At 65.3% G+C, this 57,671-nt stretch carries 50 protein-coding genes and 1 tRNA gene (1 of these 51 only partly in view); 29 read left to right on the top strand and 22 right to left on the bottom strand.

Annotation, left to right across the window (positions count from 1 at the left end; genetic code table 11):
• From CP958_RS09210 to CP958_RS09185, 6 genes are all read left to right on the top strand, one after another.
• Nucleotides 1–1,142 carry the 3' portion of a DUF1329 domain-containing protein gene (locus tag CP958_RS09210; protein ID WP_096701654.1) on the top strand. 181 nt of this gene lie to the left of the window's left edge, so 1,142 of the gene's 1,323 nt are visible here — the last part of the coding sequence; its start codon lies beyond the left edge, outside the window; its stop codon occupies nt 1,140–1,142.
• Nucleotides 1,143–1,259: 117 nt separating this feature from the next.
• On the top strand, nt 1,260–3,014 hold the full coding sequence (locus CP958_RS09205) for a DUF1302 family protein (RefSeq protein WP_096701653.1): 1,755 nt from the start codon (nt 1,260–1,262) through the stop codon (nt 3,012–3,014).
• 27 nt (nt 3,015–3,041) lie between these two features.
• Entirely contained in the window at nt 3,042–5,417 is a 2,376-nt protein-coding gene (locus CP958_RS09200) for an efflux RND transporter permease subunit (RefSeq protein WP_242442814.1), read from the top strand.
• A 10-nt stretch (nt 5,418–5,427) separates the two neighbouring features.
• Nucleotides 5,428–6,405 carry a YCF48-related protein gene (locus CP958_RS09195; RefSeq protein WP_096701652.1) on the top strand — a complete coding sequence of 326 codons (978 nt, stop codon included), beginning with the start codon at nt 5,428–5,430 and terminating at the stop codon, nt 6,403–6,405.
• Between the two features lie 50 nt (nt 6,406–6,455).
• Nucleotides 6,456–7,958: an aldehyde dehydrogenase family protein gene (locus tag CP958_RS09190; protein WP_197706383.1), complete on the top strand. Its 1,503-nt coding sequence runs from the start codon at nt 6,456–6,458 to the stop codon at nt 7,956–7,958.
• 65 nt (nt 7,959–8,023) lie between these two features.
• Nucleotides 8,024–9,682 carry a methyl-accepting chemotaxis protein gene (locus CP958_RS09185; protein WP_096701651.1) on the top strand — a complete coding sequence of 553 codons (1,659 nt, stop codon included), beginning with the start codon at nt 8,024–8,026 and terminating at the stop codon, nt 9,680–9,682.
• Between the two features lie 191 nt (nt 9,683–9,873).
• On the opposite strand, the gene CP958_RS09180 is transcribed toward CP958_RS09185, so the two are convergent.
• Together CP958_RS09180 and bcrB are read right to left on the bottom strand one after the other, a co-directional pair.
• Nucleotides 9,874–10,272, bottom strand: a complete 399-nt coding sequence (locus CP958_RS09180; RefSeq protein WP_096701650.1) for a RidA family protein — start codon at nt 10,270–10,272, stop codon at nt 9,874–9,876.
• Nucleotides 10,273–10,284: 12 nt separating this feature from the next.
• Nucleotides 10,285–11,586, bottom strand: coding sequence for a benzoyl-CoA reductase subunit B (bcrB, locus tag CP958_RS09175; RefSeq protein ID WP_096701649.1), 1,302 nt, complete (start codon nt 11,584–11,586; stop codon nt 10,285–10,287).
• Nucleotides 11,587–11,840: 254 nt separating this feature from the next.
• On the opposite strand from bcrB, the gene CP958_RS09170 reads away from it, so the two are divergent.
• Nucleotides 11,841–12,353 (top strand): MarR family transcriptional regulator, encoded by a 513-nt coding sequence (locus CP958_RS09170; protein ID WP_096701648.1) that lies wholly within the window; start codon nt 11,841–11,843, stop codon nt 12,351–12,353.
• On the opposite strand, the gene CP958_RS09165 is transcribed toward CP958_RS09170, so the two are convergent.
• Nucleotides 12,354–13,988, bottom strand: a complete 1,635-nt coding sequence (locus CP958_RS09165) for an AMP-binding protein (RefSeq protein ID WP_096701647.1) — start codon at nt 13,986–13,988, stop codon at nt 12,354–12,356.
• A 202-nt stretch (nt 13,989–14,190) separates the two neighbouring features.
• Between CP958_RS09165 and CP958_RS09160 the strand changes: the two genes are divergently transcribed.
• Both CP958_RS09160 and CP958_RS09155 read left to right on the top strand, forming a co-directional pair.
• Nucleotides 14,191–15,378 carry an NnrS family protein gene (locus CP958_RS09160; protein ID WP_170958909.1) on the top strand — a complete coding sequence of 396 codons (1,188 nt, stop codon included), beginning with the start codon at nt 14,191–14,193 and terminating at the stop codon, nt 15,376–15,378.
• Nucleotides 15,375–16,340, top strand: a complete 966-nt coding sequence (locus tag CP958_RS09155) for a molybdopterin-binding protein (RefSeq protein ID WP_096701645.1) — start codon at nt 15,375–15,377, stop codon at nt 16,338–16,340. The genes CP958_RS09160 and CP958_RS09155 overlap by 4 nt, the downstream gene beginning before the upstream one ends.
• 176 nt (nt 16,341–16,516) lie before the next feature.
• On the opposite strand, the gene CP958_RS09150 is transcribed toward CP958_RS09155, so the two are convergent.
• Both CP958_RS09150 and CP958_RS09145 read right to left on the bottom strand, forming a co-directional pair.
• On the bottom strand, nt 16,517–18,769 hold the full coding sequence (locus tag CP958_RS09150; protein ID WP_170958908.1) for a bifunctional salicylyl-CoA 5-hydroxylase/oxidoreductase: 2,253 nt from the start codon (nt 18,767–18,769) through the stop codon (nt 16,517–16,519).
• Nucleotides 18,770–18,870: 101 nt separating this feature from the next.
• Complete coding sequence (locus CP958_RS09145; protein WP_096701644.1) at nt 18,871–19,503, bottom strand: TetR/AcrR family transcriptional regulator; 633 nt, start codon at nt 19,501–19,503, stop codon at nt 18,871–18,873.
• 220 nt (nt 19,504–19,723) lie between these two features.
• Between CP958_RS09145 and CP958_RS09140 the strand changes: the two genes are divergently transcribed.
• The 16 genes from CP958_RS09140 (at nt 19,724) to CP958_RS09065 (ending at nt 37,779) form a co-directional block, all read left to right on the top strand.
• Nucleotides 19,724–20,167: a MaoC family dehydratase N-terminal domain-containing protein gene (locus CP958_RS09140; protein WP_096701643.1), complete on the top strand. Its 444-nt coding sequence runs from the start codon at nt 19,724–19,726 to the stop codon at nt 20,165–20,167.
• 10 nt (nt 20,168–20,177) lie between these two features.
• Nucleotides 20,178–20,597, top strand: coding sequence for a MaoC family dehydratase (locus CP958_RS09135; RefSeq protein WP_096701642.1), 420 nt, complete (start codon nt 20,178–20,180; stop codon nt 20,595–20,597).
• A 12-nt stretch (nt 20,598–20,609) separates the two neighbouring features.
• Nucleotides 20,610–21,821, top strand: a complete 1,212-nt coding sequence (locus CP958_RS09130; RefSeq protein ID WP_096701641.1) for a thiolase family protein — start codon at nt 20,610–20,612, stop codon at nt 21,819–21,821.
• A 21-nt stretch (nt 21,822–21,842) separates the two neighbouring features.
• Entirely contained in the window at nt 21,843–23,366 is a 1,524-nt protein-coding gene (locus tag CP958_RS09125; protein WP_096701640.1) for an AMP-binding protein, read from the top strand.
• A 35-nt stretch (nt 23,367–23,401) separates the two neighbouring features.
• Nucleotides 23,402–25,513 (top strand): hydantoinase/oxoprolinase family protein, encoded by a 2,112-nt coding sequence (locus tag CP958_RS09120; protein WP_096701639.1) that lies wholly within the window; start codon nt 23,402–23,404, stop codon nt 25,511–25,513.
• A gap of 5 nt (nt 25,514–25,518) precedes the next feature.
• Complete coding sequence (locus CP958_RS09115) at nt 25,519–27,195, top strand: hydantoinase B/oxoprolinase family protein (protein ID WP_096701638.1); 1,677 nt, start codon at nt 25,519–25,521, stop codon at nt 27,193–27,195.
• A gap of 5 nt (nt 27,196–27,200) precedes the next feature.
• A complete protein-coding gene (locus tag CP958_RS09110) occupies nt 27,201–28,334 on the top strand; it encodes an acyl-CoA dehydrogenase family protein (protein ID WP_096701637.1) in 1,134 nt (377 codons plus the stop codon).
• Entirely contained in the window at nt 28,331–28,726 is a 396-nt protein-coding gene (locus tag CP958_RS09105; RefSeq protein ID WP_096701636.1) for a cobalamin-dependent protein, read from the top strand. The genes CP958_RS09110 and CP958_RS09105 overlap by 4 nt, the downstream gene beginning before the upstream one ends.
• Nucleotides 28,723–30,330 carry a methylmalonyl-CoA mutase family protein gene (locus CP958_RS09100; RefSeq protein WP_096701635.1) on the top strand — a complete coding sequence of 536 codons (1,608 nt, stop codon included), beginning with the start codon at nt 28,723–28,725 and terminating at the stop codon, nt 30,328–30,330. Before CP958_RS09105 ends, CP958_RS09100 begins: the two co-directional genes overlap by 4 nt.
• 27 nt (nt 30,331–30,357) lie before the next feature.
• Entirely contained in the window at nt 30,358–31,212 is an 855-nt protein-coding gene (locus CP958_RS09095) for a xanthine dehydrogenase family protein subunit M (protein WP_096701634.1), read from the top strand.
• Nucleotides 31,196–31,675: a (2Fe-2S)-binding protein gene (locus CP958_RS09090; RefSeq protein ID WP_096701633.1), complete on the top strand. Its 480-nt coding sequence runs from the start codon at nt 31,196–31,198 to the stop codon at nt 31,673–31,675. Before CP958_RS09095 ends, CP958_RS09090 begins: the two co-directional genes overlap by 17 nt.
• Before the next feature lie 11 nt (nt 31,676–31,686).
• Complete coding sequence (locus CP958_RS09085; protein ID WP_096701632.1) at nt 31,687–33,984, top strand: xanthine dehydrogenase family protein molybdopterin-binding subunit; 2,298 nt, start codon at nt 31,687–31,689, stop codon at nt 33,982–33,984.
• Complete coding sequence (locus CP958_RS09080) at nt 33,981–35,180, top strand: CoA transferase (RefSeq protein WP_096701631.1); 1,200 nt, start codon at nt 33,981–33,983, stop codon at nt 35,178–35,180. The genes CP958_RS09085 and CP958_RS09080 overlap by 4 nt, the downstream gene beginning before the upstream one ends.
• Before the next feature lie 26 nt (nt 35,181–35,206).
• A complete protein-coding gene (locus tag CP958_RS09075; RefSeq protein WP_170958907.1) occupies nt 35,207–36,037 on the top strand; it encodes an SDR family oxidoreductase in 831 nt (276 codons plus the stop codon).
• Nucleotides 36,038–36,110: 73 nt separating this feature from the next.
• Nucleotides 36,111–37,271, top strand: a complete 1,161-nt coding sequence (locus tag CP958_RS09070) for an ABC transporter substrate-binding protein (protein WP_242442813.1) — start codon at nt 36,111–36,113, stop codon at nt 37,269–37,271.
• 106 nt (nt 37,272–37,377) lie between these two features.
• Nucleotides 37,378–37,779 (top strand): RidA family protein, encoded by a 402-nt coding sequence (locus CP958_RS09065; protein WP_096701630.1) that lies wholly within the window; start codon nt 37,378–37,380, stop codon nt 37,777–37,779.
• Between the two features lie 83 nt (nt 37,780–37,862).
• Here CP958_RS09065 and CP958_RS09060 read toward each other — a convergent pair whose 3' ends face one another.
• The 12 genes from CP958_RS09060 to CP958_RS09005 all read right to left on the bottom strand — a co-directional run bounded on the left by CP958_RS09060 (nt 37,863) and on the right by CP958_RS09005 (nt 49,255).
• On the bottom strand, nt 37,863–38,114 hold the full coding sequence (locus CP958_RS09060; protein ID WP_141400478.1) for a hypothetical protein: 252 nt from the start codon (nt 38,112–38,114) through the stop codon (nt 37,863–37,865).
• A gap of 41 nt (nt 38,115–38,155) precedes the next feature.
• Nucleotides 38,156–38,464: a hypothetical protein gene (locus CP958_RS09055; RefSeq protein WP_096701628.1), complete on the bottom strand. Its 309-nt coding sequence runs from the start codon at nt 38,462–38,464 to the stop codon at nt 38,156–38,158.
• Between the two features lie 9 nt (nt 38,465–38,473).
• Complete coding sequence (locus CP958_RS09050) at nt 38,474–38,740, bottom strand: hypothetical protein (RefSeq protein WP_096701627.1); 267 nt, start codon at nt 38,738–38,740, stop codon at nt 38,474–38,476.
• 105 nt (nt 38,741–38,845) lie between these two features.
• Nucleotides 38,846–40,351 carry an ATP-binding protein gene (locus tag CP958_RS09045; protein WP_096701626.1) on the bottom strand — a complete coding sequence of 502 codons (1,506 nt, stop codon included), beginning with the start codon at nt 40,349–40,351 and terminating at the stop codon, nt 38,846–38,848.
• The gene (locus CP958_RS09040; RefSeq protein ID WP_096701625.1) at nt 40,335–41,081 is read right to left on the bottom strand and encodes a response regulator transcription factor; all 747 of its coding nucleotides are present in this window, start codon (nt 41,079–41,081) and stop codon (nt 40,335–40,337) included. Before CP958_RS09040 ends, CP958_RS09045 begins: the two co-directional genes overlap by 17 nt.
• Nucleotides 41,071–41,505, bottom strand: coding sequence for a hypothetical protein (locus CP958_RS09035; protein WP_242442812.1), 435 nt, complete (start codon nt 41,503–41,505; stop codon nt 41,071–41,073). Before CP958_RS09035 ends, CP958_RS09040 begins: the two co-directional genes overlap by 11 nt.
• A gap of 1,394 nt (nt 41,506–42,899) precedes the next feature.
• Complete coding sequence (locus CP958_RS09030; RefSeq protein WP_096701624.1) at nt 42,900–43,829, bottom strand: Mu-like prophage major head subunit gpT family protein; 930 nt, start codon at nt 43,827–43,829, stop codon at nt 42,900–42,902.
• A gap of 6 nt (nt 43,830–43,835) precedes the next feature.
• A complete protein-coding gene (locus CP958_RS09025; RefSeq protein WP_096701623.1) occupies nt 43,836–44,876 on the bottom strand; it encodes a phage protease in 1,041 nt (346 codons plus the stop codon).
• A gap of 587 nt (nt 44,877–45,463) precedes the next feature.
• Nucleotides 45,464–45,886 carry a regulatory protein GemA gene (locus CP958_RS09020; RefSeq protein ID WP_096701622.1) on the bottom strand — a complete coding sequence of 141 codons (423 nt, stop codon included), beginning with the start codon at nt 45,884–45,886 and terminating at the stop codon, nt 45,464–45,466.
• A gap of 1 nt (nt 45,887) precedes the next feature.
• Entirely contained in the window at nt 45,888–46,211 is a 324-nt protein-coding gene (locus tag CP958_RS09015) for a hypothetical protein (protein WP_096701621.1), read from the bottom strand.
• A gap of 11 nt (nt 46,212–46,222) precedes the next feature.
• Entirely contained in the window at nt 46,223–46,978 is a 756-nt protein-coding gene (locus CP958_RS09010) for an AAA family ATPase (protein ID WP_096701620.1), read from the bottom strand.
• A 75-nt stretch (nt 46,979–47,053) separates the two neighbouring features.
• On the bottom strand, nt 47,054–49,255 hold the full coding sequence (locus CP958_RS09005) for a hypothetical protein (protein ID WP_096701619.1): 2,202 nt from the start codon (nt 49,253–49,255) through the stop codon (nt 47,054–47,056).
• A 310-nt stretch (nt 49,256–49,565) separates the two neighbouring features.
• Here CP958_RS09005 and CP958_RS09000 point away from each other — a divergent pair, with 310 nt between their 5' ends.
• Nucleotides 49,566–50,120 (top strand): helix-turn-helix domain-containing protein, encoded by a 555-nt coding sequence (locus CP958_RS09000; protein WP_170958906.1) that lies wholly within the window; start codon nt 49,566–49,568, stop codon nt 50,118–50,120.
• A gap of 427 nt (nt 50,121–50,547) precedes the next feature.
• On the opposite strand, the gene CP958_RS08995 is transcribed toward CP958_RS09000, so the two are convergent.
• A tRNA-Arg gene (locus tag CP958_RS08995) sits at nt 50,548–50,624 on the bottom strand.
• 281 nt (nt 50,625–50,905) lie between these two features.
• Between CP958_RS08995 and CP958_RS08990 the strand changes: the two genes are divergently transcribed.
• A complete protein-coding gene (locus CP958_RS08990) occupies nt 50,906–52,012 on the top strand; it encodes a hypothetical protein (RefSeq protein ID WP_096701617.1) in 1,107 nt (368 codons plus the stop codon).
• A gap of 94 nt (nt 52,013–52,106) precedes the next feature.
• Here CP958_RS08990 and CP958_RS08985 read toward each other — a convergent pair whose 3' ends face one another.
• Nucleotides 52,107–52,616: a hypothetical protein gene (locus tag CP958_RS08985; protein WP_242442811.1), complete on the bottom strand. Its 510-nt coding sequence runs from the start codon at nt 52,614–52,616 to the stop codon at nt 52,107–52,109.
• A gap of 145 nt (nt 52,617–52,761) precedes the next feature.
• Here CP958_RS08985 and CP958_RS08980 point away from each other — a divergent pair, with 145 nt between their 5' ends.
• Both CP958_RS08980 and CP958_RS08975 read left to right on the top strand, forming a co-directional pair.
• Nucleotides 52,762–53,100, top strand: a complete 339-nt coding sequence (locus CP958_RS08980) for a cyclic nucleotide-binding domain-containing protein (RefSeq protein WP_096701616.1) — start codon at nt 52,762–52,764, stop codon at nt 53,098–53,100.
• A gap of 7 nt (nt 53,101–53,107) precedes the next feature.
• On the top strand, nt 53,108–53,548 hold the full coding sequence (locus tag CP958_RS08975) for a type II toxin-antitoxin system RatA family toxin (RefSeq protein ID WP_096701615.1): 441 nt from the start codon (nt 53,108–53,110) through the stop codon (nt 53,546–53,548).
• Between the two features lie 83 nt (nt 53,549–53,631).
• Here the strand turns inward: CP958_RS08975 and rpsA are convergent, their stop codons facing one another.
• The 3 genes from rpsA to aroA form a co-directional block, all read right to left on the bottom strand.
• A complete protein-coding gene (gene rpsA, locus CP958_RS08970; protein ID WP_096701614.1) occupies nt 53,632–55,329 on the bottom strand; it encodes a 30S ribosomal protein S1 in 1,698 nt (565 codons plus the stop codon).
• 138 nt (nt 55,330–55,467) lie between these two features.
• Nucleotides 55,468–56,106, bottom strand: coding sequence for a (d)CMP kinase (gene cmk / locus CP958_RS08965; RefSeq protein ID WP_096701613.1), 639 nt, complete (start codon nt 56,104–56,106; stop codon nt 55,468–55,470).
• A 142-nt stretch (nt 56,107–56,248) separates the two neighbouring features.
• Nucleotides 56,249–57,580: a 3-phosphoshikimate 1-carboxyvinyltransferase gene (aroA, locus tag CP958_RS08960; protein WP_096701725.1), complete on the bottom strand. Its 1,332-nt coding sequence runs from the start codon at nt 57,578–57,580 to the stop codon at nt 56,249–56,251.
• Nucleotides 57,581–57,671: the final 91 nt, after the last annotated feature.

The following is a 57,671-nucleotide window of genomic DNA, read 5'->3' as shown; positions in this document are numbered from 1 at the left end:
CGATCACCGCGGCCAATCTCAGCCAGTACGCCGACAAGCTGACGCCCGGTCAGGCGGCCCTGTTCCAGCAAAAGCCCGACTACCGCATGGACGTCTATCCCACCCGGCGCGACTGCGGCTACCCCGATTGGGTTCAGGCCAACACCAAGGCCAACCCCGGAAAGGCCAAGCTGGACGCCAGCGGCAATTTCGTGGAAAGCGCCGTCCTGCCCGGCATTCCGTTCCCCAATCCGGCCAACGGCGCCGAGGTTCTGTGGAACCATCAGTTGCGCTATCGCGGCGTCGGCATCCACTGGCCCAAGACCACCACGGCGGTTTCTCCCCGGCCGGGCAGCACCGAATGGATCGCCACCAACGGGCCGCAATACACCTACTTTCCGTGGGGCGCCAAGGGGCAGAACTCCCCGGACATCAACAACGGCCTGCATTTCAGCATCTTCTTCGCCTACAACAATCCGCCCGCCCTGGCGGGGCAGGGCATCGTCCAGCGTTACTCCCTGAAATCGGCCTCGGCGGAAACGTATTACTACTTCCCCGGCCAGCGGCGCGTCCGCCGGATGCCCACCTATCAGTACGACGCCCCGCAGATCGGCTTCGAGAACAACTACGCCCTCGATGAGCCCTATCTGTTCAACGGCCCCATCGACCGTTTCGACTGGAAGATCGTCGGAAAGAAGGACGTCTACGTCCCCTACCACAGCTTCGACGTCTACAATTACAAGAACGAGTTCAAGGACGTCGCCCAGGACAAGTACATCAACCCCGACCGGCGGCATTACGAGCTGCACCGGGTGATCGTGGTCGAGGGAACCGCCAAGGCCGACGTCCGGCACGTCGCCCCGAAGAAGGTGATGTACTTCGACGAGGACACCTTCCTGGCCCTGGCCGGCGAGGATTACGACGCCCAGGGGCGCCTGTGGAAGGTGCGCGAAGGCTTCTCCATCCCGGTCTGGGAACTGGGCGGGGCTTGCGATGTCGAGGCGTTCGTCCAGTACGATCTGGTGAACGGCCGCTACGTGTTCGATCAGGCCGCCTTGGGCTCTCCCCAGGATATGCAGTGGGTGGCCGAGGCGGGAGCGGATACCCACTTCACCGACGGCTTCTATTCGTCCGAATCCCTGAGGGCCGTCAGCGAACGCTGACCGTTTCCCGACCCGACACCATCCAACCGCCGGCGCCCTTCCGGGCGCCGGCAACCCCGGGGCTTTGCCCGAACGCGGCGCCGAATCCTTCCGGGGACTACATCAAGAGGGGGCATTATGGCTCTGTTTCGTCAGGCGCTGACGCGCAGTACTTGTCTGGCCGCGGCCGTCGCCGTCTTCGGCACGGCGCCCGCATTCGCCGCGGAATACGACATCGGCGAGGTCCACGCGTCCTGGGTCACCCAGATTACCGCCGGCATCGGCATCCGTACCCAGGACCCGTCCTGCGGCCGGACCGGCGATCCCAAGGCGGGCGGCAGCGGCTCGGCCGGTTGCGGCGCCAGTGCCAACGCCGCCCAGTGGGGCAACGGCCAGAACGGCAACCTGAACTACAAGCAGGGGCAGCCCTATACCGGCTACCTCAAGGGAACCAGCGAACTGCTTCTCAGCGGTTACGACGGCTACAAGTTCATGGCCCGCGGCACGGGACTGTTCGACCCGGCGGCCCGCTTCACCCAGTACGACCGTATGGAGGACGCCGCCCGCAAGAAGTTCAGCGGTGACTTCCAGTTGCTCGATCTGTGGGCCAGCAAGGACTACACCGTCGATCAGAAACGCGGCCATGTCCGCCTGGGCAATCAGGTGCTGAACTGGGGCGAAAGCCTGTTCGCCGCCGGCGGTATCAACGCCACCAACGCCATGGATCTGCAAAAGCTTGCCATTCCAGGCACCCAGCTGAAGGAAGCGGTCATCCCGTCGCCGATGATCAGCTTTGCCCAGAACGTCAGGTCGGGCCTGGACGTGGAGGCCTATTACCAGTTCTGGTGGAACCATAACCGGTTCGCGCCGGTCGGAAGCTACTGGTCGGTCAGCAACAATCTGGGGGCCGGCGTCAAGCCCATCTACCTGAACGGCGGCAATGCCAACCTGTGGGCGGCTCCCGGCACCCCCGGCGCCACCGTGGTCAACATGGGGCCAGACATGGAGCCGGACAGCAAGCAGGGCCAGTTCGGCATCAACGTGCACATGAAGCCGTCCGGGACCAATGTGGACCTGGGCCTCTATTTCCTGAACTACCACGACAAGCTGCCGGTGATGGACAACAACGTCAACGGCACCGTGTCGCCCCGGTATCTGGAAAATCGCCAGCTCTACGGCGCCAGCGCCAACTTCCCGCTGGGCGACTGGTCGGTGGGCTCGGAAGTGTCCTACCGTCCCCGCGACGCCGTGGCGCTGACCGGCTGCTTCTCGCCGTCGGCCCCCATGGACGCCCAGAACGCCCCCACCGGCATCAACTGCCACCAGTGGAAGGAGATGGAGAAGTACCAGACCGATATCGTCGGCCTGCTGGCCATGACCCCCAGCGACTATCCCTTCCTCGACCGTATCGGGGCGTCGGGCGGCTCGCTGACCCTGGAGGGAACCTGGATCTTCTATCCCGGCGTCAACGACAAGAAGCAGGTCACCTCCGTCGTCGGCGGCCAGAAGGTGGTCCAGGGATATCAGGCGGGGTATTTCCCCTGGCTGGCCAATTCGTCCAGCTCCAGCTACCCCATCACCGGCAGCAAGGGTACCGCCCATTCCGTGGGCATGGTGGCCGATTACAACGTCACCTATGACGGCAGCGTCATTCCCGGATGGCAGGTCATTCCCGGCGCCACCTACAGCTGGGCCGTCTACGGCAACACCCCCAACTTCCAGGCCAATTACCTGGCGGGGGCGAGGTCGCTCAACACCTACGTCAACTTCGTCCAGAACCCCGCCACCTGGCAGGGAGGCATCAACTTCACCCACTTCTTCGGTGGCGGAGTGCTGAGCCAGCCGCTGGGCGACCGCGACTTCATCGGCGGCTATATTACCCGCAACTTCTAACGGCTTGTGGTCCGGGGAGACTGTTCAGTGGCACAGGGATCGGGTTTGGATCGGCTGGTTCTGAGATTGGAAGGCGTCATCTTCCGCTACCGTGGAGCGCTGCTGGCGGTGCTGCTGTCCTTCACGGGAATCATGGCGGTGTTCGCGGTCCAGCTCCATATGGAAGCCGGGTTCGAGAAGCAGATTCCGGTCGGACACGAGTACACCGATACCTTCGAGAGGTATAAGGCCGATCTGTTCGGAGCCAACCGGATCACGGTGGTGGTGAAGGCGCGCCAGGGAAGCATCTGGACGGTGGAGGGGCTGTCCCGCCTCTACGGCGTCAGTCAGGCGGTGTCGTTCCTTCCCAATGTGGACAAGCTGGGGGTTCAGTCCCTGTGGACCCCCAACTGCTTCGTCAACGAGATCACCGAGGAAGGCTTCAGGGCCGACCCGGTCATCCCGGGGACCGTCACCCCGGCCGCGCTGACGCCCGCCGTCATCCAGACCATCCGCGCCTCGACCGTCGCCGGCGGCTATGTCGGCACCATGGTGTCGCGCAACGAGACCAGCGCCATGGTCACCGTGGACTTGAACGAGACCGATGCCCACGGCGCCAAGCTGGACTACATCGCCTTCAACCGGATTCTCGAGGAGAAAATCCGCCAGCCCTTCGAGGACGGCGCCTTCGAGATTCAGATCATCGGTTTTTCCAAGCAGATCGGCGACATCGCCGACGGAGCGCAGGGCGTCTTGCTGTTCTGCCTGATCGCCCTGGTCCTGACCGCGCTGGCGGTCTACTGGTACTGCCATTCCCTCCGCTTCACCCTTCTGCCCATCGCGTGCTCTCTGGCCTCCCTGGTGTGGCAGTTCGGAACGTTGCGCCTGCTGGGGTTCGGCCTCGACCCCCTGGCCGTGCTGGTGCCGTTCCTGGTCTTCTCCATCGGCGTCTCGCACGGCGTGCAGCAGATCAACTACATCGTGCGCGAGCTTTCCCAGGGACGCTCGTCCCAGGAAGCGGCGCGGGCCAGCTTCAGCGGCCTTCTGGTCCCCGGAACCCTGGCGCTGGTCACCGCCTTCGTGTCCTTCGTCACCTTGCTGCTGATCCCCATCCCCATGGTGCGGGAACTGGCGATCACGGCGTCGCTCGGCGTCGCCTACAAGATCATCACCAATCTGGTGATGCTTCCGGTGGCCGCGTCCTATTTCCACTTCACCAAGGACTATGCCGATCGCGCCCTGAGCAAGCGCGAGGCCCGTTCGGGCTGGCTGCGGTCGCTGTCCAAGGTGGCCGAGCCGCGCAACGCGGTGCTGACCACCATTGCCGTCGGCCTGATCTTCGCCCTGGCGGTGTGGAAGAGCGAGGACCGGATCGTCGGCACCATCCAGCCGGGCGCCCCCGAACTGCGCCCCGATTCCCGCTTCAATAAGGACGCGGTGGCCATCGCCGGCGATTACGACATCGGGCTGGACTGGCTGTCCATCGTCTTCGAGGCCGGGCCGGATTCCTGCGACTCCCCGCAGATCGGCCTGGCCCAGGACGACTTCGTGGCGGCGGTGCGCAGCATCCCCGGCGTGGTCTCGGTCTCGTCCTATGCCGGAATGCTGCGGACCTACAGCCAGGGCTACAACGAGGGCAATCCCAAAATGGCGGTGGTTCCCATCGACCCCACCAATTACGGCGCGCTGAGCGCCGAGATCGGCCGGGTCAAGGGATACATCAACAAGGATTGCAGCATGACGGCGGTCCATCTCTACCTCGCCGACCACAAGGCGACGACCATCAACCGGGTCATCGACGCCGTGAAGGCTTACCGGAGCCGCCATCCGGTCGACGGGGTGACGGTGCGTCTGGCGGCGGGCAACGCCGGAGTTCTGGCCGCCACCAACGACGAGGTGGCCAAGAGCGAGCTGCCCATGATGCTCAACGTCTATCTGGCCATCCTGGGCCTGGTGTTCCTGGCCTACCGCGACATCCGCGCCATGATCGCCTGCTGCCTGCCGCTGACGGTGGCGACCTTCATCGGCTACTGGTTCATGAAGGAGCTGGAGATCGGCCTGACCGTGGCGACCCTGCCGGTGATGGTGCTGGCGGTGGGAATCGGCGTGGACTACGCCTTTTACATCTACAACCGGCTGCAGCTTCACCTCGCCCACGGCAAGCCCATCGTCGAGGCCATGGAGAGCGCCATTCTCGAGGTCGGCATCGCCACCATCTTCACTGCCATCACCCTGGCGGTGGGCGTCGCCACCTGGAGCCTGTCGGCGCTCAAGTTCCAGGCCGACATGGGCAAGCTTCTCGCCTTCATGTTCATCATCAACCTCGTCATGGCCATGACCGCCCTGCCGGCCCTGGCGGTGGTGCTGGAGCGGCTGATGCCCCGCCGCCATCCCGTCCGCCTTTCAGCCACGTTCGATCACTGAGGAGGCGGCCATGACCCTGATATCCCTGATCCGAATCACCGCCGCCCTGGGCCTGGGTCTGGTCGCGGCAAGCGCCCAGGCGGCCGAGCCCAAGCCGCTGGCCCCGGTCGCCGCCAGGCACTGGTCCAATGCCGACAGCGCCCTGCTGCTTGGCGCCGCCCGTGCCGGCCAGCGGATCGTCACCGTCGGCGAGCATGGAATCGTCATGCTGTCCGACGACGGCGGCACGTCCTTCCGCCAGGCGCGCAACGTCCCCATTTCCTCGACCCTGACCGCGGTCAGCTTCGCCGACGAGCGGCGCGGCTGGGCGGTCGGGCACTGGGGCGCCGTCATCGCCACCCAGGACGGAGGCGAGACCTGGGCCCTGCAGCGCGTCGACGTCGCCGTCGACCAGCCCCTGTTCTCGGTGCTGTTCACCAGCCCCGACGAAGGTTGGGCGGTGGGGCTTTGGTCCTTGTTCCTGCACACCTCCGACGGCGGCCGGACCTGGACGCAGGTTCCGCTGCCGCCACCGCCCGGCGCGGCCAAGGCCGACCGCAACCTGACCCGGATATTCGGCAACCCGGCCCAGGGCCTCTACGTCACCGCCGAGGCGGGGACGGTGCTGCGTTCGGCCGACGGAGGCCGCACCTGGGTCTACCAGGATGTCGGATACCGGGGAACCTTGTGGACCGGGGTGACGGCCCGGGACGGAACCGTCGTCGTGGGCGGCCTGCACGGCAGCCTGTTCCAGAGCCGGGACCAGGGGACGAGCTGGTCCCGGATCGAGGTGGAGACCACCGAGTCGATCACCGATCTGGCCGAGATCGATGGCGAGGTGATCGGCGTCGGTCTTTCCGGCCTGATGGTGCGGGGCAAGGCCGGGGACCGGTCCTTCGCCGTCGTCGCCAGGGACCAGAAGCAAGACCTCACCGCCATCGCGCCGACCCCAGCCGGGGGGCTGCTCCTCACCTCCGTGCAGGGCGCGGTGCTGGCCGGCCGCCCCTGAGACAATTCCTGCCCAACAAACAAGATCCAGACAGTTCAAGGATGATGATCATGACGACTTTCGCCCCGCTCGATATGTTGCGCCCCGCCAACAAGGACTTCCTCGCCAGGCCTCTCGGCATGATCATCGACGGCGTGCAGGTGCCGGCCCAATCGGGCAAGACCTTCGACGTCTTCGATCCCGGCTCCGGACGGCAGATCGCCCGGGTGGCGGAGGGCGACGCCGCCGATGTCGACCTCGCCGTCAAGGCGGCGCGGCGCGCCTTTCAGGACAAGGCGTGGTCGGGCATGAAGGCCCACGCCCGCGAGCGGCTGATGCACCGTCTGGCCGACCTGATCGAAGCCAACGCCGACGAACTGGCCGAACTGGAATCCCTGGACCAGGGCAAGCCGGTCGGCATGGCCCGCCATGTGGACGTGGCGGGAACCATCGACTACCTCCGCTATATGGCCGGCTGGCCGAGCAAGCTGGAAGGCAGCACCATCCCGGTGTCGGTTCCCTATATGCCCAACCGCTTCTTCGCCTACACGACGCGCGAAGCGGTGGGCGTGGTCGCCTGCATCGTGCCGTGGAATTTCCCCCTGATGATGGCGGCATGGAAGGTGGCTCCGGCCCTGGCGACCGGCTGCACCGTGGTCCTGAAGCCGGCCGAGCAGACCCCGCTCACCGCCATCCGCTTCGGCGAACTGGTGATGGAGGCCGGCTTCCCGGCGGGCGTGGTCAACGTGGTTCCCGGCTTCGGGGCCGGCGCCGGCGCCGCCCTGGCCCGCCATCCCGACGTGGACAAGGTGACCTTCACCGGGTCCACCGAGGTGGGGCGGCTGATCCTTCAGGCCGCCGCCGGCAACCTGAAGAAGGTGACCCTGGAACTGGGCGGCAAGTCGCCGGCCATCATCTGCGACGACGCCGATCTGGATATCGCCATCGGCGGCGCCGCCATGGCGATTTTCTTCAACCAGGGCCAGGTCTGCACCGCCGGCTCGCGCCTGCTGATCCACAAGCGGAACTTCGACAAGGTAGTCGAAGGCGTCTCGGCCATCGCGTCCGGCTTCAAGCTGGGCCACGGCCTCGACCCCGAGACCCAGTTGGGGCCGCTGGTCTCGCGCGAGCAGATCGACCGGGTCTGCGGTTACGTCAAGTCGGGGCTGGCCGACGGGGCAAGGGCGCTGTCCGGCGGAACCATGCTGGAGCGCGACGGCTATTTCATGCAGCCCACCGTGCTGGTGGACACCCGACCCGGTATGAAGGTGGTGCAGGAGGAAATCTTCGGCCCGGTGGTGGTGGCCATGCCGTTCTCGGACATGGACGAGGTCGCGGCCCTGGCCAACAGCACCGAGTTCGGGCTGGGGGCCAGCATCTGGACCCGCGATCTGAACAAGATGCACGCCCTGGCTCCGGCCATCAAGGCGGGCACCGTCTGGGTCAACTGCCACAACGTGGTGGATGCGGCCATGCCCTTCGGCGGCTTCAAGCAATCCGGCTGGGGGCGTGAGCACGGCAAGGCCGGCGTGGAGCTTTATACCGAGACCAAGTCGGTCTGCATCTCGCTGTAGCCGCCGCGACGGGGGAGCGGCGCTGGCGCGCCTCTCCCCACCACGGACATCAAGGAATATCGGTGATGCTGGTCCATCTGCGGATAGCGGCCAGGCTGGCGCTGCTTGCCTGCCTGCTGACGGTACTGATCGCCCTGACCGGAATGCTGGGCGTTTACGGGATGCGCAGCCTGGAACGGGGATTGCGGGCCGTCTATCAGGAACGGACCGTCACCCTGGGCCAATTGTCGCACATCCTCGATTCCCTGCGCTCCGGGCACGAGCGGCTGATCGCCGCCGCTGATCCCGCCACCCGCCAGTCCAGCCTGCAACAGATGGCCGTCACCGACCAGGAGATCGAGGCCGAACTGCAGGATTACCGCGAGGTGATCCGGCTGGACGAGGAAAAGGAGCTGGCCGTCAGATTCGCCGGGGAATTGGCCGAACTGCGCCGGGTCGGCGAGGAAGCGGTCGCCGCATCGGAAGCCGGGGGACATGCGGGAGCGCGCTATCAGCAGGCCTACCTCGCCGCCACCGACACCGCTCAGCGGCTGATTGATCTCCAGATCCGCGTCGGCCTCGAGGAATACGAGACGGCGGTGGCCGTCTATCGGACCGGACTCGGCGGGACGCTGGCCATCTGCGGCCTCGGCATGGTGCTGGGCGGCGTGTTCGCCTGGCTGATCGGCCGGACCATCACCCGGCCGCTGCGCCAGATGATCGGCATCATGGATGGTCTGGCCGGGGGAAATGTCGAGGTCGAGGTCTTCGGGACCCACCGCCGCGACGAGATCGGCGACATGGCCCGATCGGTGGAGGTCTTCAAGCGCAACGCCGCCGAGAAGCTGCATCTCGAGCAGGAGAGCGAGCGCCTGCGCCTGCGGACCGAGCAGGAGCGCCGTAACGCCCTCCTCACTCTGGCCGACCGTTTCGAGGCGGGCGTGATGAAGCTGGTGGACGGTGTCGCCTCCGACGCCCACGCCATGGAGGCCGGCGCCCAGGGCCTGTCCGAACTGGCCGAGCAGGTCGGCGGGCAGGCCGATGCCGTCGCCGGAACCTCCCACGCCGCCGCCGAGAACGTCGGAGCCGTATCCTCCGCCACCGAGGAACTGTCCGAATCCGTCGAGAGGATGCGCCGGCAGGTGGTCGAGACGGCCGAAGTCGCCACGGCGGCGGTCAGGACCGCAGCCCTGTCCCAGGATATCGTCAGGGCGCTGGCCGGCACGACGACCCGTATCGGCGACGTCATCAGCCTGATCGACGCCATCGCGGGGCAAACCAATCTGCTGGCACTGAACGCCACCATCGAGGCGGCCCGCGCGGGCGAGGCCGGCAAGGGCTTCGCGGTGGTGGCGGGAGAGGTCAAGAATCTGGCCAACCAGACCGCCCACGCCACCCGTGAGATCACCGACCAGATCACCTCGGTTCAGACCGAGACGGAGCGGGCGGTGGCGGCCATCCGCGATGTCGCCGCAACCATCGCCCGCATCGATTCCATCACCTCCGACATGGCCCAGGGCATCCAGCAGCAGGCCGATTCCACCCGCCTGATCGCCGCCAATGTCGAGCGGGCGGCCGGGGGTACCCGGGAGGTGTCGTCAAGCATCGCCGAGGTCTCCCAGGCTGTCGCCGAGGCGCGGCGCAACTCCGATGCCGTCCTGTCCGCCTCGTCCCGGCTGACCGCCAATTCCGCCCAGATGCGCCAGGCGGTCAGCCACTTCCTGGTCACGGTCAGGAGTGAATGACCCCATCTGTTTCGCGGCCCATTACTTCCTCCAATTCCGGCCGCAACTCGGGCAGGCGCCTTCGGCGCCTGCCCCCTTTTCACGACACGGGAATCCTGCGGCGTCCTTGTTCGGCAAGATATTCAGGGTGATCCGCCCGGACCCTCCTCCCCCGGCGGGGCCAGGGGAGGAGGGTCCCATTTGACGTCCGTTCAGGTTTCCGGAACCACCGCCGTGGCTTCGATTTCCACCAGGGCGTCCTGGACCATCAGGGCGACCACCTGGACCGCCGTCATGGCCGGATAGTGCTTGCCCATCACCGAACGGTAGGCTTCGCCCAGTCCTTGGCGGTCGGCGAGATAGGCCGACTTGCTGGTGACGAACCAGGTCATGCGGATGATGTGCTCGGGCTTGCCGCCCGCCTCGGCCAGGACGGTGCGGATGTTTTCCAGCGCCTGCCTGGCCTGGGACACGAAGTCCGGCCCGGCCAGCCGGCGTTCGGGCGTCCACCCCACCTGCCCGGCGACGGCCACCACAATGCCCTTGGCCGCCATGCCGTCGGAATAGCCGCGCGGTTTCGGCCAATGGCCGGGAGCGAGAATCCGCATCATTGAACCCACCTCCTACTGGGCGGCCGCCAGGGGAACGGAACCGCCGCCGCGCCGCTTCTGCTCGATCATCTGGAAATAGCTTTCCAGACGGTTCTTGACGTTGGCGGCCGAGAAATAGCGCGGGTCCACCAGATCGGTCTCGACGAAGGCGCCGGGCTTGCCGGTCCGCTTCTCCACTTCCTTCATGATCATCAGCTGGCCGGCGGCGAAGCTGTTGCAGCTCTTGATGGAGTTGATCAGCAGGCCGTCGGCCTCGTAATCCTGCACATACTTGGACAGCATGTCGATACGCTCGGGCAGGTTGCGGTTGGTGTAGCAGCCCAGGCAGTAATCGGCCAGACTCTCCAGCGGATGGTCGGGATCGTGGCGGAAGCCGTCGTAATCGTAGACGCCGCCGACCTTGGTGTAGGAACTGGCCACCGCCACCGCACCCTCGTCATAGAGCATCTTCCAGAATTCGCGGAAATGGGTCCAGTTGGGCGGACCTTCGGTCACCAGGCGGTAACGCTCCGGCCCCATCTCGCCCTCGGGCGTGATCGGTCCCTTGCCCAGGCGGATGCGCTCCTCGATCTCGGTCCGCAGGATCTGGTAGAACTCGACCGCGTCCTGGGTGCCGCGAAAGGCGGTGAAGATCGGGCCGACGTAGTAGACGGCGCCGAAATAGGCGTCGATGGGCGAAGGCTTGTTCTTGGCGCTTTGCAGCACCCAGACCAGATCCTCCTCGGCCTTGGCCGACAGCTTCAGGCATTCGCGCAGGCGGTCGATATCGAACTTGACCCCCGACACCTGCTCCATGGTGGGGATGACCACTTCCTTGAGCTGCTTGACGATGTAGTCGCGCATGTTCTTGGTGGAATGTCCGTCACCCTCGTAGGGGACGTGCAGCATGGCGGTGGGGCACTTGTACTCCTCGCGCAGCAGCTCGAACCACTTCATGAAGGTGTAGCAGCCGGTATAGCTGAGCAGCAGCATGTCCGGGGCCGGAAACGGCTGGCCGTTGGGCGCCAGATTGCCGCGCCCCATCATGCCGATATCGGCCTTCACATAGGTGCAGACATCCTCGGAATGGCCGTTCTTCTCGGCATCCATGATGTAGGCGCCCGACTGCTTGCGCAGCCCGCCCTGGATGGCGTTGATCTCCGGCAAATTGTTGAGCATGCCGAAGGACATGATCAGCTCGTTGAGATTGCCGGGAACGAAGGTCGAGACCACCTTGCGGCCATGGTCCTGGGTACTGGTCAGCAGATCGTAATTGCGAGCGATCATGGCCTTCTGCTTGACCATGGACATTTCCTTGATGACTTCGGCGCTCATGGCTTCGGCTCCACACCGTGACGGAATTGAAAAGGGGACGGAATTGGACAGGGCATCCCCACCCCTCGAAATAGTTTATACATAAAATATAATCTCGCATCAACCCGGCTTTCCATCTCTCCGCCCGGCGGCGGCTCGAAGAGGCTGGGATGCAACCGAGGTATTCCCGGAACGGCGGCGTGCGCGGAAAATTGACCTTGATCAGGCAGGCGCAGAGCTTTATGTCTCAATCACCTTCAGAGCGAGTAAGCGCCATGAATGATCCCGCCGTCCCCGAGGCCGGCACCGCGGACGACCAGTTTCTGCCCCTGCGGGTCTGGCTGGCCCTGTTCAGTTCGGTCAAGCAGATCGAATCCGTGGTGCGCACCAACCTGCGCGAATCGTTCGGCTCGACCCTGCCGCGCTTCGATCTGCTGTCCCAGCTCTACCGGTCGCCGGGCGGCCTGACCATGGGGGAAATCTCGGCCCGGCTGATGGTCACCAACGGCAACGTCACCGGCCTGATCGGCCGGCTGGTGGACGAGGGGCTGGTGGACCGGCTGCAGGACGAGGACGACCGGCGCATCCAGTGGGTCCGCCTCACCCCCAAGGGCAACAAGGTGTTTTCCAGCATGGCCCCGGCCAATCAGTCCTGGGTCACCGAAGCCATGGCGGACCTGACCGAAGCCGAACTGCGGCAATTGCAGGCGCTGCTCGGCAAGCTGAAATCCTCGGTCGCCAAGGTCCAGAAGCGCCCGCGCGGTGACGAGGACGCCTCCGCCGAGTGATCACAGATCCCTGAGGGCGAAGCGCTGCAGCTTGCCGGTCGCGGTGCGCGGCAGGGTCTGGACGAACCTGACCCGGCGCGGATACTTGTAGGGGGCGATCCGGCTCTTGACGAAGCCCTGCAGTTCCTCGATCAGGGCCGCCCCGCCGTCGGCGGGGTCGCGCAACACCACGAAGGCGGAGACCACCTGGCCGCGCTCGTCGTCGGCCAGACCGACCACGGCGCATTCGGCCACCTTGGGATGTTCCATCAGAACCCCCTCCACCTCGGGACCCGAGATGTTGTAGCCGGCGGAAACGATCATGTCGTCGGAGCGGGCCTGGTACCAGAAATAGCCGTCCTCATCCATGGTGTAGACGTCGCCGGTCAGGTTCCAGCCGTCGGCCACGTATTTGCGCTGGCGTTCGGGGTCGCCGAGATAGCGGCAGCCGGTCGGCCCGCGCACCGCCAGACGGCCGGGCGTGCCCGGCGGCACCGGATGGCCTTCGTCATCGATGATGCGCGCCTCGTAGCCGAAGATCGCCCTGCCGGTGGAGCCGGGCCGGATATCGTCACCGGCCGCCGAGATGAAGATGTGCAGCAATTCGGTGCTGCCGATGCCGTCGATGATCCTGATCCCGGTGGCCCGATGCCAGCCGTTGGAGGTGGCGAGCGGCAGGTGTTCGCCCGCCGACACGCACATCCGGAGCGACGAAAGGTCCCAATCGATGGACAGCCCCGTCATGGCGCGATAGGCGGTGGGCGCGGTATAGAGCCCGGTCACCCGGTAGTCCTGGATGGTCTTCAGCATGGTTTCCGGGGTGAAGCTCTCCACCAGCACCACCGAGGCCCCCACCCGCAGCGGGAACAGGGCCAGCGCCCCCAGGCCGAAGGTGAAGGCCAGGGGCGGGGAACCGCAGAAGCGGTCGTCCTCGTTCACTCCCGCCACATGCCGGGGAAAGCAGTCGCAGACCGCCAGCAGGTCGCGGTGCACGTGCATGGTGGCCTTGGCCGGGCCGGTGGTGCCCGAGGTGAAGGCGATCAGCGCCACGTCCAGGGCCGAGGTCGGCACATCGGCGTAGACGTCCGGCTCTGCCGCCATGGCGGCATCCAGACTCTCCCCCGCCTGTCCCAGGGCGCTGAAATGGGCGAGGTGAACCAGACCGGGGGATTCGGCGCGGGCGATCTCCAGCTCCTCGGCGAAGCGAATGTCGCACAGCGCGTGGGTGACCTTGGCCTTGGCGGCAATATAGGCCAGCTCGCGCCCCCGCAGCAGCGGCATGGTGGCGACGCAGATTCCCCCCGCCTTGACCACGGCGAACCAGGCGGCCAGCAGCATGGGAGTGTTGGGGCCGCGCAGCAGCACCCGGTTGCCGGGAACCAGCCCCATCCGATGGCTAAGGACGTTGGCGATGCGGTTGGCCTTGTCGCGCAGGTCGGCGTAGCTCCACACCTGATCGCCGTAAAGAACCGCCGGCCGCTCTCCACGGCCGGCCGCCACCGCGTCGTCCAGCAGGACCGTCCCGATATTGAGCCCGGCCGGGTAGTCGCAAAGGGGCGGTAGGGCGGCATCCATGACCGGCCACAACTCGCCGGGCGGCAGGCTGTCGCGGGCAAAGGTGTCCAGATGGGCCGAACGGCCAAGGGATTGCGTCATCTCCGCGACCTCCTCTCCATATCGATATTCACCTTGCCCCTTTATGCCTAAACCACGGAATACGGCCGCTGGGCGCCGTCCTTCCGCTCCCGGTCATTTCGAGGTGGGGTCTCGTTCTCCGGTTTTCCATGATCGCCGTTGAATTCGAGATAATTCAAGCATAAAGTTTTTTGAGCGTTGTGGCGAAATGGAGCACCAGCCAATGTCCGCGCGGCCCCATCCGGGCGCATCCCTGTCGTCCTCGCCGCTGTGGAGCAGCGGCTTTCGGCCGTTCTATCTGGCCGGCTGCCTGTACGGCCCGCTGGCTCTCGGCCTGTGGGCGGCGGGACATTTCGGCGGCATCCTCGCCCTGCCCTATGACCGGACACTATGGCACGCCCACGAAATGATGTTCGGCTTCGTCGCCGCCATGTGCGGCGGCTTCATCCTCACCGCCCTGCCCAGTTGGGCGGGAACGACGGCGGTCCGGGGCGGACGGCTGATGCTGCTGGTCGGCGTCTGGGGCCTGGGCCGGGCCGCCATCCTGGCGGCGCCGCACCTTCCGCCCGCCGTGACGGCCGTCCTCGACATGGCATTCGTGCCGCTGCTGCTGGCGGTGGTCGGGCCGCAGGTCTGGGGAACCGCCAACCGGCTCTACCGCCTGCTGATTCCCATCCTGGCCATGCTGGCGCTCGGCAATCTGGTTTTTCACCTCGGCATTCTCCGGGCGGCCCCGGATCTGGCCCATCTCGGGATCCGCGCCACCTATTACGCCCTGATGATCCTGTTCAGCTTCGTCGGCGGCCTGCTGACCCCGGTCTTCACCGAATCCCACCTGCGCGAGCGCGACCCCGCCGCCACCATCGGCTTTCGCCGCCCCGTCGAGATTCTGGCCCCCGCCGGGCTGCTGGCCGTCGCCCTTGCCGAGTTCGCCGGCCTGGGAGGAGCGGCCGTCGGCGGAGCGGCCCTGGCCACCGCCGCGATCCATGCGCTGCGCATGGCGTCGTGGCGAAGCGGCGCCGTGATCGCCTCGCCCATGCTGGCGGCCATGCATGCCGGCTACGCCTGCCTGATCGTCTCGCTGATCTTGCAGGCGGCGACGGCGCTGGGCGTCCCCATCCCCGCCTCCGCCGCCGTGCACGCCTTCACCATCGGCGCCATGGGATTGACCAAGCTCAGCCTGATGAGTCGGGTGGCGCTCAAGCATACGGGCCGCGACCTGCGCCTTCCCGTCATCATGGTCGCCGGGTTCGTCTGCATGGGGCTGGCCGCCGTGTTGCGGACAGTGGCCGACGGCGGCGCCCTTCTGGCGGCTTCGGCCACGCTGTGGGTGGTCTCCATCGCCATCTATCTCGGCCTTTACGGCCGCTTCCTGATCGCCCCCAGCCTGCCCCGGAGGGTAAGCCCGTGATCTTCGGCGAGGTTCCGCTCGACCGGGCCGAAGGCGTGATCCTGGCACACACCATGGTCCTGGAGACGGGCAAGCTGATCAAGGGTCGCCGGCTGAGCGCCGCCGACGTGGCAACCCTGCGGGCCGGCGGCCTGCCCCGGGTGACCGGCTGTACCGTCGAGCCGGGAGACCTGGACGAGAACGAGGCGGCGCGGACCGTCGCCCAGGCCCTGGCCGGAGACGGACTCCAGCTCGGCCCGGCCTCCACCGGGCGCTGCAACCTGTTCGCCCGTCATCACGGGCTTTTGGCCGTCGACGCCGGGCGCATCGGCCGCCTCAACCGGGTGGACGAGGCGGTGACGGCGGCCACCGCCGTTCCCTGGACGGTGGTGACGCCGGGCCAGCGCATCGCCACGGTGAAGATCATTCCCTTCGCGGTGGATTCCGCAACCGTCCACGCCTGCGTCGCCGCCGCCGGCAAGGCCGCCATCCGGGTCCATCCGTTCCGTTCCCGTCCGGTCGGCATGATCCTCACCGCCCTGCCAGGCACCACCGACGCGGCCCTGGATGCCACCGTGGCGGTCACCCGCCAGCGGGTCGAGGGCCTGGGCAGCCGGCTGGAACCCGAACTGCGCTGCCCCCACCAGCCGGACGCCCTGGAGCGGTCGATCCGCCAGGCCCTGGACGGCGGGTGCGAGATCCTGCTGATCTCCGGCGCCCTGGTCACCACCGACCGCCGCGACATGGTTCCGGCAGCCATCATGCGGGCCGGCGGCACCATCACGCATTTCGGCATGCCGGTGGAACCGGGCAACATGCTGCTGCTCGCCCGCATCGGCCCGGTTCCGGTACTGGTCCTGCCCAGTTGCGCCCGCGCCGAGGCGCTGAACGGCCTTGACCTGGTGCTGCGCCGGATCATGGCCGACCTTCCCACCAGCGGCCGCGACATCATGGAACTGGGCGTCGGCGGATTGCTGGATTAGGGCGGCATACCCCAAACATGAAGCAAATCCATTTTGCTCGTCATGCCCGGACTTGGTCCGGGCATCCATGGCTCCACCAGCACAATGCCAAACGGCGGCGCGTGGGTGGCCGGGTCAGGCCCGGCCATGACGAGACAATGCAAACCTCTCTCGATCCCGACCTAAGACCCGATACTTTACCCCGAGCGGGGCACAAAGCCGTCGATGGAGGCGTACTGTTTCGGCCAGGGCATGGGATAGCCCTGCTCGGCGGCGGCATGGCGGGTCCAGTAGGGATCGAACAGATGGGTACGGGCCAGCACGCACAGATCGGCGCGGCCAGCCGCCAGAATGGTGTTGACGTCGGCATGGGACTGGACGTTGCCCACGGTCATGGTGGGAATGCCCGCTTCCAGCCGGATACGGTCGGCGAAGGGGGTCTGGAACAGACGGCCATAGACCGGCTTCTGCTCGGCCACCACCTGACCGGCCGAGACGTCGATGATGTCGCAGCCCAATTCCTTCAGGCGCCGCGCCACCTCCACCCCGTCCTCGGGGGTGAAGCCGCCCTCGGCCCAGTCGGTGGCGGAAATGCGCACTGAAATGGGCTTCGCCGCCGGCCAGACCTCGCGTACCGCCCGGAACACCTCCAGCGGAAAGCGCATGCGGTTCTCCAGGGAGCCGCCGTATTCGTCGGTCCGGTGGTTGGTGAGCGGCGACAGGAAGGTGGACAGCAGGTAGCCGTGGGCGAAATGAACCTCGACCATGTCGAACCCGGCCTGTTCGGCCAGACGGGTGGCGTGGGCGAAATCGGCCAACACCTTGTCCATGTCGGCGCGGTCCATGGCCTTGGGAACCTGATTGGCCGGGCGGTAGGCAATGGGCGACGGCCCCATCACCGGCCAGTTGCCGTGGTCCAGGGGCTGATCCATCCCGTCCCAGATCAGCCGGGTCGAGCCCTTGCGCCCGGCATGGCCCAACTGCACCGCGATCTTGGCCTCGCTGTTGGCGTGGACAAAGTCGCAGACCCGCTTCCAGGCCGTCGCATGCTCGGGCTTGTAGAGGCCGGCGCAGCCGGGCGTGATGCGCCCTTCCGGACTGACATCGGTCATCTCGGCGATCACCAGACCGGCTCCGCCCATGGCGCGGCTGCCCAGATGAACCAGATGGAAGTCGCCGATGGTGCCGTCGTCCGCCGAGTACATGCACATGGGCGACACCACCACCCGATTGGCCAGGACCATGCCGCGCAGCCGCAACGGCGTGAACATGGGCGGTGTCGGCCGGTCGGGGGGCGGGGTGCCGGCCTGGCGCGCCGCCATGTCGGCGAACCAGTGCTCGATGCCGTCCACGTATTCGGGATCACGGAGCCGCAGGTTGTCATAGGTGATGCGCAGCGACCGGGTCAGCATGGAGAAATTGAACTGCACCGGGTCGAGGCGGCCGTGATAGCGCTCGGTCTGCTCGAACCACTCCATGCTGACCTGCGAGGCGCGCTGCAGGCTGTCGACCACCGGCCGGCGATGGAGCTCGAAGGCGTCGAGGGCGGAATCCAGGGTGGGATTGGCGGCAATGGCCGCCGCCAGGGCGATGCCGTCCTCCATGGCCAGCTTGGTGCCCGAGCCGATGGTGAAATGGGCGGTATGCAGCGCGTCGCCCATCAGCACCACGTTGCCGTGATGCCAGCGACTGTTCCTGACCCGGGGGAAGCTGCGCCAGATGGAGTTGTTGGAGATCAGAGGGTGCCCCTCCAACTCGGCGGCATACAGGCGCTCGCAATAGGCGACGCTGGCCGCCTCGTCGGCGCGGTCCAGCCCGGCCTTGCGCCAGGTATCCTCGGTGCATTCGATGATGAAAGTCGAACGCCCGTCCTCGAACTGATAGCAGTGGGAGCGGAACAGGCCGTGCTCGTTCTCGCGGAAGAAGAAGGTGAAGGCCCCGAACGGCCGCGTGGTGCCCAGCCAGATGAACTTGTTGGGACGCAGGTCGATGTCGACGCCGAAATGCTCCTTGTGCTGGTCGCGCACCACGCTGTTGATGCCGTCGCCGGCCACCACCAGATCCCAGGAGCGGTATTCCCCGATATCGGTGACGTTGGCGTCGTGGACCACCTCGACCCCCAGGTCCTTGGCCCGCGCCTCGAGGATCTGCAGGAGCTTCAGCCGTGAAAGACCGGCGAAGCCGTGGCCGCGCGACACCAGGACCTGGCCCATGTAATGGGTCTCGATATCGTCCCAATGGGCGAAGGCCTCGGTGATCTGGCGGTATGATTCCGGGTCGGCCTCGGCGAAATTGGCCATGGTGGCGTCCGAGAACACCACGCCGAATCCCCAGGTGACGTTGGCCGGATTGCGTTCGACCACCCGGATGGTGGCCTCGGGACGCTGCTTCTTCATGAGGATGGCGAAGTACAAGGACGCGGGGCCGCCGCCGATGCAGGCTATCTTCATCACAACCTCCCTGACCACCGTCGCGGCGGCAAGATAGTTTATGATTAAAATAATATGGCGCAATTCAGTTTGTAGTCAATCCAAATTCCTGCGGCCGCCCCTCAGTCCGTGGAAACGGCCTTGCGCGGCCGGCGCGGCTTCTTCGCCGGGGGCTTGGCGGCGGCGGGGTCGACGATGCCGTGCGCCACCATGGTGAAGAAGATTTCCAGGATCTTGTCGATGGGAATGGATTTGCCGGGGTCGTACCAGCGCGACATCCAGTTGCACATGCCCAGGACGCCGTTGGCCACCATGCGGGCATCCAGGTCGGGCTTGAAGATGCCCTGCTCCTGGCCCTCCTCGATCAGGCGGGTCCACAGATGGGTGTATTCGTTCCACACCCCGCGCAGTTCTGCGGCCTTGCTCTCATCCTCGAGGAAGTGATCCTCGCGCAGCGCCACCGTCATTTCCAGATAATTGGGATTGAAGCGGTCCAGGTGGTTGCGGATGGCCGCCTCCAGCTTTTCCTCGGCCGGCAGGTTGGAATTGATGATCGATCCCAGCCCCATGACCAGCGAGGTGCTCTGCGGCAGGATGATCTTGAGCAGGATGTCGGCGCGGCTCTTGAAATAATAATAGATGGCCTCGCGCTTGATGCCGACCGCGTTGGCGATGTCCTCGATGGACGTGCGGTTGACCCCCTGGCGCTCGAACACCTCGGTGGCTCGCCTCAGTATCTGGATCCGTCGGCTCATTCCTACCCATTCCTAACGCATTGCCCGAGGTCAGACCCTATCGCGAAGCACCGCACCGCACAATGGAATTTTTTACAGGGACGTAAAAATCCTATTTACGGGGCTGTAAAATTCTTTTAGCGTTCAAACAACGGCAGCACGCTGATCGGGCCTATTCCGGCGGCGATGAAATCGGAGGAAACATCCGTGGCGGCCGTCATGAACAGAGGGAGGATCCGCCGTGAAAGCCGACGAGCTTGTAGGCAAAGTATATGCCCCGTTCACCGTCGATGTGGAGAAGGGCCGTCTGCGGCTTTTCGCCAAGGCCATCGGCGAGTCCAACCCCATCTACCTAGACGATGATGCGGCGCGGAAGGCTGGCTACGCCTCGCTTCCGGCGCCGCCGACCTTCGCCTTCTCCATCGCCATGGATGCCGAGCAGCCCTTCAAGGTCCTCGAGGATCTGGGGGTGGACAAGACCCGCTCCATGCATGGCGAGCAGATCTTCGACTACATCGAACCCATCTGTGCCGGCGACACCGTCACCGGCGTGCAGCGGGTGGTCGAGACCTTCGAGAAGAAGGGCGGCGCCATGCGCTTCATCGTCACCGAAACGCTGCTGAAAAATCAGCACACACGGCCGGTGGCGAATTTACGGACCGTAATAATCGTCCGCCAGGGTTAGGGAGGGGACCATGACCATCCGCTTCGCCGACATCGCGGTGGGGGACAGTATCCCCGACCTCGCCAAGCCGCCCATCGACCGCACCCAGCTGGCCCTGTTCGCCGGGGCCTCGGGCGATCACAACCCCATCCACCTCGACGACGAGCAGGCCCGTTCGGGCGGGCTGCCGGGCGTCATCGCCCACGGCATGCTGTCCATGGCCTTCCTGGGACAGGTGCTGACCGGCTGGGTGCCGCAATCGGCCATCCGGTCGTTCTCGGCCCGCTTCACCGCCATGGCCTTCCCCGGCGATACCATCACCTGCAAGGGAGTGGTCACCGCCAAGACGGAGGAAAACGGCGAGAAGGTGGTCGATCTCGACCTGTCCGCCGTCAACCAGGACGGCAAGCAGACCCTGGCCGGTTCGGCCCGTATCGCCCTGCCCGCCTAGGAGCGCGCCCCCATGGCCTATCTCGCCGAGATTCCCTACGGCTGTTACTGGTCCACCCCCTTCGCCAAGTGGATGGGCAGTCTGGCACGCCTCCATTCCATCGAATTCGCCGCCCACGTCGCCAAGGCCGAGCTGGCCCGGCGCGACATTCCGGCCGCCATGTTCGATTTCGGGGTGCTGGGCACCTCGGTGCCGCAGAAGCACTGCTTTTACGGCGCGCCCTGGCTGATGGGCATGATCGGCGCGCCCCAGGCCGGCGGCCCCGCCGTGTCACAGGCCTGCGCCACCGGCGTGCGCTGCCTGCTGACGGCGGCGACGGAGATTCAGGCCGGTCTGGCCACCGTGGCCCTGTCGGCCACCTGCGACCGCACCTCCAACGGGCCGCACCTCTATTACCCCGATCCCGGCGGAGCCGGCGGCACCGGCACCGCCGAGGATTGGGTGATGCAGAATTTCTCGTACGATCCGTTCACGGCCAAGTCCATGCTGACCACCGCCGAGAACGTCGCCGCCCGCTACAAGATCGACACCGGACGTCAGCACGAGGTGGTGCTGCTCCGCGAGGCGCAGTACGCCGCCGCCCTGGCCGACGATTGCGCCTTTCTCAAGCGCTTCATGACCCTGCCCTTCCAGGTTCCCACCCCCAATTTCCGCAAGACCGCCTCGGTCATGGCGGCCGACGAGGGCGTCACCCGCTCGACTCCGGAGGGGCTGGCGGCCCTGAAGCCGGTGATGGAGGGCGGCACCGTGACCTTCGGCGCCCAGACCCATCCGGCCGACGGCAACGCCTGCCTGATCGTCGCCACCCCCGGCAAGGCCCGGGAGCTGTCCCGCGACCCCAAGATCCGGGTGCGGCTGAAGGGCTTCGGCCTGGAAAGGGTCGAGCCCGCCTTCATGCCCCGCGCCACCGTCCCGGCGGCCAAGCGCGCCCTGGAGCAGGCCGGCATCGGCATCGACAAGGTCAAGGCGGTCAAGCTGCACAATCCCTTCACGGTCAACGACATCGTCTTTGCCGAGGAAACCGGCACCAAGGTGGCCGACCTCAACAATTACGGCTCGTCGCTGGTCTGGGGGCACCCCCAGGCGCCCATGGGAACCAGGGGCGTGATCGAGCTGATCGAGGAACTGGTGATCCGGGGCGGCGGCTATGGCCTGTTCAGCGGCTGCGCCGCCGGCGACACCGCCATGGCCGTGGTGATCCTGGTCGATGAACGTCCGGCCTGACCGCAAGTGGGAAGCACGACGATGAATCTGTCCGATTGGATCGAGCGCTGGGCGGGCTTCGCCGCCGACAAGCCGGCGCTCCGCTATGAAGGCGCCGAGCTGACCTATGGCGGCCTCGCCCGCCATATCGCCCGCATCAGCGGCGCCCTGTCGGCGACGCTGGGCATCCGGCGCGGCGAGCGGGTGGCGTGGCTGGGCCTCAACAACGCCGAAAGCATCGCCCTGCTGTTCGCCTGCGCCCGGATCGGCGCCATCTTCACGCCGCTCAACTGGCGCCTCACCCCGGTGGAGCATCTGGCGCTGATGGCCGATTCCGAGCCGTCCCTGCTGGTGGTCGAGCCCGAATTCGCCGACGCCATCGCCGCCAAGCGGGTGGTGATCACCGGCCCCCGGCTGGCCTGCACCGGCGGTCCGCGCTCGGGCTGGCTGGACTGGGACGCCATGGTCGAGGCCGCGCCGCTGCTGGGCGGCGGCGAGGGCCGCTACGAGGACCCGCTGCTGCTGTGCTACACCTCGGGCACCACCGGCCAGCCCAAGGGCGCCGTCCACACCCAGGACGGCATGCTGTGGAACGCCATCAACAGCACCCAGATGCACGACCTGACCAGCCAGGACCGGGTGCTGACCACCCTGCCCATCTTCCATGTGGGCGGGCTGAACATCCAGACCATGCCGGCGCTGCATGCCGGGGCCACCGTCACCCTGCACCGCCGCTTCGACGCCGCCACCACGCTCGCCACCCTGGTGGACGAGCGCATCACCCTGGCGGTGCTGGTCCCCACCCAGCTAGACCTGTTGCTGGCCGAGCCGGACTGGGGCAGTGCCGACCTGTCCGCCCTGCGCTGCATCACCACCGGCTCGACCATCATCCCCGCCGGGCTGGTGCGCACCATCCAGGCGCGCGGCATTCCGGTGATCCAGATCTTCGGCTCGACCGAGACCGGCCCGGTGGCGGTGTTCCAGCGTGTCGCCGACAGCGGCAGGGTCGGCGTCGCCGGTCACTGCGCCGTCCATTGCGAGATGCGGCTGGTGGACGGCGAAGGCAACGACGTGCCGTCCGGCCGGTCGGGCGAGGTGCTGATCAAGGGCCGCAACATCATGATCGGCTACTGGCGCGACGAGGCGGCCACCCGCGCGGCGCTGAAGGACGGCTGGTTCGCCACCGGCGATATCGGCCACCTGGACGACAACGGCTTCCTGATCATCGACGACCGCAAGAAGGAAATGATCATCTCGGGCGGCGAGAACATCTTCCCCGCCGCCCTGGAAGCCATCCTGGCCGAATGCCCCGACATCGAGGAGGCCGCCGTGGTCGGCCGTCCCGACGAGCGCTGGGGTGAAATTCCGGTGGCCGTGGTGGTGCCCCGGCCGGGTACCCGCCTGACCGAGGAGGGGGTCATGGCCCTCTTCCGCGACAAGGTGGCCCGCTACAAGCACCCGCGCGCCGTGATCTTCACCGACCATTTGCCCCGCACCAGCATCGGCAAGCTGGTCAAGGCCGACATCCGCAAGCTGGCGCGGCAGACGCCGCCCTCCTCCACCTAAGCCCCTCCTCCATCTGAGCACGGAGACCCGTTCCCATGACCACCAAGATCGGTATCGACGTCGGCGGCACCTTCACCGACTTCTTTGTCGCCGAGGCCGGGTGCGAGCCGAGGATTCACAAGGTCCTGTCCACCCCCCACGACCCGTCCATCGCGGTGCTTACCGGCCTGGAGGAGATCGCCGCCAGCCGCAAGCCGGCCATGGCGCTGGCCGAGTATATCCGCAGCGTCGACACCATCGTCCACGGTACCACGGTGACCACCAACGCCACCCTGACCCATACCGGGGCCAAGTGCGGGCTGATCACCACCGAAGGGGTGCGCGACGCCCTGGAGATGCGCCGAGGCATCCGCGAGGAGCAGTACAACAACCGCTACACCAACGTGCCGCCGCTGGTGGAACGCTATCTGCGCGTCGGAACCGGCGGACGCATGGACCGGGCGGGGCGGGAAGTGGCTCCCCTGGCCATAGCCGACGTCGAAGCCGCCATCGCGCTGTTCCGGCGCGAAGGCGTCGAGGCGGTGGCCATCTGCTTCATGAACGCCTTCGCCAACCCGGCCCACGAGCGCCAGGCGGCGGAACTGGTGCGCAAACACCTGCCCGAGGCGTACCTGACCGTTTCCTCCGACCTGCTGCCGTCCATCCGCTTCTACGACCGCATCAGCACCACGGCGCTCAACTCCTATGTGGGACCCAAGCTCAGCCGCTATCTCGACCAGTTGACCGGGCGCCTCAAGGGCATCGGCTTCGACGGGCTGCTGCTGATCACCCAGTCCAACGGCGGCGTCATGGCGCCCGAGGTGGCACGCGAGAAGTCGGCGCTGACCCTGCTGTCGGGACCGGCGGGCGGCCCCGGCGCCGGCCTGGCCTATGCCAACGTCCACGGTCAGAACCGCTGCATCACCACCGATATGGGCGGCACCAGCTTCGAGGCCTCCATGGCCGTCGATGCCCCGGTCATGGTCAATGACGGCGAGATCGCGCGGCACCGCATCGCCCTGCCCATGCTGGGCATCCACACCATCGGCGCCGGCGGCGGCTCCATCGGCTGGATCGACGAGGGCGGCATGCTGCGCATGGGGCCGCAATCGGCGGGCGCCGATCCCGGCCCGGCCTGCTACGGCAAGGGCGGGACAAAGCCGACCTCCACCGACGCCAATCTGGTGCTGGGCTACCTCAATCCCGGCTTCTTCGCCGGCGGCCGCATGAGCCTGGACCTCGCCGCCGCCGAGCGCGCCATCTCCGAGCACGTCGCCAAGCCGCTGGGCCTGTCGGTGGTCGAGGCGGCGGCGGGCATGTACCGCATCATCTGCAACAACATGGCCCAGGGCGTGCGCGAGGTCACCATCAAGCGCGGCTTCGACCCGCGCGAGTTCCCGATGATCGTGGCGGGCGGCGCCGGCCCCATCCATTCCTGCCTGATCTCGGAGGAGTTGGAGATGCCCTTCCAGATCGTGCCGCGCGAATCCTCGGTGCTGTGCGCCTACGGCATGCTGATGGGCGACATCCGGCACGACTTCGTCCGCACCTTCGTGTCGCGCCTGGACGGTCTGGACTGGCCGAAGCTCAAGGCGGTGATCGCCGAGATGGCCAAGGACGGCGACGACCTGCTGGACAGCGAGCGCATCGCCGCCGACCGCCGCCGGGTCGCCGTCAAGCTGGATTGCCGCTACCTCAAGCAGTACCACGAGGTTTCGTTCGAGGTGCCCTTGGCGCTGATCGAGGCGGGCGACACCGCCGCCGTCACCCGCCTGTTCCATGCCGAGCACAACCGGCTCTACGGCTACTCGCTGGAAGAACAGAAGGTCCCGGCCGAGATCATCAACGTGCGGGTGCAGGCGGTGGGCATCACCGACAAGCCCACGGGCCGCAACGAGCCCTATGCCGGGCCGGACGGCTCGGCGGCCATCAAGGGCGAGCGCATGGTCTACGTCCCCGAGGACAAGGCCTTCCGCTCGGTTCCCGTCTATGACGGCCACAAGCTGAAGCACGGCAACCGGGTCGCCGGCCCGGCCATGATCGAGGAAATCACCACCGCCATCTTCGTCTCGGCCTCGTTCGACGGGGTCTGCGACCGCACCGGCTCGTTCGCGCTCTACCGCAAGGGGCGCGAGGACCTGGTGGCCAACATCCTGAAGGGGGCCTGAACGCCATGACCGCTGTCGATCCCATCCTGCTGTCGGTTTACGCCCGCACCTTCAAGTCGATCACCGACGAGATGAGCATCTCGGTCCAGAAGACCACCCGCTCGCCCATCCTGTGCGAGGCCAAGGACTTCGTCACCGGGCTGTACGACGCCGACGGCAACATGCTGGAGCAGACCGAGAATCTGCCGATCCTGGCCTTCTCGCTGGCGCCCGTCTGCAAGTACATCCTGAAGTACTTCGAGGGCGACATTCACCCCGGCGACGTCATCTTCCACAACGACGTCTTCTCCATGGGCAACCAGAACAACGACGTCGCCGTCTACAAGCCCATCTTCCAGGGCGACACCCTGGTGGGCTGGACCGCCGTCAAGGGCCATCAGGCCGATATCGGCGGTAACGTGCCCGGCGGCTACAACCCCAACGCCAAGGAAGTGTGGCAGGAGGCGCTGCGCATCCCGCCGGTCAAGATCTATGACCGGGGCGTGTTCCGTAAGGACGTCTGGGACCTGATCTTCGCCAACATCCGTCTCGACATCGTCCAGCACGACATGCGCGCCCAGATGGGCGCCTGCACCGTGGGCGAACGCCGCTTCCTGGAACTGCTCTCCAAGTACGGCCTGGACAGCTTCAAGGCCCACAAGACGGCGCTGTTCGAGGCGACAAGGCGCATGATGGAGGCCGAGATCGCCAAGATCCCCAACGGCCGCTATTCCGGCGAGGGCAAGGTCTATTACGACGGCCACCACGTGGGCAGCGAGTTCACCATCCGGGTCGACATCATCGTCGAGGACCGCAAGGTGCGCTTCGACTACACCCGCACCGACCCGCAGACCGACGGCTTCGTCAACGGCACCTTCACCTCGTCGGCCTCGGCCACGGTGCTGACCCTGCTGCAGATGGTCAATCCCGACATTCCCCACAACGAGGGAATGATCCAGCCCATCGAGATCATCATTCCCGAAGGCACCATCCTCAACGCCAGCTATCCCAAGGCCACCACCTTCGGCAACCACCTGTGCCCGCCCAATGCCGACGCCATCATCCGCGCCCTGGCGCCGGTGATTCCCGACCGGGTGACCGCCGGGTGGAACAACCTGCTGTGCTCGCTGACCACCGGCATCGACCCGGAAAAGGGCGAGAAGTACGTGGATATCGGCTTCATGGGCCTCAAGGGCGGTTCGGGCGCCATGAACGGCACCGACGGCTACGACCATATCGGCATGATCGACGCCTCGGGCGGCCTGTTGGACCAGGATTACGAGATGTTCGAGCAGACCACGCCCCACCTGCTGGTCAAGCACGAATACCTCACCGACTCGGCCGGTCCGGGCCAGTGGCGCGGCGGCCTGGGGGTGGAGACCATCTTCACCATCGGTTCCGACGACACCCAACTGGTGACCTTCGGCGACGGCGATTTCGAACCGGCCTTCGGCCTGTTCGGCGGCGGCGAGGGAACGCTCAACCTGATCGAGCTGACCTATCCCGACGGCACCCGCGTGGTGCCGCGCAACAAGGACCTGATCACCGGCGTGCCCAAGGGCACCGTCTATCGCCAACTGGCGGGCGGCGGCGGCGGCTATGGCCCGGCGGCCCGGCGCGACCGGGCGTTGCTGGGCCGCGAGGTCCGCGACGGCATCATTTCACCCCAGGCGGCACGGGCCGCCTATGGTTGGGAAGGCTGAGCGGCATGGATTTCGATCTGACCGAAGAACAGCGCGCCATCCAGGAGACCTTCGCCCGCTTCGTCGACCGCGAGGTGGCTCCGGCGGCCGCCGCGCTGGACGAGGCCCACCAGTTCCCCGCCGAGCTGTTCGCCAAGCTGGGCGAGTTGGGCTTCTTCGCCATGCGCTATCCGGAAGAGGTGGGCGGGGCGGGCGTGGACCTGTCCACCTTCTGCCTGGCCCTGGCCGAGATCGCCCGCGGCTCGCTGTCCCTGGCCGGGGCGGCGGCCATGCAGGCGCTGATGGGCACCAATTTCCTGTGGCTGCTGGGCAACGAGGATATCCACCGCCGCCTGCTGATCCCCGCCCTGCTGGGCGAGAAGATCGGCGCCATCTGCATGACCGAGCCCAATGCCGGCTCGGACCTGGGGGGCATCGCCACCAGTGCGGTCAAGGTCGATGGCGGCTGGAAGATCAGCGGCCAGAAGACCTGGATCACCTCGGCGCCCATGGCCGATTTCTTCACGGTGTTCGCCCGCGCCGGCGCCGAGCGCAAGCTGACCATCTTCCTGGTGGAGAAGGGCTCGGCGGGCCTCGCCGTCGGCCGCTCCATCGAGAAGATGGGGGTGTGGGCCTTGCCGACCTCGGAAGTCGCGTTCGACGAATGCTTCGTGCCCGACTCCCACATGCTGAGCAAGGACGTGGGCGACGGCGAGGGGCATCTGCGCCGGATTCTCTCGGACATCCGCATCATCACCGGAGCCATGGCCAACGGCGTCGCCCGTGCCGCCCTGGCCGAGGCGATCCGCTATTCCACCGAGCGCAAGCAGTTCGGCAAGCCCATCGCCGCCTTCCAGGGCGTATCGTTCAAGCTGGCCGAAATGGCCACCGACCTGGAAGCGGCCGAGCAACTGGTGCGCTACGCCGCCTGGGCGAGGGACGCGGGGCGCCCCCACGCCCAGCAGGCGGCCATGGCCAAGCTGTTCGCCACCGAGGCCGCCGCGCGGATCTGCGATCAGGCCGCCCGTGTCCTCGCCTCCTACGGTTTCGCCATGGAATACCCGGTGCAGCGCTATCTGCGCGACATCCGCTTCACCCTGATCGGGGGAGGCACCAGCGAAATCCTCAAGCTCGTCATCGGTAAGGAGCTGACGTCATGAGTGAACGCCGTATCCGCGTCCTGCTCGCCAAGCCCGGCCTGGACGGCCACGACCAGGGCGCCAAGATCGTGGTGCGCGGCCTGATCGATGCCGGGTTCGAGGTGATCTACACCGGCCTGCGCCAGACCCCCATCGCCGTCGCCAACGCCGCCCTGGAAGAAGGCGTCGACGTCATCGGCCTGTCCAGCATGGCCGGCTCCCACCTGCCGTTCTGCCGCAAGCTGCGGCCGCTGCTCGACGAGCGGGGCCTGGGCGACAAGGTCTGCCTGATCGGCGGCAACATTCCCGCCACCGACCACGCCGAGCTGCGCGCCCTGGGCTTCACCGGAATCTTCCCCACCAGTTCGAAAATCGCCGCCATCGTCGATTTCATCAAGGAGCATGCGCAATGAGCGAGCGGAAGGCAGCATCGCGCCGCGTGGTCAACGAATCCGGCATCGAGATCAAGACCGCCTATGGCGCCGCCGACGTCGAGGCCAGCGGCGGCTTCAGTCACATCGGCGAGCCGGGCCAATACCCCTTCACCCGCGGCATCCATGCCGAGATGTACCGCAAGCGGCCCTGGACCATGCGGCAGTACGCCGGCTTCGGCAACGCCGCCGATACCAACCAGCGCTTCAAGTTCCTGATCGCCAACGGCCAGACCGGCCTCAACGTCGCGTTCGACCTGCCCACCCAGATCGGCTTCGACTCCGACTCCCCCATGGCCGAGGGCGAGGTCGGACGCGTCGGCATGGCGGTCGACACGCTGCGTGATTTCGAGGTGGCCTTCGACGGCATCGACCTGGAACAGATCACCGTGTCGCTGACCGTCAACGGCTCGGCCGCCATTCTGATCGCCATGTATCTGGTGATGGCGGAAAAGCGCGGCTACGACGTGGCCAAGCTGCGCGGCACCGCCCAGAACGACATCCTGAAGGAGTTCATCGGGCGCGGCACCTGGATCTTCCCGGTGGAGCCGTCCATGAAGCTGGTGGGCGACACCATCGAGTACTGCGCCCAGCACGCCCCCAAATACAGCCCGGTCAGCGTCTGCGGCTATCACATCCGCGAATCGGGGGCCAACCCGGCGCAGGAGATGGCCTACGCGTTTTGCATCGCCAAGGCCTATGCCGACGAGACCTTGAAGCGCGGCCTCGCCATCGACGAATTCGCCGGACGCCTGTCCTTCAACTTCAACATCTTCGGCAACATCTTCGAGCAGGTGGCCAAGTTCCGCGCCGCCCGCGGCCTGTGGGCCAAGATCATGAAGGAGGAGTACGGCGCCCAGGACCCCGGCTCCATGTGGATGCGCATGATCGCCGCCGGCGGCGGCGGCGGCCTGACCAAGGAGCAGCCGGAAAACAACATCGTGCGCGGCGCCTATTACGCCCTGATCAGCGCGCTGTCGGGCACCCAGACCATGGCGCTGTGCTCCTACGACGAAGCCTACACCATCCCCACCGAGCATTCGGCCCGCATCTCGCTTCGCACCATGCAGTTGCTGATCGAGGAGATGGGTCTGACCGAGACGGTCGATCCCCTGGGCGGCTCCTGGTACGTCGAGACGCTGACCAACCAGATGCGCGACAAGATGGTCGAGACCATGGCCGACATCGACCGGCGCGGCGGCATCGTCTCGCTGGTGGCGCAAGGCCTGGCCCAGGCGGCGGTTTCCGCCCAGGCCTACCAGATGCAAAAGCGCATCGAATCGGGCGACTTCCCCAAGGTCGGCGTCAATTGCTACCGCGAGGAGGAGGAAGAGGCCAAGGTCGAGTTCCACCCCTATGACGAGGATGACGCCAAGGCCCAGGTCGCCGCGCTCGACGCCATCCGGGCCGAGCGCGACGGCCGCAAGGTGCAGGCGGCGCTCGACCGGGTCGAGGCCGACGCCCGTGCCGGGGCCAACGTCATGCCCGCCTTGATCGAGGCGGTTCGCACCTATGCCAGCGTCGGCGAGATCACCGACCGGCTGGTGACGGTCTACGGCCGCTACCGCGAACCCGTCGTATTCTGAAACCCGAGGACAAGGAAGACCAGGCGCATGACCGCCATCGAACGCTACCTCGCCCCCGCCGGCCTCGACGACGCCCTTGCCGCGTTGGCGGGCGGAAACGCCACCATCCTGGCCGGCGGCACCGACCTGATGCCGCAGATCAATGCCGGCAAGGTCGCCTTCCGCCCCATCCTGCTCAATATCCGCCGCATCCCCGAATTGCGGGCGGTGGAGGTGAGCAACGGCCGCATCACCATCGGCGCGTTGGTCACCATCAACGAGCTGAAGGACAATCCGCTCATCGCCAAGGCGGTGCCGCTGCTGGCCGAGGCCGCCGATCATTTCGCCTCGGACCAGGTGCGCAACATGGGCACCATCGGCGGCAACGTCGCCAACGCCTCGCCGGCCGGCGACACCCTGGTGCCGCTATTGACGCTGGATGCCGAGGTGGAACTGGCGTCCGGCGCCGGACGCCGCAACGTGCCCATGGCCGAGTTCTTCACCGGGCCGGGACGGACGGTGCGCCGCCCCGACGAACTGATCACCGGCCTGTCCATACCGCTGCCCCGGCTGCGCACCGTGTCACGCTTCGTCAAGTTCGGCACGCGGCCGGCTCTCGACATCTCGGCGGTGTCCATCGGCTTTGCCGCCACCCTGGAAAGCGGGCGGCTGTCCGACGTGCGGGTGGCATTCGGCGCCGTGGGACCGACACCCATACGCGGGCGGGCCACCGAAGCCGTGCTGGAGGGCGCCGCCCTCGATCCCGAGCGGATCGCCAAGGCGGCCGCCACCGCCAGGGACGAGGTCAAGCCCATCGACGACCTGCGGGCCAGCGCCTGGTATCGCCGCGAACTGGTCCACAACCTCCTGGGAAAGGTGCTGAGCGATGTCGTCTCTCGTTGAGATCTCCTGTGTCGTCAACGGCACGCCCACCCGGCTGGCAGTGCCGCCGGAAACCAGCGCGCTCACCCTGCTGCGCGAGCATATCGGCCTGACCGGCACCAAGTACGGCTGCGGCGAGGGCGAATGCGGCGCCTGCACCATCCTGGTGGACGGCATCTCGGTCAATTCCTGCCTGATGTTCGCCGTGGATTTCGACGGCCGCACCATCACCACCATCGAGGGGCTGGCGGTGGACCGGGCCAGCGACCCGCTGCGCAAGGCCTTCGTGGACAAGGGCGGCGTCCAGTGCGGCTTCTGCACCCCGGGCATGGTGGTGCAGTCCCGCCACGTGCTGGACAAGCATCCCCACGCCGGCCCGGACGAGGTCAAGCGCGGCCTCGAGGGCAATCTGTGCCGCTGCACCGGCTACAAGAAGATCGTCGAGGCGGTGGTCACCGCCGCCGCCCAGCCCGCCGCCGAGTAAGGATTGCCGACATGAACGCTCCCCAGCATGCCAGCCTGATCGGCCAGCGCATCCCCAAGATGGACGCGCCGGAAAAGGCCGCCGGCAAGACCCGCTATATCCAGGACCTCAACCTGCCGGGCCAGCTCTACGGCCTGATTTTGCGCACCGATCGGGTCCATGCCCGCATCGTCTCCATCGACACGGCGGCGGCCAAGGCGCTGCCCGGCGTGCGCGCCGTATTGACGGCCGCCGATGTTCCCATCCATCCCATCGGCGTCAACAAGGACAATCCGCCGCTGAAAAGCGACAAGGTGCGCTGCGAGCGCGACGAGGTCGCCGCCGTGGCCGCCGACAGCATCGAGGTCGCCCAGGCGGCGCTCAAGCTGATCAAGGTGGAATACGAGGACCTGCCCCCCATCTTCGACCCCAGGGATTCCATCAAGGACGGCGCGCCGGTCATCCACGCGGCCAAGCCCGACAACATCGCCATGGCCTTCGACTATGCCCATGGCGACGTGGAGCAGGGCGAGGCCGAATCCGACGTGGTGGTGGAAGACGAGTTCACCTTGCACCGTGTCACCCATTGCTGCATGGGCGTGTCGGGGGTGATCGCTGATTTCGAGCCGGTCTCGGGCAACCTGACGCTCTATTCCAACACCCAGGTACCGTTCCTGCACAAGCGCGAGTTCGCCGAGGTGCTGGGCATGGACCCGTCGCGCATCCGCATCATCCAGCCGCCCATCGGCGGCGGCTTCGGCTCCAAGCTCGACATCTATCCGTTCGAGCCCATCGCCGTCTATCTCGCCAAGGCCACGCGGCGCCCCGTCAAGCTGATCTTCAGCCGCGAGGAGGAGTTCATCGCGTCCCCCACCCGCCAGCCGGCCATCATCCGGCTGCGCTCGGGGGCCAAGCGGGACGGTACGCTGACCTTCCGCACCGTGGACGTGCTGCTGGACAACGGCGGCTACACCTCGTGGGGCGCCACCATCCCCTTCGTGATGATGCAGACCTTCAGCTCGCTCTACCGGGTGCCCCACTGCCGCTACCACACCAAGGCGGTCTACACCAATAACCCCTTCGCCGGGTCGTTCAGGGGCTACGGCAACCTGCAGGCCACCTTCGCCATCGAGCAGCAGATGGACAAGCTGGCCGATGCGCTGGGGATCGACGCCTATGAATTCCGCCTGAAGAACGCCCAGGAAGCGGGCGAGATCACCGGCCAGGGCATGCACTTCAAGACCTGCGGCTTCCACGACTGCCTGAAAATCGCCGCCGAACGCTCCGGCTTCGCCGCCAAGCGCAAGGCGATGGGGGCCGCCAAGGGGCTCAGCGGCGTCCGCAAGGGCGTCGGCATGGCCTCCATGCTGCACGTGGGCGGCGGCGCCAAGATCTATCCGTCCGACGGCTGCGGCACCATCCTCAAGCTCGACGATTTCGGCCACGTCACCATCATGACCGGGGCGTCGGAGATCGGCCAGGGCTCGGAGACCGTGCTGGCCCAGTTGGTGTGCGAGGAACTGGGCGTGCCCATGAGCGCGGTGACGGTGGTCAACAACGACACCGACATCACGCCGTGGGACGTGGGCGTGCATGCCAGCCGTACAACCTTCATCGCCGGCAATTCGGCCATCGGAGCGGCGCGCAAGGCCAAGGACAAGATCCTGGCCGCCGCCTCCACCGTGTCGAACATGAAGGCCGAGGAACTGGACCTCAAGGGTGGCAACATCATACGCGCCAGTGACGGCGAGAAGGTGATGCCGCTGGCCAAGATGCTGCGGCAACTGCACTTCTCGGACAAGGCCGAGCTGGTGATGACCACCAATTACTACGAGCCGCCCTCGGTCCATCAGGACAAGGGGTTCAAGGGCGACGTCTCGGCCGCCTATGCCTGGGCCACCCAGGTGGTGGAGGTGGAGGTGGACACCGACACCGGCATCGTCCGCCTGCTCAAGGTCTGGGCCGCCCACGACGTGGGCCGCGTCCTCAACGAAATGGGTCTCGAGGGCCAGATCGAGGGCGGCATCATCATGGGCCAGGGCTATGCGCTGTGCGAGGACATGCCGGTGGTCAAGGGGCACTTGGTCAACCCGGCCTTCCGCGACTACAAGCTGATCACCGCGCCGGAAATCCCCGAGATGGACATCAGCTTCATCGAGACCATGGACGGCGAGGGACCGCAGGGCGCCAAGGGCGTCGGCGAGGCGCCGTCCATCTGCATGGCGGCCGCGGTGGCCAACGCCATCGAGAACGCCACCGGCGTGCGCATCACCAGCCTGCCCTTCACTCCCGAACGGGTGTACTCGGCGCTCAAGGGCAAGCTGCAATGAAGCCGCGCGTCGTCCTGTCCATGGAGCAGGCGCTGTCGCTGCCCTACGCGACGCTGCGCTTCGTCCACCTGGGGTGGCGGGTCATCCGCATCGAATCCTTCGGTGCGGGACCCGGCCTGCCGGGCGATCCCAACCGCTATATCGGCTCGGTGGTGGCCGACGATGACCGGCGCAGCTACTTCGTCGCCCCCAATGTGGGCAAGGAGGCGGTGGCCATCAACCTCAAGGACCCCAAGGGCCACGAGGTGCTGCGCCATCTGGTCCGCTCGCTCGACGCCGACGTGTTCTGCTCCAACACCCTGCCGTCACGCTACGAGCAGTTGGGCATCGACTACCAATCCCTGTCGGCGGCCAAGCCCGACCTGATCTGGGCCGGCATCTCGGCCATGGGACCGGATTATCCCGACGTGCCGGGCTACGACCCGGCGCTGCAGGCCATGGCCGGCTACATGGAGCTGACCGGCGAGGCCAACGGGCCGCCCACCCTGGCCGGCGTGCCGATCATCGATCTCAAGGCCGGCGACGAGGTCTATGCCGGAGTCTGTCTGGCCCTGGCCGAGCGCGCCGAGACCGGCAAGGGCTCGCGCATCGACGTCTCAATGCTGCAGGCGGCGGCGTCCTGGCTGATCACCACCCTGCCGCTGGTGGATTTCGGCTGCGATCCGATCGAGATCACCCGATGCGGCAACGAGCACCGCAAGTTCATCCCCACCAACGCCTATCCGACCAAGGACGGCTATATCTTCGTCGCCATCGGCTCGGACGTGCAGTGGCGGCGCCTCACCGAATTGCCGCGCTTCGCCGGCGTGGGCAAGGCGGGGCGCGAGACCAACCAGGGGCGCCACGCCGACCGCGAGGCCATCCAGACCGACATGCGGGCGGTGACGTCGCGCTTTTCCACCGAGGAACTGGCCGCCGACTTCCGCAAGGCCACCATCCCCAACGCCCCCATCAACGACATCAACCAGGTGCGCGCCATGCCGGCCCTGGCCGACAAGCTGACCGCCACCCGCCTGCCCGACGGGCGCCGGGTGCGCATGCAGCCCATGGCGGTGGACCTTCCGGGGAAGGGCGGCGATTTCGCCTTCCCCCCCCATTACGGCGAACATACCCGCGCGGTACTGGCCCAGGCGGGCATCCGCGACGGCGATTACGACGACCTCGCCCGGTCAGGCATCGTGCCGGCCTCGGCTTAATCAACAAAAACCCGGGAGGACACATCATGAGCAAGCTGAACGGCAAGGTGGCGCTGGTTACCGGATCGGGACGCGGCATCGGCCAGGCCATCGCGCTGAAGCTGGCCCGCGAAGGCGCCAAGGTGGTGATCAACGACCTGGACGACGGCCCGGCCGCCGAGACCGTGGCCATGATCAAGGCCCTGGGCTCCGACGCCCTGGCGGTGGTAGGCGACGTCACCGCCAAGGATTTCGGCGACCGCATCGTCGCCGCCACCCTGGAAGGCTTCGGCCGCCTGGACATCATCGTCAACAACGCCGGCTATCCCTGGGACGGGGTGATCCAGAAGGTCTCGGACGAGCAGTGGTACGCCATGCTCGACGTCCACGCCACCGCTCCCTTCCGGGTGCTGCGCGCCGCCTCGGACTACATCCGCTCCGCCACCAAGGCGGAAAAGGAGAAGGGCGAAGTGGTGGCGCGCAAGGTGGTCAACATCTCCTCCATGGGCGGCCTGTGCGGCAACCCCGGCCAGATCGCCTATGGCGCCGGCAAGTCGGCCCTGGTGGGCATCACCAAGACCATGGCCAAGGAATGGGGACGCTACGGCGTCAACGTCAACTGCGTCGCCTTCGGCTGGATCAAGACCCGCATGACCAAGCCGGCGGGCTCGGGCCAGGAGGAAAGCCACAAGACCCACGGCATCGAGATCAAGATGGGGGTCAACCCCGACCTGCTCGACACCATGAGCAAGATGATTCCGCTGGGCCGCGGCGGCACCCCCGAGGAAGCCGCCGGCGCCGTCTATCTGCTGTGTTTGCCTGAAGCCGACTACATCACCGGAGAAGTGGTGATGTGCACCGGCGGCTTCATCATGTAAAGGCCGAAGACCTGAAAAAGGCGCGGCTGAGGACGAGGACCGAGAAATGAAATAAACACTACGGGAGGGAGAAATGTCATTTCTGTCTAGGAAACGGATATTGCTAGGAACCGCCATCGTCATGATGGCGGGCTGGACCGGTACCGCCCAGGCCGTCGAACCGATCAAGATCGGCGCGGTGCTGAGCATTACCGGTCCGGCGTCGCTGTTGGGCGACCCCGAAGCCAAGGTCCTGAAGATGTACTCCGATCAGCTCAACAAGGATGGCGGCGTCCTCGGCCGCAAGATCGACCTGATCGTCTACGACGACGAGGGCAAGGCCGACAAGACCTCCACCCTGGTCAAGCGCCTGATCGAATCCGACAACGTCGACCTGATCATCGGGCCGACGCTGACCGGCAACACCATGGCGGCCATTCCGCTGGCCGAGCGGGCGGAAATTCCGTTGATTTCCATCGCCGGCGGCGGCGTCATCGTCGACCCGGTCAAGAAGTGGGTGTTCAAGACCCCCCATACCGACAAGATGGCCACCGAAAAGGTGTTCCTCGACATGAAGAAGCGGGGCATCACCCACATCGCCCTGATCTACGGCAATGACGGCTATGGCAAGTCGGCCAGCACCGCCACCAAGGAATTGGCTCCGCTCCACGGCATGACCATCGTCGCCGACGAAACCTATTTCGCCTCCGACGCCGACATGACGCCGCAGCTTACCAAGATCAAGAACACTCCCGGCGTCCAGGCCGTGTTCAACCTGGGCTTCGGACAATCGGCCGCCGTGGTCACCAAGAACGCCAAGCAGCTCAATCTGGGACTGCCTTACTACGAATCCCACGGCGTCAATTCCAAGAACTTCATCCAGTTGGCCGGAACCGATGCCACCGAAGGGGTTCGCCTGCCCGCCTCGGCGGTGCTGGTGGCCGAGGCCCTGCCGACCAACGATCCGCAGAAGGCGGTGACCATGAAGTTCAAGAGCGAGACCGAGGCGGCGTTCAAGACCGAGGTCTCGACCTATGGCGGCCATGCCTACGATGCCCTGCAGATCGCCCTCAGCGCCATCATGCGGGCCGGTTCGGTCGACAAGCACAAGGTCCGGAACGAAATCGAGAAGACGTCGGGCTATGTGGGGACCAGCGGCATCGTCAACATGTCGCCCACCAACCATCTGGGCCTCGACCTCAATTCCTTGAAGCTGCTTGAGATCAAGGCCGGGCAGTGGACCCTGGCCCAATAGTTTTTCACCTTGGGCGACAAGCCGGCGGAAGAGGGTTGTTCCGCCGGCTTGCCGTCAATATAGTTGATGCATAAACTAATATCGTCATCCCAGGTCAGGAGATATCATGCACACCACCATTCTTCCCGAGGGCTGGAAGGCCCCCATCGGCTATGCCAACGCCATCCTGGCCGAGCCCGGACGGACCTTGTACCTGGCCGGTCAGGTGGGATGGACCGCCCAGCAGGAATTCGAGAGCGACGCGCTGGTCCCCCAGTTCGAGCAGGCGTTGAAGAACATCCTGGCCATCCTGGAGACGGCCGGCGGACGCCCCCAGCATATCGTGCGGATCACCGCGTTCTGCATCGCCCGCGACGAGTATCTGGCGTCGCGTCGCGAGTTGGGCCGCATCTGGCGGACCCTGATCGGCGATCACTATCCGGCCATGAGCATGATCTTCGTCGCCGATCTGCTGGACCATCCCGGCAAGATCGAACTGGAAGCGACGGCCGTCATTCCGAACTCCTGACCGACGCCTCCTGGCCGATGGCCCTTCTGACCGCCGATGGCCCTTCTGACCGCCGGTGGCCCTTCTGACCGATGGGGAGCGAGCTATGTCGACACCCATCCCAGGGGCCGGGGCGAGGGCTCCTCGGAGAATTCCACCACGTGGGACACCCAATCGATGTCGGCGGGGTGGCGAAGGTCGAGCCCGTCAGGGAGCGACAGGTCGGATTCGCCGGAATGGTCCAGTTCGGGCCATGTGAGGGCGGCCTCCGTCCGTGCCAGCAACAGCAGCAGTTCCCAGTCGATGTCACCGGACGTCGCGGAAACTCTGGCGAACGCGTTCAATACTGACGACATGGCGGGTCTCCTGTCGGCTCTGGGTGTTTTCGTCCGCCGCCTCAGCGGATGTGGATGGGCAGAACGATGTTGATGCCCGAAGGGGGCGGCAGATAGACGACCGGCGGCGGGACATAGACCACTTCCGGCCGCCCGTAGAAATAGGCGTAGGGGGACGGGGCGACGACGACCGCCGGCGGGCCGCGATGGTGGCCGCGCCACTCACGCCAGTCGCCGTGCTCGTGCCAACCGCGCCTCTCGTGCCGCCAATGGCCCTCGTCGGCCAGGGCCGCGCCGGAAACCGCACCAAGCAGGATCACGGCGACAGCCATGGACAACGACGCCTTCAGGGATTTCGACGGGGTGTTCATGATGGTCTCCTAGCGGCTTTCCTTGGAGGCCGACTTATGGCCGAGCCAGTTGTCGGGAAGCAGGGCGCCGATGGCCGCGCCACCGCCACCGCCGATCAACGCGCCGGTCACGATGCTGCCACCGCCGGTCATGGCCGCGATGGCCGCCCCGCCGGCCGCCCCCATGGCGCCGCCGGACAAGGCCCGCTGCTGCTGGTTGCTCATGTCGGCGCAGGCCGACAGGGCAAGAGCCAGAACAGCGATGGCGATGGCGGGACTTTTCACGGGGGATTTCATGGCGTTCTTCCTTCATTGGGGTGGGGGATGCCCCCATCACGGACAGGAATACGCTTCCCCGCGAGATCGGGGGGTGAGAAGGCTGTGATAATCCGGTGACCGGGATCAGGGGGCCAAAGGCAGCGATACCGTGATCGTCAGGCCGCCGCCGGGGGCCTGGCCTGCCCAGGCCCGGCCGCCCATGGCTTCGGCATTGCGCCGCACGATCCACAGACCGAGCCCGTAATGGTCGCCCCCTCCCTCCGTGGTGCCGGGGCGGTGCGACAGGTGGCGTTCGAAGATGCGCTCCCACTCGGTCTCGGGGACGCCGGGTCCCTGATCGAGAACGCGGAACCGGGCCTCGCCGGCTTCCCGGCGCAGTTCCATGGTCACCACCGATCCCGACGGCGAGAAGTCGAGGGCGTTGTCGAGCAGGTTCTCGGCGACGAGTTCGACCATATCATCGTCGCCGGTCACCACCAGACCGGGAGCAAGGCGTAATTCCAACCCGATGGAGCGATCGGCGGCCAGGCGGACATAACCGCGCCCCAGGCGCTCCAGCAGCGCCGAAAGCTCCACCCGGCGGCGCGGGCGGTCGATCAGGCCGGCAATGGTCTCATCGATCCGCCGGGCGGTGGACACCAGGACATCCAGCCGGTCGATGGACTGGGCGATGACGTCGAGGCTCCGCTGGGCGCGGCTGTCCCCAGGAGAGACGGCGCGGCGCAGCGGTTCCATGGACTGGGAAATCACCGCCAGGGGCGCCTTGAGGGCATGGGCGTTCTCTTCCGCCGCCTGCCGCAGCAGCGCCTCGGAACGCTTGAGCGTGGTGACCATGGCATCGAATTCCGCCGCCACCTCGGACAGTTCCGGAATGTAATTTTCGGCGGCGAACGATACGGCCTCCCCCCGCACCAGGGACTGCGCCACATCGCGGAAACGGTGCAGGTTGCGCCAGACGTCGGTGAAGATGGAAAGAACCAGCACCGCCATGAGCAGGTAGATGGAGACCGCGACCTGAACCTCGGGATGCTGCCAGTACGGCTGGCCGATGGTCTGCTCCGGCAGGGTGCCGGTCGGCTGCGCCGTCAATACGACCCAGCAGCCGCCCCGGGTGGCATGGGGGGCCAGATAGGTCAGCAATTCGCTCCCCCCCTGGGAGGCGCCCGCCCCCGCCGGCAGCCGCAAGGCCAGCGGCTCGTTGCCCTCGCACGATGCGGTCAGTTGGGTCAGGACGCCGTTTTCCGCCAGGCGATCCATGGCGGCCCGCCCCTCCTCCACCCCCGTCTCGGGCGCCGAGGCCACCAGCAGGAAATTGCGGGAGCCGCTGTTCGCCGCCGGGCGAAACAGAACCTTGATGGAGATGCCGCCATCGGCCAGCCGGTTCACCGCCTGATTGAGGCGATCCGCGCTGCGCGGCGAGAACTGGTCGAGCAGCGGAAACACCGCCTCGCCGGCCAGCCGCCCCTGCTCCTGCACCAGCCGGAGCATCAGGGCATTGCGTTGATGCTCGGCGGCGTTGAACTGCTGGTACAGCAGGACCGGCACGATGGCGAAGATGAACGCGGCGGCGACCAGTTTGACCGCGAAGGAGCGCAGCCGGAAACCAAGCCGCCTAATCCGCCGTATCATGGCTCACCAGCCAGACATAGCCGAAGCCGGGATAATTGCCGATCTGCTCGAAATCGGGGTCGAGGGTCTTGAACTTCTCGCGGATACGCTTGACCGCCGCCCGGACATTGGTGCGATAGCCGTCGTCGCCCGCCCCGGCATGGAAGCCCTTGCCTCGGCCGGCGTCGTACAGTTCGCGATAGCTGAGATCGCGCCCGGCCTTGGCCGCCAGGGCATGGACCATGGCGAATTCGCCCAGGGTCAGTTCCACCAGTTGCCCCCGCCAGTAGGCCCGCCGGCTTTCCAGGTCCAGGGTCAGCTCTCCGGCCCTGAGCGGGTCGTCCCCATCGGCCGCCAGGGGGGCCGAACGGTTCAGGATAAGCCGGACCCGCCGCTCCAAGATGGTGAAGCTGCGCGATTTCTCGATGAAATCCACCGCGCCGCCCAGCAGGGCCGCCTCCTCGAAGATCTGGTCGCTGAGCACGGTCAGGAAGATGGCGGGCAGTTCCATATGCGTCGCCCGCATCCGCCGCAGCACCTCGATCCCGTTGAGGCCCGGCATCTTCCAGTCGAGCAGGACCAGGTCCAGGCGGATGCCGGCCTCCAGCCCCGCCAGGAAATCTTCGCCGCAGTTCCAGGCCTCGACCTCATAGCCGGCATCGCCCAGATTGCCGGCCAGGGTTTCGCGAAACAGCGGGTCATCGTCGACGATGCCGATCAATTTGGACGACGGAGAGGGGTCATTTGCCATTGCGGGTGCGGGCCTCGCGCAGATGATTGAGGCATGCGGCGGCCTCGCCGCTCCCCTTGAACTCGTAGGAAAGGACGCGCTGAACCGCCGTCTCGACCTCGGGATAGAAGACCAGCGACAGGGCACACCCGCCCCGGCGATAGGTCCACACCGTCGCCATGGCCTGGACGGTTTCGGCGGCAGGCGGCCCCAGCAGAGCCTGGGTCTCGTCCTGACTCAGTCCCGTCAATTGCTCGGGATGAAGATTGGCAGGCGCCGTGACGGCGGGCCGCTTGGCCGGGGGCTCCGGCCGGGGCGGCGGAGCCTTGACGACCGGGCCGGCGGCGGGCGGCGGGGAGACGGGCGGATGGGACGGCGGCGAGGAACAGGCGGAGATCGCGCCGAACATCGCGGCCGCAACCATCCAGGTTACCTTTCGCAGCACCCTGATTCCTCCCGCGCCCGAAAAAATCATGCCGCAGTCTAATCGATCGGATACGGCCATGCTGTGATTTTCCCCACATTATCGGGCCTTGCCGCATCGGGTTATCAACGATCACAGGGGGGCGACGCCTCCCATCGCTGTCACAGGTGGTGTCGGCGGCACCCGGCCGCATCGGAAACATTAATGGAACAAATGCTTGGTCCAACCCCGATCCATGGGTGAGACCGTCAACCATCGACACTCGAACGGCAAGCTCTTCGACCGGTATTTCAGTTCGGCGTTTCTCGATGCCGTTGCGGCCTATGAGCGTAAACTGGTCGCCCAGAATTAGCGCCCTCGCCAACAACGGGGGGCCGTTGAACGAGATTGGCGTGCGTCTCGGGCACAGCCAACTGTCCACCACCGTGCGCTACGCCCACCACGCCCCGTAGCGTCTAGTGGAAACGGCGACTGCGGCGGCGCGGGCGTGGAATTTGTTGCCAGCGACGGTCGAGTGAAAGGGGGGGGGGAGGGGGTTCGGTTTCTCTCCGCTAGTCTGGTTATAATTAATCTGCTGCGGCGGTAATTATTCTGGGATGGGCCGGGAAGGCCCTATACCCGGTGGGATGGCTTCTGTTTTCGTGACCGTTGCCAATACCGGTGGAGCGACGACTTCGAGGGGGCGCGTTCCGTCCCGAACCGTTCGCGGCAACCATCCAGAATCATGCGGATGGTGAGGCGTCCGAGCCGGTCCTCTACAAACTCCCGGACTTCGGGGTCAAAGTCAATCCGGGATGCCTTCCCTTTACCGGGCGGGTGGAATACCGCCCAATAGCGCCCGATCTTTGCTCGGGACCACGCGCGGGCCTGTCCAAACCGCCGGACACAGGAGGCAGCCATTTCGCTATAGGTCAAGTGGCGAGGCAAGCCATCCAAGAACTGTCGCACCTCGCCGTCCGAATATATATTCACCTTTGGCAATGGCATCTCCTCCCAGTTCAGGCCCCATGCTTCCACCTGTAGGGTTTCTTCAGTTTTTGCTTCACTTCCACTCCCGCCGCATCATGCGAACGTATCGTGCGGTGCAACCGGCCTCTCGGGCGGCATCGGTTGTCGGAAGATGATCAAGTCGTTTGAGGCGCTGCTTCACTTTGGACAGAGGGCCTGCCTTACCTCCCATGTTTGGGATATCGTGGCTGTTGCCCCCATAAATGGGCACCAGGGCCAGCGCCGCTTCCAGGGGAATAATCTGGCATATCCTGCTGGTACTACAGGGGGTCTCTGGAATGTACCGCTTGGTTCCGCCCCAGACCCTTGCAAGTTTCAACGCATCATCGACGAATCCCGACCGTGCGAGCACTCCCAGAAGGCCTGGAAACAGGGACAAGTCGGGGGCTGCATCCATGACGCACCACCTACAGATAAGCCGAGATCAGCAATTCGGCGGTATCCTGCCACTCGTTGGAAATCACGACGTCCGAGGTGTCGGGGGCGGTTCCCACGGTAATCACGCGGGTGGCGTTCTTGACGATACGCCGTGCCGCGCCCTCCAGTTCCTGCGGCACCACCAGGTGGGTGGGAGCCACTCCCAGCTTGTAGCCTCCATCACGGGTTAGCGACGCCATGGCTGCGCGAGCGGCCTCGTAGTTTTCGTGGGTCAGGTCGGCCTTGCTGCCGAACGCCAGTTGCCACAGGCCGAAGCCGACATTGGAACGCCCGTCGCAGCCGTAAATGTATTCGTTCTGCCAGAACACGTTGTTGTCGTTTGGCTTGTCCAGGCTGACGAAGCGATAGGGGCGCCGCTTCTGATGGACCAGCGGGCGCAACTGGCGGCTGGCATCGATCAGGAACCATGCCGGTCCGCTGCCCGCTTGCATGTTGCTGACCATGGTGGTCTGGCCGTTCGTATCTTCGACAGGGTGATCGGTATCGAAGAAATTCTGGTCATCGTAGCAGGGAGAGGCGAACCCCGTGTTCAGCAGGTTGTAGGCCATGCGGTCGGGATGAATGGCAGCCTCGCGCCCCATCTCCAGCATGAGCGGGGCGAACAGGCCGTACTGGTCATCCTCCATCTCGTTGCCGGGAACCCGCACGGTCGATTCGAAGTTCTTGTTGCGGATCGCGTATTTCCAGGCGGACAGGTTGGTGACGATGCGGTCGCCAACCCACTCGCGAATCATGGGGAAACTGCCCAGCCACGCATAGTTTTCCTCGGACGCCGTGCTGGGAACTTCCATGGCGACGACAGAGATAGTGGACTTGGCGCCGTCGAAGCCCTTGTTGAAGTTGAGTTTGAAGCCGGTGAAAATGTCGGCGAGCGAAGCGCCGGAGCGGGACACGACCATGGTGGATCAACCTTCCAAGAGCTTGCGGTAGTCTTCGGGGGAAACGCTCAACTGGCTGCACACGGCCAATTGACCAGCGGTCAGCCCGGCAGTGCCGGAAGGGGCGTTCGACGGGACCGCCGGGCGGCCCTGGAAATCGGATTTCATCAAGCCGGCGAAAAGCGCGGGCATGGACTGCACGAATCCCTCGAACGATTCCGGGGATTGGCTGGCAAGGGCCATGGCCCAGGGCTTCATAGCCGGGCTGAGTTTTCCGGCAGCCATGGCGTCGGCAACCGCCTTATCCACCTGGGCCTGGGAAGTCTGTTGCCGGTAGGTTTCGGCCTGACTGGCAATCGCCTGGATAGCCTGTGCCGCAGCAACGATCTCCGCAGTCTGGGATGCTGTGGTGGGGGCGGCTGTTTTCCGCATCAAGGCGTCCAGCACCCCGGTGGCCCCGGTTTCGGGCGGCAAATCCAGATGCGTCACGAACGCCTGAATCAGTTTGGCGAGGTTTTCGCAGGTCTTGAGAAACGTCGCGTCGTCGGCGCCGTCGAGGCCCAACAGGGCCTTGGCACTGGTCAGTGTATCGCCGGGCATGATTGCTCCTTGGCTGGCGAGGGCGGTGATTTCGAGGTTGGGGAAGTTGGTTAGGGCCGCGCCGACGATCCGCAGCACGGTCCCGTCATCGGTATGGGTGAATACCGGCGAGAGATAGCGGTAGGCGCGTTCGCCCAAGTGCTGCGCGGCTGTAGCCGTCCACTCGACAATGCCCCAGATGCCATTGGGGCCGATATCCAGGCTATCCCATTTGACCCAGCCAGCGGCGGGACGCGGTTTGATGTGGAGCGGCGCCAACTGGCTCTGATGTTCATAATCCACAGGCAGATCGGCCCCACGCTGATGAAGCTTGGTCGAGGCGATCACCTGGTGGGCATGAGCCTTGTCCCGAAGGGTGTAGGGGCCGCGTCCGTCTCGACCCCGGTTTGTGCCGAACGGCAGGAGGTGGATGCGGTCAGGTGCCCCGGTCGGCAGGGAAATGGAACAGGTAGCGGTGTGCTCGATCATTGCGCCCTTCTGGAAAATCTTTGACAATCTCCATGAACAGGCAAAATAAATAAGGCGGAAATTGATCCGCCATCGCGCGGAAGTATTCCGCTCTATGGTCTATCTGCTTGTGTGTTGCTCTTGTCGGGGCGAGAGGGCCGCGAGCCCCGCATTCCTACCCATGGGTTTGCGCGCTTGATGCAGCCGGATTGCAGTATCAACCCGGCTGCATTACCCTTGCGGAGCCGCCGCAGGGTTCGGACGCAATGGCTAGGCGGTAGCCGCTTGAGCGTCCGCACCCCTCCATAGTCATTGCAAGCCCGGTCCCTCTCCTTGGAATGCCCGCCATCCCCCCTGGGGACGTTTAATTTCACGTTTAATGGATTGGCGGCATAAGGGGTGCCCCTTCTTCCCTAAATGGCCTGGAACGGCTGGATTGATTTCAGAGCAGGTCAGGGCGACAATGACCATGTGATCGGTTCGACCGCCGGAAATTTCGCTGCCCGTGCGGGGACCGGAAACGATCCCGATGAGGGTAAGGCGCCCCTCCGAGCCGGTCACCCGCCACCCTCCTGGGGAGGAGCGCCAATCCCCAGGGAGGCCGCGCGTCATCTCTGCACGGTTTCTTTTTTCTTCGCCTTCATGGCCTTCAGGGCCGTGATCGCCTTGGGGGCGCATTCGGCGGTCAGGAAGCGCAGTGAACTGACTTTAAACGTCCGTTCAAGCCATTTTCCAAGGGTGGCGTCAGTACCTTCCCCGCCCGTGTATTCCGTCCACAGGTCCCGGATCAAGGCAACCTGGCGCGGTGAGGCCATGGCGGCACGCTCGCCGAAGTTCCGCTTGCTGAAGTCGCTGCGGAACCCCAGGCGAGTGAAGGCGTCCATCACCCGCGCGAAGCCCGAAGGGTCAAGATTGGCGGAACTCTCCACCCCACCGAAGCGGCGTAGGATGGCGCGGTAATCGTCCTCCTCCATGCAGAGCTGCGCTTTGGCCACATGGATCAGGGAGAGTTGTTTGTGGGCAAGAGCCATGTCAGCTCTCCTTCCCCGCGTAGGACAGGCCGTGAGAAAAGCCGTCTCTCCAGATCCTGCGCGCCATGTCATCAACAAAGGCTTCCTGCGGCAAGCCGATCTTCTTCAGAAAATCGAGTTGCGACATTTCCAGTTGCTTTTTGGCGGTACTCTGGCAGGCATCGATACGCTCGACCATCCAGGCCATGATATTCGACATGCCCTTGCAATTGTCATTGCCTATGTCTTTGGCAAACTTATGGAAGGCAGCTTGATCGAGAACGAACGAGAGGAAGTTAGCGACGTCCTTGACTGCGTCGAGGTCTTCGATGGAATCGATGGTCATGGCTTTTCCTCTCAGTTCCGCGAGCCGAGAATGCGTTCGGCGTCTTCCAGGTGGTTCAGTTGGATCGGCCCATCACCAGCCAGCTTGCGGGCATGGGCGATCCGCTCATTGACGTTGCGCAGGCCGCCGCCGCGTGTGGCGGATCGGGTCAGCAGATCAAGCGAACGCTTGCCCACGATTCCGTGGTGGTCGCACATGGCGGAAATGTCTTCCGGCGGCACGGCGGGGATATCCAGGCGCACCGTCAGGCGGCTGGTGAGCTGCGCCCACTTGCGGCGTTTGGCGGCGGATTTGGCCTCCCAGCGGTCGGTGAGTTCGGCGCTGCCCACCAGCATGATTCCGACCGGCCTTTCATCGTAGAGGTCGCGCACAGATTCCAGCAGGTCATCGTCCATGTGCTGCGCCTCGTCCAGAATCAGCAGCGCATCTCTGGGGTAGGACAGATGGCGCAAGATATTGTCGTAGATTTCTGCGCTGCCCATGTTGGCCGTGGCGTAAGCGCCCATAGCCGTGGCGATCCGCACCAATCCCGGCTGGAGCCTTCCCGCTGCCCTGGTCATGCGGCACTGCATGACGTAGTGATGTTGTTCGGCGAAATTGGCGATGGCGGTTGTCTTGCCGACGCCCGACGCACCGACGACGCAGCCCATTTTCCGCTGCTTGCAACAGATCGTCAGGGCAGAAGCAATGTCTTGCGCCGTTGGGGTGGGGCAGAAGCCGGGCTTTTCCTCCCGGCCTGCCGCTGGTAAAGTAACGATATCAGCCATTCCTACCTCACTGGTTGATGCCGGGTTCTCTCCGGCGTTAGGACCGGCGGGTGTCTCACCACCCGCCGGTCAAACTCATCCCGCCGCCGCAAGCCTTTCCAGCGTCGCCCGCCGGGCCAGACGCTCCCGGTATTGGGGGTCTTGCGCCTCGGCCCGAAGGGCGGGAAGCTGCTTGGTGGCTTGAGCGATGGCTTCCATGTCGTCGGACAGACGGATGGTCCCGGCGCTCTCCGGAATCGGTGCGGGTAGGTGCAGGGCAGACGCCTCACCCATCTCGGCAACAAGGTCGAGGTCATCGACCTCGCGGGCCATGGCCGTGATTGCCTTGTTCTGGGCCCTGACGCGGCGTCCGCGATCTTTCGCGCCAGCCGGATCAAGGAAGCCGTACAACGGAGCCTGTTCGGCGATGCACAGAAAACTACCGTCTTCGTCGAGGACGGGAATCCGGTTTCTGTCGCCAACATGGGGAACACAAATGGTGACCTTGGAACCGGGCAAGAGCTTCAGAAGCTCATGTGCCCGATATGACGTTCCCTTGTAAGTGAACTCGCCTTGCATGACCTCGCGGGGCTGCCTCGTCGCAAACACCGCATGAAGCGCCATGGGGTCAACATCCGTCCGCATCCATCCCGCATTCACGGCAATCGTGAATGCCTCGCGCGGTGACTTTCCCTTGAGTGATCCACCCTGCGCAGTCGTCTCGTAATAGTCCAATGACGTGGCGAGAGCTTGGCGGAAATCAGCTTCCGATCCCTCGAAGGGCGTTGGCTCACGGCCGACATTCTTGGTCTTCGCCGTCATGCGGTTGCCGCCGATCCAGCCGGGCACCATGGCGAAGGCCCCGCCTTCCAGCACGGCGAACAGGCCCTCGATGGGCTTGGCCGGTGCGTTGTAGGGTTGAGCGTTCACGACCATCTTGCGCCGTGCGTTGGCGGCTCTTTTCGCCAAGGCGCTTATCTCGGGATCGTCGGTGACATTGCCCAGACGGAAGCCCTGGCACTGCGCCAAGCTGGCCAGCTTCATGGCGTCATCGACAAAGCCAAGCTTTGAATATTCGCCGCCATTGTCGAGATAGAGAGCCTGTGGCATTCCCCAGGCCGGGTCTTGGGTCATCTCGATAAAGGACGAAATAACATCCTCCTGGCGAATGCCCTTGCCCTTGGGGACAAAGTGCAGGGTTGCCCTTATCCGGTTGGTGGCGATATCGCACCAAGCGATGATCTTGGGGGTGAACAGCGATCCGTCTTCACGGCGCAAATAGATGTCCAGGTGGTGAACATCCCCCACCACCAGTTCCATGGGGACCATGCCGTCTCGGGTCCGGCGGGTGCGCGGCGCCGCTGTATCAAAGAACCCTTTGGCGTCCTTGTCCTTCAGGGCAATGATGGCGTAATTGCGGTGCGGCTCGACAAAGCCGCGCGGCACCTCGCACAAGGCCAGAAGGTGAGCGGTGGGAAGATCAAGGCCAGCGGCTCGTGTCAGCTTGATCAATTCCTTGGTCGCGAGGCGGCAGCAAATTTTCCATCCGCCGCCACCCTTGGCCGCACCCTTGCCCTTACCGCCGCCTGCCGCCGCCCAGACGCTCTTCACATAGGTGACCAGCTTCGCGGCGATTTTCACCTTCGCCTCGGCAGAGAATGGCACCCCATCGTCCCAGGCCCGCGAAATCACCACCCGATCTTCGCCACGATCCGCGCGAGGCTTGCGGCACAGGCCGACAATCCCTTTCGCCTCATATCCGTTCAGCCAACCGCGAAGGGTGGACTCGCTGAACGTCCGGTATCCGCCACCGGGAACCAGAAAGCCGCGCGAGGACAATTCCTTGATCATCGCCCCGCGCCCGGGTGAGCCTTTGGGCAGAATCATCGCCGGATGAATGATTTCCCGCTTCCATTCCCATTCCCGCGTTGCCGCCGCCGTACTGGCGGATATGGCAGGCAGACAGGGAGACACTTGATTTTGGACGGTGAGCGAGGTGGCCGTTGCCGGGGCGGAAAGAGCAAGAGGGGCGGAATCGTCGTCGTCCGTGACAGTGCCGAACATCGCCTCAGCGCGAATGCGCAGTTCCGGCGGCAGACTGTCGATGCGGACGAGGTAGCTGAGGCCGGATGCCCCACCACGGCCTCTCTGCGCAATCACAGAGAGGGTGTGGCCGCGCCATGTCTTGCCGGAATGGGCGCGAGAAAGAGCCAGGATGGCGGCTCTCGCTTTAAGGCCAGCGACATGGCCAAACTCCCCGCTGGTAAAAAATACGGAAAGTTGGTCGCTGGGAGTCATTTTCCGACTCCCGCATCGTGAATCAACCTTTGGAACAACGTGGCAGCCCGCTCACTGACATTTTCTCCGGTCAGGGCTTGTTCTGCGGTGCGGCGGACGACTTCATTTCCTTTGCACCAAGCGTTTAGCGATGTCCCTTTCACCACAAATCCAGCCCGGACCCGACGGAGCGTATCTTTTGACGGCAATATGGGTGGGGCTTTCATCGGGCCGTGTCCTGGTGTTAATCTGCACTATGCGGATTAACATAAGTCTGCACAGCGCAGACTGTCAACGGATTAGTCTTCTCTACGCAGACATGGAGCGTACTATGGCCCTGAGCCTCCCGAATATCGATGCATCTGCGGTGATTGAGAGAATGAAAGATTCTATTGGGGTAAAAAATGACAAAGAGTTAGCCGACGTATTAGGGGTATCAAATAAGACAGTGTCATCGTGGAAGGCGAGAGGATATGTTCCAATGGAGAATGTTGTATCCATTGGATTCGCTTCTGGCAAGACAACGGAATACATCTTGTTTGGGGCCAACAGCAAGATATCAGTAGAAGAGTTTATAGATGATCTGAAGGTTCTTGATTTTGACGTTATAAACATAATAAGCGAAAGCATGTTTCGCGGAATAATGTCTAGTTATGCCGAAGAGACACTTCTTAATATGACGGAGGAGGCCATATTGGCCGAGTCTCAAGGAATTGCAGCGTCAATACAACTTACATACCCGCAGATGGTGCGCAGAAAGCGCAGTCTCATCGATGAGTTCGGCTTTCCTCCTGAAAAATTCATCGAATATGAAAGAAAAAATCATACCCTTAGCCCTGAAGCTTTCAAGGTACGGGAACGGCTGCGAAACCAGAAGAAAGGCTAATCGGGGTGACTTCGGAAGAGGCTGCGTTTTGCTGCACCAATCCCTGCACCAATCGATACCCTTAAGGGGCTTCCTGCATCAAGAATGGCGGAAACACGCCATTCATTAGCTTTCGCACCACTGCACCAATCACAGCGATTGCGGACCCTATTGCGGCACCTCGAAAATCACTCTACCACCATGAAATAACTGAATTTTTCAGAAATTCATTCCAGATTAATTCTATCCACTCCATCCCAGTTTAATTTCCGCCCCCCTAATGTCACTCAAACGCGAGTGCTACAACACCATGTGTCCCCGGCTCCAAAACCATGTGGCGCGCTACACCTGCAACCACTCGCCCCTATTACAGCCCTATTAAGCCAAGACCCCGCCACCAGGGGTGCGGGGTCTTGTTGGCTAATGGCTTGTAAGACTTTAAGGAAAGTGGCGCGCCCGGAAGGAATCGAACCTCCAACCCCCAGATTCGTAGTCTGGTGCTCTATCCAATTGAGCTACGGGCGCACTTTCCGTCGGGGATGTCCCCCGGCGAGGACGCGGACCATACACAAACCCCCGGCGGCCCGCAAGGGTGAATTTTCGCCGAGGGAAAAACCGCAAAACCCTGTGGACTCGGGGCTTACGAATGTACCACTTATCGAAATGCGTACTTGTGGCCGCTTGGTCATTTGCGTAAAATCCGCCCCAAAGTTTGCGGGGGCAATCTGGATATTCATTCGTGAATACGAAAGTCCGCTCCCGCCGGTACTTGTCCGAACTGGCGACCCAAAGGATCAGCAATCCCCATGGCCCTGAAAAAGACCCATGCCGCCGCCTTGTGCGCGGTTCTCCTGGCAAGCGGATGCTCGTTCGCCGAGGACGTGCTGTTTCCGACCTCGGGAACCGTCGCCCCCAATCAGGGCATGACCGCCGAGGCGCTGCCCGAGGCGGCGCCGCCCTCCCTGGGGACCGGTAGCTACGAGCCCATCGGGGTCACCGCCGGCTCACCCACCGGCACCTTCGTTGGCGGCAAGGTGGTGGCGTTGCGCGCCGACCTTCAGGCCCTGCAGGCGACCCTGGCCCGCCAGAACCAGGCGCTGCAGCAGATCCGCAACGAAACCGTCCAGGATTCCCAGCGCTATCACGGCACCGTCGCCGCCATCAACGCCCGCCTGCAGGTGGGCACCACCCCGGGCAACCCGGTGCTGACCCAGCAGTGGAACGCCGCCCAGGGCGAGCTGGACCGCATCACCGACGACGTGCTGAAGATGAACCGCCTGACCAACGACGTGACCGCGTCGTCGACCATGGCCGGCTTCCTGCTGGATTCGGTGCGCTCGGCCCGCTCGCTGTCCGGCGCCGTGGACGAGGATCATCGCCAGCTGCGCATCCTCGAGGACGAGACCAACCGCACCGTGGTGATGGTCGAGCGCCTGCTGTCCGAGCTGACCAGCGATTCCATCCGCCAGCAGCAATACGTCGCCTCCGAGAAGCAGAACCTCAACACCCTGGCGCTGGGCATCAAGAACGGCGCCCTGTTCGCCGGTGGCCTGACGTCGCGCGTCAACGCCAGCTATGACACCGCCGCTCCGGCCCGCGCCATGTCGGCCGGCGAGACCCCGCTGGTGACCATTCGCTTCGACAAGCCCAATGTGAATTACGAGCCGGCCCTCTATGCCGCCATCAAGAGCGCCCTGGACCGTCGCCCCAGCGCCACCTTCGACGTGGTCGCCGTGTCGCCGGTGGGCAACACTCCCGGCACCCAGGCCCTGGCCGCCACCAACGCCAAGCGCAACGCCGATTCGGTGCTGCGTTCGCTGACCAACATGAACCTGCCCGCCAGCCGGGTGCGGACCTCGTCGACCACCAGCCCCGCGGTATCGGGCGGCGAAGTACAGGTCTTCGTGCGCTAAGCAGGTTTTATCGGACAAGACGAAAGCCCCGGGCACGGCCCGGGGCTTTTTGTTTGGCCGGGTGAGCCGCCCGGCCAAGGCATGGGACCACGGGCTACTCCCTGGGCATGGCCAGGGCGTCGGGCAGCAATCCGTCGAGAATCAATTCCTCGACCATGCCCTCGACCATGCCGCGGGCCAGCCGCGAGGCGCCGGCACTGCCCAGCATCATGCTGAAATAGGGCAGCATCAGTTCGGTGGTCCGCACCCATTCCACCGGCTGGCCGCGCAGATTGCGCTTGGGCGGCGATACGGTATTGATATGGGCCAGGGCCAGTTCCTGCAGCGCCGTCTTCAGCATGCCTTCGAGGGTATTCTTCTCCAACAGCAGCTGATATTGCGGATTATCGCGCTCGCGCGCCGCCCAGGACGGGTCGGTGGCCGGCGCGGCGGCAGGATTTCCGTCCAGTTGCTCGACCGCCTTGGCGACCATGCGCGCCGCCGCCAGCTCCTCCTCCTCGGTGCAGCCGTTGGCGGTGGTCATGGCCATCAGCGCCCGAAGGCGGGCCAGCCCCTTGGCGCGGTCGTCGATATTCATGGCGATGCCCTCGCGATTATCGGGCAAGTCTATGCCCGACCTTGCCCCGCTGTCGATGGTCAAGGAGGTGGTTGAGTTGTCGGGCCGGGGTGATTACCTGATATACGCCTTCGAGAGTGACTCGGAAGCCGAACGCGAATAAAGTCGTATCGGAAAGGCTGGGGTGGCGGGCATGCGTAACGATAAGATTCTCGAGCGCAAAGTCTTTTATGCCGGGGCGAAAATCTTCAATGAAGGTGACAGCGGTGATCGTGCCTATCTGATCCAGGATGGACAGGTGGAAATTATTAAGCACGGTATGACGCTGGCGACCATCGGCAAGGGCGAATTGTTCGGTGAAATGGCCCTGGTCGACGACCAGCCGCGCATGGCGACCGCCAAGGCGCTGTCCGATGTGTCGTGCATCATCATTTCACGCGATACCTTCCGCGAAAAACTGGCCAAGGCCGATCCGTTCATTCGCGGCCTGCTCAACATCTTCGTGCGCAATATCCGCAACCTGACCCGCTGAGTCCGCCATGCATCCCCTGACCGGCGGTTGGCGCGTCGACGTGCCCCGCCACACGCCCGAGGAGCTTTATGCCCTGGCGGTGGACATCGAATCCTATCCACGCTTTCTGCCCTGGTGCCAGCGGGCCCATATCCGCAAGCGTGACGGCGACCACCTGGAGGTGGACAACCTGTTCGGTCTGGGACCGCTGCAGGCCCGTTTCACCTCCCACGCCGAGCAGGAACCGCCCCGCCGGCTGACCATCTCCTCCCATGACGGACCGTTCCGCCACTTCAAACTGGTGTGGGATTTCGAGCCCCTGGGCGAGGGCTGCCGGGTGGTGGCCCGCTACGAGATGGCGCTGCGCTCGCCCATGCTGCACTCCATGGCGGCCATGACCCTGCCGGCCATGGAGCATAAGGTGGTGCAGAACTTCAAGGAACGCATCCGCCGGGTCTACGGGCGGTAGGATCGGGGAGCGTCCAAAAGAAAAGGCCCGGCACCTTGCGGTACCGGGCCTTCCCTTTAACAGCTAAAGCCGAAGAAGGAGGATTACTCCTTCTCCTGGGCCTTACGCATGGCGGCACCCAGGATGTCGCCCAGCGAGGCGCCCGAGTCGGACGAACCGTACTCGGCCATGGCCTGCTTCTCTTCCTCGACCTCGCGCGCCTTCACCGACAGGGTGATCTTGCGCGCCGCCTTCTCGAAGGCGGTGATCTTGGCGTCGAGCTTCTCGCCGACCGCGAAGCGCTCGGGGCGCTGCTCGGAGCGTTCACGCGACAGCTCGGACTTGCGGATGAAGCCGGTCATGCCCTCGACGGTGACTTCCAGGCCGTTCTCGGTGACCTGGGTCACGGTGCAGGTGACCACGTCGCCCTTCTTGATGGACGCCACGGCGTCCTGATAGGGGTCGGCGCCCAGCTGCTTGATACCGAGGCTGATGCGCTCCTTCTCGACGTCGACGTCGAGAACCTTGGCCTTGACCACATCGCCCTTCTTGAAGTTCTGGATGGCCTGCTCGCCGGGAGTCGCCCAATCCAGATCCGACAGGTGGACCATGCCGTCGATATCGCCGGGCAGGCCGATGAACAGGCCGAACTCGGTGATGTTCTTGATCTCGCCTTCGACCAGGGTGCCCTGGGGGAAGCGATCCAGGAAGCCTTCCCACGGGTTGTTCATGGTCTGCTTGAGACCCAGCGAGATGCGGCGCTTCTGGGGATCCACGTCCAGCACCATGACCTCGACCTCCTGGGAGGTGGAGACGATCTTGCCGGGGTGGACGTTCTTCTTGGTCCACGACATCTCGGAGACGTGCACCAGACCCTCGACACCGGGCTCCAGCTCGACGAACGCGCCGTAGTCGGTGATGTTGGTGACGCGGCCGGAGAACTTGGCGTTGACCGGGTACTTGGCCTCGACACCCTCCCACGGATCGGCGTCAAGCTGCTTGATGCCGAGCGAGATGCGCTGGGTTTCCGGGTTGAAGCGGATGACCTGGACCTTGACGGTCTGGCCGATGTGCAGCGCCTCGGACGGATGGTTGATACGCTTCCAGGCGATGTCGGTGACGTGCAGCAGGCCGTCGACGCCGCCCAGGTCCACGAACGCACCGTAATCGGTGATGTTCTTGACCACGCCCTCGAGGATCTGGCCTTCCTTGAGGTTCTCGATAAGCTCGGAACGCTGCTCGGCGCGGGTCTCTTCCAGCACGGCGCGGCGGGACACCACGATGTTGCCGCGCGAGCGGTCCATCTTGAGGATCTGGAAGGGCTGGGGGGTGCCCAGCAGCGGGGTGATGTCGCGCACGGGGCGGATGTCGACCTGGCTGCCCGGCAGGAACGCCACGGCACCCGACAGATCGACGGTGAAGCCACCCTTGACGCGGCCGAAGATCACGCCGGTGACGCGCTGCTGCGCCTCGAACGACTTCTCCAACAGGGTCCAGGCTTCCTCGCGCTTGGCCTTCTCGCGCGAGAGGACAACCTCGCCGTTGCGGTCTTCATAGCGCTCGACGAACACGTCGACCTGGTCGCCGGCCTTGATCTCGGCGGCGCGGCCGGCGGTGGCGAATTCCTTCAGAGGGACGCGGCCCTCGGACTTGAGGCCCACGTCGATCACGGCAACGTCACCGTCGATCTCGACGATGGTACCGGTGATCACGGAGCCTTCGAACGAGCCGCCCACACCGAGGGTCTCGTCCAGCAGGGCGGCGAAATCGTCGACGGCCTGCGCAGCAGCGGTATTGGTCATTGTTGGGTAAGTTCCTTTCGTATCGTGTCTTTCCGGCCTGCCGGTTGAATCCGGCGGTCTTTAGAAAACGGGGGACGTTCTCGAAAAAATAAAACCACCGCCCAGGGCAGCCCAGGCGGCGTCAACAGGTTCTGAATGCTACCGTTTGGAACCGACGATCCCCAGCGCGGCGGCAAAAGCCTGATCGGCGTCGAGGTCGGACGTGTCCAGCACGGTGGCATCCTGGGCCGGAACCAGCGGGGCGACAGCGCGGTTGGTATCGCGCTCGTCACGTTCCCGCATGTCGGCCAGGACGGTGCCGTATATAGCCCCCAGGCCCTTTTCCTGCAACTCTTTCAGCCGCCGCTCGGCCCTTTTTTCCACGCTGGCCGTGACGAACAGCTTCACCTCGGCCTCGGGGCAGACCACCGTGCCGATATCGCGGCCGTCGAGCACGGCCCCCTTGCCGCCCGGCGGCTGGGCGGCGAAGCGGCGCTGGAACTCCAGCAAAGCGGCGCGCACGCCGGGAATGGAGGCAACCTTCGAGGCGGCCTGGGCGGCCTCGTCGATGCGCAAATCATCGGCGGCAAGGTCGGCGGGAGAGAGATCGCGGGCCGCCCGCTCGGCCAAAGCCACGTCGGCGGGATCAAGCCCGGCGCGGGCCAGTTTCATGCCGACGGCGCGATAGATCAGGCCGGTGTCGAGATAGTCGAAGCCCAACTGGGCGGCCAGGCGCCGCGCCAGGGTCCCCTTGCCGGCCGCCGCCGGCCCGTCGATGGCGATGATGGTGGTTGTCATTTTACAAGTCCCTCAGGCGCCGGGCGTTCGCTCTGCTCACTTGGCTCACGCTCCGCGATGCGTTCTCCGCTGCACTCCGAACCCGCGTTGCGGGCCTCAACGGCCCAGTCGCTCGCACGCTCGCTCCGCGGCGGCCGTTTTCCTACTCCACCGTCCCGATCTTCGCCCCCAGCCCGTTCATCAGGTCGACGAAGGCGGGGAAGCTGGTGTCGATGGCTTCGGCGTCGTCCACCGCGACGGGCCGCGCCGAGGCCATGCCCATCACCAGGAACGACATGGCGATGCGGTGATCGAAATGGGTGGTGACGGTGGCGTCGCCGTCGGGGATGCGGCCGGTGCCGTGGACGATGAGGGCATCCTTCTCCTCCTCCACCGCCACGCCACAGGCGGCAAGGCCGCGGGCCATGGCGGCCAGCCGGTCGCTTTCCTTGACCCGCAGCTCGCCCAGGCCGCGCATGCGGGTGGTGCCCTCGGCGAAGGCGGCGGCGACGGCCAGGATGGGATATTCGTCGATCATGCTGGGCGCCCGCTCAGGCGGAACGTCGACGCCCTTGAGGCGCGACGAGCGGACCACCAGATCGGCCACCGGCTCGCCCGCCTGATCGCGGGGGTGGTCGAAGCGGATGTCGGCACCCATTTCCAGCAGGGTCTGGTAGAGGCCGGTCCGCAGCGGATTGGTTCCGACGCCGGGCAGGCGGATTTCCGAGCCCTCCACCAGCAGGGCCGCCACCACCGGGAAGGCGGCCGACGACGGATCGGCGGGGACCATTACCGGGCGGCCGGTCAGTTCGGGAAAGCCCACCACGGTGATGGCGCGGCCGCCGCCCTCGGCGTCCTCGACCCGCACGGTAGCGCCGAAATTCCTGAGCATCAGTTCGGTGTGATCACGGGTGGCCTCGCGCTCGATCACCGTGGTCTCGCCGGCGGTGTTGAGCCCGGCCAGCATGATGGCCGACTTCACCTGGGCCGAGGCCACCGGCAATTCGTAGGTGATGGGGGTGGGCTGCGCCGTGCCGGTCACCGCCAGGGGCAGACGGCCGCCGTCGCGGGTGACGAAGCGGGCGCCCATCAGGCTCAGCGGCTCGGTCACCCGGCGCATGGGCCGCGAACGCAGAGAACCGTCGCCGGTGAAAAAGCAGGTGAAGGGATGAGTGGCCACCAGACCCATCAGCAGCCGGGCTCCGGTGCCGGAATTGCCCATGTCGAGAATGTCGGCCGGTTCCATCAGCCCGCCGACCCCACGCCCGAACAGCCGCCACGAGCCGTCGGCCTGCCGCTCGACCTCGGCGCCCAGGGCGCGCATGCAGGCGGCGGTGCGCAAAACATCGTCGCCTTCCAACAGGCCGGTCACCACGCTTTCGCCCACCGCCAGGGCGCCCAGCATCAGGGCGCGGTGCGAGATGGACTTGTCGCCGGGAACGCGGGCGGAACCGGCCAACGGAGCGGCCCGACGGGATGAAAGCGGCTTGGCCATGATCACTCCTGATAACCATCGGCAAGGGGAAAAGCTGCCGGGCGAAGCTCTAGCACAGGCGGCATCGGCGTCATAGACCTGCGTGCCATGC

Origin of the sequence: Magnetospirillum sp. 15-1, from assembly GCF_900184795.1 — a bacterium.
Taxonomy (GTDB): domain Bacteria; phylum Pseudomonadota; class Alphaproteobacteria; order Rhodospirillales; family Magnetospirillaceae; genus Phaeospirillum.
This window is presented reverse-complemented; position numbering and strand designations above follow the sequence as displayed.

Excerpts from the sequence above, each read along its gene's own strand:
- CP958_RS09205 (WP_096701653.1), top strand. The coding sequence starts at position 1,260 with ATGGCTCTGTTTCGTCAGGCGCTGACGCGCAGTACTTGTCTGGCCGCG.
- CP958_RS09195 (WP_096701652.1), top strand. The coding sequence starts at position 5,428 with ATGACCCTGATATCCCTGATCCGAATCACCGCCGCCCTGGGCCTGGGT.
- CP958_RS09190 (WP_197706383.1), top strand. The coding sequence starts at position 6,456 with ATGACGACTTTCGCCCCGCTCGATATGTTGCGCCCCGCCAACAAGGAC.
- CP958_RS09185 (WP_096701651.1), top strand. The coding sequence starts at position 8,024 with ATGCTGGTCCATCTGCGGATAGCGGCCAGGCTGGCGCTGCTTGCCTGC.
- CP958_RS09180 (WP_096701650.1), bottom strand. The coding sequence starts at position 10,272 with ATGATGCGGATTCTCGCTCCCGGCCATTGGCCGAAACCGCGCGGCTAT.
- bcrB (WP_096701649.1), bottom strand. The coding sequence starts at position 11,586 with ATGAGCGCCGAAGTCATCAAGGAAATGTCCATGGTCAAGCAGAAGGCC.
- CP958_RS09170 (WP_096701648.1), top strand. The coding sequence starts at position 11,841 with ATGAATGATCCCGCCGTCCCCGAGGCCGGCACCGCGGACGACCAGTTT.
- CP958_RS09165 (WP_096701647.1), bottom strand. The coding sequence starts at position 13,988 with ATGACGCAATCCCTTGGCCGTTCGGCCCATCTGGACACCTTTGCCCGC.
- CP958_RS09160 (WP_170958909.1), top strand. The coding sequence starts at position 14,191 with ATGTCCGCGCGGCCCCATCCGGGCGCATCCCTGTCGTCCTCGCCGCTG.
- CP958_RS09150 (WP_170958908.1), bottom strand. The coding sequence starts at position 18,769 with ATGAAGATAGCCTGCATCGGCGGCGGCCCCGCGTCCTTGTACTTCGCC.
- CP958_RS09145 (WP_096701644.1), bottom strand. The coding sequence starts at position 19,503 with ATGAGCCGACGGATCCAGATACTGAGGCGAGCCACCGAGGTGTTCGAG.
- CP958_RS09135 (WP_096701642.1), top strand. The coding sequence starts at position 20,178 with ATGACCATCCGCTTCGCCGACATCGCGGTGGGGGACAGTATCCCCGAC.
- CP958_RS09130 (WP_096701641.1), top strand. The coding sequence starts at position 20,610 with ATGGCCTATCTCGCCGAGATTCCCTACGGCTGTTACTGGTCCACCCCC.
- CP958_RS09125 (WP_096701640.1), top strand. The coding sequence starts at position 21,843 with ATGAATCTGTCCGATTGGATCGAGCGCTGGGCGGGCTTCGCCGCCGAC.
- CP958_RS09120 (WP_096701639.1), top strand. The coding sequence starts at position 23,402 with ATGACCACCAAGATCGGTATCGACGTCGGCGGCACCTTCACCGACTTC.
- CP958_RS09115 (WP_096701638.1), top strand. The coding sequence starts at position 25,519 with ATGACCGCTGTCGATCCCATCCTGCTGTCGGTTTACGCCCGCACCTTC.
- CP958_RS09110 (WP_096701637.1), top strand. The coding sequence starts at position 27,201 with ATGGATTTCGATCTGACCGAAGAACAGCGCGCCATCCAGGAGACCTTC.
- CP958_RS09105 (WP_096701636.1), top strand. The coding sequence starts at position 28,331 with ATGAGTGAACGCCGTATCCGCGTCCTGCTCGCCAAGCCCGGCCTGGAC.
- CP958_RS09100 (WP_096701635.1), top strand. The coding sequence starts at position 28,723 with ATGAGCGAGCGGAAGGCAGCATCGCGCCGCGTGGTCAACGAATCCGGC.
- CP958_RS09095 (WP_096701634.1), top strand. The coding sequence starts at position 30,358 with ATGACCGCCATCGAACGCTACCTCGCCCCCGCCGGCCTCGACGACGCC.
- CP958_RS09090 (WP_096701633.1), top strand. The coding sequence starts at position 31,196 with ATGTCGTCTCTCGTTGAGATCTCCTGTGTCGTCAACGGCACGCCCACC.
- CP958_RS09085 (WP_096701632.1), top strand. The coding sequence starts at position 31,687 with ATGAACGCTCCCCAGCATGCCAGCCTGATCGGCCAGCGCATCCCCAAG.
- CP958_RS09080 (WP_096701631.1), top strand. The coding sequence starts at position 33,981 with ATGAAGCCGCGCGTCGTCCTGTCCATGGAGCAGGCGCTGTCGCTGCCC.
- CP958_RS09075 (WP_170958907.1), top strand. The coding sequence starts at position 35,207 with ATGAGCAAGCTGAACGGCAAGGTGGCGCTGGTTACCGGATCGGGACGC.
- CP958_RS09070 (WP_242442813.1), top strand. The coding sequence starts at position 36,111 with ATGTCATTTCTGTCTAGGAAACGGATATTGCTAGGAACCGCCATCGTC.
- CP958_RS09065 (WP_096701630.1), top strand. The coding sequence starts at position 37,378 with ATGCACACCACCATTCTTCCCGAGGGCTGGAAGGCCCCCATCGGCTAT.
- CP958_RS09060 (WP_141400478.1), bottom strand. The coding sequence starts at position 38,114 with ATGTCGTCAGTATTGAACGCGTTCGCCAGAGTTTCCGCGACGTCCGGT.
- CP958_RS09055 (WP_096701628.1), bottom strand. The coding sequence starts at position 38,464 with ATGAACACCCCGTCGAAATCCCTGAAGGCGTCGTTGTCCATGGCTGTC.
- CP958_RS09050 (WP_096701627.1), bottom strand. The coding sequence starts at position 38,740 with ATGAAATCCCCCGTGAAAAGTCCCGCCATCGCCATCGCTGTTCTGGCT.
- CP958_RS09045 (WP_096701626.1), bottom strand. The coding sequence starts at position 40,351 with ATGATACGGCGGATTAGGCGGCTTGGTTTCCGGCTGCGCTCCTTCGCG.
- CP958_RS09040 (WP_096701625.1), bottom strand. The coding sequence starts at position 41,081 with ATGGCAAATGACCCCTCTCCGTCGTCCAAATTGATCGGCATCGTCGAC.
- CP958_RS09030 (WP_096701624.1), bottom strand. The coding sequence starts at position 43,829 with ATGGTCGTGTCCCGCTCCGGCGCTTCGCTCGCCGACATTTTCACCGGC.
- CP958_RS09025 (WP_096701623.1), bottom strand. The coding sequence starts at position 44,876 with ATGATCGAGCACACCGCTACCTGTTCCATTTCCCTGCCGACCGGGGCA.
- CP958_RS09020 (WP_096701622.1), bottom strand. The coding sequence starts at position 45,886 with ATGGCTCTTGCCCACAAACAACTCTCCCTGATCCATGTGGCCAAAGCG.
- CP958_RS09015 (WP_096701621.1), bottom strand. The coding sequence starts at position 46,211 with ATGACCATCGATTCCATCGAAGACCTCGACGCAGTCAAGGACGTCGCT.
- CP958_RS09010 (WP_096701620.1), bottom strand. The coding sequence starts at position 46,978 with ATGGCTGATATCGTTACTTTACCAGCGGCAGGCCGGGAGGAAAAGCCC.
- CP958_RS09005 (WP_096701619.1), bottom strand. The coding sequence starts at position 49,255 with ATGACTCCCAGCGACCAACTTTCCGTATTTTTTACCAGCGGGGAGTTT.
- CP958_RS09000 (WP_170958906.1), top strand. The coding sequence starts at position 49,566 with ATGGCCCTGAGCCTCCCGAATATCGATGCATCTGCGGTGATTGAGAGA.
- CP958_RS08990 (WP_096701617.1), top strand. The coding sequence starts at position 50,906 with ATGGCCCTGAAAAAGACCCATGCCGCCGCCTTGTGCGCGGTTCTCCTG.
- CP958_RS08980 (WP_096701616.1), top strand. The coding sequence starts at position 52,762 with ATGCGTAACGATAAGATTCTCGAGCGCAAAGTCTTTTATGCCGGGGCG.
- CP958_RS08975 (WP_096701615.1), top strand. The coding sequence starts at position 53,108 with ATGCATCCCCTGACCGGCGGTTGGCGCGTCGACGTGCCCCGCCACACG.
- rpsA (WP_096701614.1), bottom strand. The coding sequence starts at position 55,329 with ATGACCAATACCGCTGCTGCGCAGGCCGTCGACGATTTCGCCGCCCTG.
- cmk (WP_096701613.1), bottom strand. The coding sequence starts at position 56,106 with ATGACAACCACCATCATCGCCATCGACGGGCCGGCGGCGGCCGGCAAG.
- aroA (WP_096701725.1), bottom strand. The coding sequence starts at position 57,580 with ATGGCCAAGCCGCTTTCATCCCGTCGGGCCGCTCCGTTGGCCGGTTCC.